Source organism: Acinetobacter sp. Li1LvA2, assembly GCF_056156705.1.
Window position 1 is genome coordinate 1 of the sequence record NZ_JBSICF010000007.1, and the last position, 57,671, is coordinate 57,671.

The window sequence follows — 57,671 nt, forward strand, 5'->3', positions numbered from 1 at the left end:
CATACTCAATATATTTTTAAGTATTTTATAAAAAACAATAGAAAGAATGATTACTTAAACATATAAAATCTAAAATCCAGCTTGCATGATCAAAATATAACCAACAACCTTGTTTTATTCAGAAATATAAAAATTCTTATTTTCAAAATAAAAAAGCTAGGTACTCACCTAGCTTTAATATAAAAAACAACTATACTCGACTTAAATATAATCAACCTTTTGAGCTTTCAAAATATCGAGCTGCAACATCTTTTTCTTTTTATACTTATAGGCAATAAATAACCCAATAAACCATACTGGTGAAAACTCTAAAGCAATCAGCGTATCATGATCTAAAGCTAAAATAACGATAGTAAAAACTAAAAATAACATGGTCAGCCATGCCATAAATAAACCACCTGGCATTTTATATTGAGATTGAATATGTAATTCAGGGAATTTTTTACGATAAGAAATATAAGAAAGCACAATCAACATAAATGTAAAAATACATAAAATTGAAGTCAGTGCTGAAATAATCGTAAATGCGGTCATGACATTAGGCACAATAAATAAAATAGATGTTCCCGCTGTCACACATGCCATTGAAAATACTAAGCCTCTAATAGGAACTTTTCTTTTTGACAGTTTACTAAAGCTTTTAGGTGCATCGTTGTCTAAAGCCAAACCGTATAACATCCGGCTAGTCGCAAAGATTCCACTATTTGCAGATGATAAAGCCGAAGTCGCAACAACAAAATTGATTAAACCTGCTGCAATTGGTAATCCAACTAAAGTAAACATTTCTACAAACGGACTTTTTTCTGGTGAAACCTTAGCCCAAGATGTGACCGCAATAATACAAACCAATGCGCCTACGTAGAATAACAAAATGCGTAAAGGAATAGAGTTAATCGCTTTTGGAAGTGATTTATGCGGGTCTTTGGTTTCAGCAGCAGTTGTACCAACAAGCTCAATACCCACAAATGCAAATATGGCAATTTGGAAGCCTGCCAAGAAACCTGTTACACCATAAGGAAACATAGACTGTGTTTCGAACAAATGGCTCATTGAGGCCTTGACCCCATTTGGAGAAGTAAAACCAGTACTAATTAAATAAATACCAGCCAAAATAAACAGAATAATTGCAGTAATTTTGATGAGTGAGAACCAAAACTCAAGTTCACCGAACAATCGAACGGCCACAAAGTTGAGTATGGTTAAGACGGCCAATGAAGTAAATGCAGGAATCCAGACGGGTAAATCGGGATACCAAAACTGCATGTACCCTCCAATCACAATCACATCGGCAATCGCAGTAATAATCCAGTTACACCAGTAGGACCAACCAAGGAAAAACCCCGCCCATGGACCGAGATAAGCTGTTGCAAAATCGGCGAAGGTTTTAAAATTAGTGTTTGCAAGCAACAATTCACCCATTGCCCGCATCACGAAGAAAAAGAAGAAACCAATAATTAAATAGGTTAAAACAATTGAAGTACCCGAAACACTTAATGTTTTCCCGGAACCCATAAATAATCCAGTACCAATTGCACCACCGATTGCGATCATCTGAATATGACGATTTGTCAATGAGCGCTGCAATTTCTCTTCTTCTTGATCAGTCATATGTTGACTACCAAGAAGATCTCCTTCCAGGAACTGCTTTCCGTTATTCTTACTCATGTAATATTTACTCCAATTTATAGCAACCGTCGTAAATGCTTTAATAATAAATAAATTATATGATTATTAATTTAGTCCATTAAATCATTCTAAAAATATTATTAAACCACTTAAAACCTTATAAATTCCTTTTTAAAAGCTATTACCTATAACAATAAAAATTAATCATCAATCCTTTCCTTCATTATTATATTAGCCCGTTTTTCTCAATATAATTCCAATAAACATTTAAAATATATAGATTAATTAAATATTTTATTGATTTACTCTTCATATAGAAAAACAGGCTAATTAATCCCAGCTCAGCGAGCAAGATTGTATTTATCCATATACCCATCTTGCGCTAGCGATAATATAGTATTCCTTCTTAAATTTGGTGAAATGTATAGTAATTTCTGCTTAATTAACAGCCATTCGAAAATGTTCAGTCGCTTTGAGTTTATTGATCACTTCTGGACTCGAAACTTGTTTAACATGAATACTTAGCACCCGAGCTAAAGCGCCATTTTCAACATTCAATTGTTTTGCTTGTTCTTTCGTTAACTGCAATATGTTTTGGTGCGGTTTGCTATACACAAGAATCGAGCGATAATTTTCATAGTTATCATTGGCTACAATATAAGCTTCATCCTCTACAGCGATATTTTCAGGCTGTTTAATTTGGATCACTACAGACTGACTTTCTTTAATTGCCCGTAAATTTTCGATATCTGCTTGCAGCGTCGCACCACCATCAAAAATATCGACATAGCCTTTGTAGCGTAGTCCCTCTTCAAGCAAGAGGTTGTAGGCTGGTCGAGTATTTGGATGAACAATGCCAATTGCAGCTTTAGCATCGTCAGGTAACATATCGACATAGAGTGGATGTCTGGGCATCAGCTCAGCAATAAAAGCCTTCTGCCCTACACCACTTAAATAATCGGCCTTGGTAAATTCGATATTAAAAAACTTATGACCTACCGCATTCCAAAATGGTGACTGCCCATTGGCGTCAGAATATCCGCGCATTTCGGCAACAATCGTTTCTTCAAAATATTGACGGAATGCTGAGAGAAATGAGAAACGGACTTTAGATAAAAATTTGCCATTTTTATTTAAGCGATAGTCAGGATCTAAAAATAAAGTACAAAGCTCACTACAGTTGGTATGGTCATTACTCAAATACAAAGTCGGTAAAGCGTTATAAACACTTAACGGTTCTGACGCATGCACTTGTGTCCCAACATGGAAGTTATACCAAGGCTCTCTTAACCCCAGTGCCACTTCAATACCGCAAACGCCGACAACTTTGTTGAGTTCAGTATCTTCTAAAACAAATAAGTAAACCTGATCTGCCTTTGGGAGTTCGCCTGCGACTGTTTTACATGCCCGTTCAATCCGAGCAGCAAGCTTTTCCATATTTGGCTGCAAAGATGTCAAACCAAAACCCGCTTTTTGAGCCAAGAGATAAAGGTCATTAACATCTTTAGGTTCGATGTAACGAATAATCATCATGCTGCTTGTTCATCCTTTTGAATTTCTACAAAGCGAGCAAGCGCACGTTCAAAACGTTTTAGACCTTCATCAATATCAGCAAATGGAATAATTAAAGACGGTGTAAAACGGACAACATTTGGACCAGCAATCAAACTCAATAAACCTTCTTCGCCCGCAAGATTATTAATATCTTTTGCTTTACCAGCAAATTCGGCTTTTAAAGAACAGCCGATCAGTAAGCCTTCACCACGAATCATTTCAAAAATTTCATATTTTTCATTTAATTTATTTAAAGCGTTTTTATAGTAGTCATGACGCTCTTTAACACCCTCAAGTACTTCAGGCGTATTAATAAATTCAAATACTGCACCCGCAACCGCACTTGCTAGCGGGTTACCACCATAAGTCGTGCCATGTGTACCTACTGAAAAATGCGGAGCAAACTTATCGGTTGTTAACATTGCACCGACTGGAAAACCGCCGCCCAATGCTTTTGCAGTGGTTAACACATCTGGAATAACACCAGAGTTCATGTAGGCATAAAGTGCACCAGTACGGCCAACACCCGTTTGTACTTCATCAAAAATAAGTAAGGCACCAAACTCATCACACAGTGCACGTAAACCTTTTAAAAATTCGATGTCAGCTGGAATAACGCCGCCTTCACCTTGGATCGGTTCAACAATGACTGCACATGTTTGCTTATTGATCACCGCTTTTGCAGCGTCTAAATCATTAAAAGCAACGTGGTTAATACCATTTGGAAGTGGTGCAAAGTCTTGTGAATATTTAGGTTGACCACCCGCTGAAACGGTAAATAAGGTACGGCCGTGGAACGCATTGTTAAATGCCACGATGCCGCTTTTGCCAGCTACACCACTGTCTAAACCAACTTTACGAGCCAATTTTAATGCAGCTTCATTGGCTTCTGCACCTGAGTTACAGAAGAATACTTTATCTGCAAATGTACTTTCAGTGAGTTGTTTTGCAAGGCGTAGAACAGGTTCATTTGTATAACCATTACCTACATGCCAAAGTTTTGTTGCTTGTTCTGTTAAAGCATTTACTGCCACTGGATGCGCATGACCTAATGCGTTTACTGCAATCCCGCCTGCAAAATCAATATATTCTTTATTTTCTTGATCCCAAATACGTGAACCTTCGCCACGTACCGGAATGAAATTTGCCGGTGCAAAAACTGGAACCATCCACTCGTTAAAGTCACTACGTGAAACTGCAAAATTATTCATTTTATCTAGTCCATTAAATTGAATTATTAGGCTTAACTGATGACCCTATTATTCAAAATCAAATTGATTCACAAAATTTGTAATTCAGTCAAAAATGAATTATTTTTTACCAATCTGATAATTGACAATTACAATATGGATAACATTGATCAAATTATTTTAGGTTTACTTAAAGATAACGCACGGATGTCTGTTACCGAGTTAGCCGAAAAAGTTCACGTTTCGCGTGCAACGGTTAAAAAGAGAATCGAATATTTGGAGTCTTCGGGCATCATTACCGGATATACGGTACGGTTTAAACCCAATGCAGAACGCAACGTTATCCGTGCATGGATGAGCATTATGGTTGAAGGTACTAAAGCACAGTCTGTGATTAAAGAATTACGCCTCGAAAGTGCCGTGGAATGTCTGCATAAAACCAATGGCAAATGGGACATTCTGGTCGAGCTACGTTCTGACACCTTAGAAAACTTCGACAAAGTTTTAGAAAGAATTAGGAACATTTCAGGTATCTATAACAGTGAAACTAGCATTCTGCTTGCTAGTCATAAGACCTAATCATTCACTTTAATTTCAAATCATAAAAACGAAATTGATGAGCTAAGCATATGGTTTGGCTCATCAAGCTGCTTTTAATTAGAAAAATTCTGCTCTTATCTTTCCTCAAATCTACTGAACTACAAAGATAATCAACCTCACCTAAAAATCTTCACAATTTTTTAATTTTTTTTAATAATCAAATCAAAAACTTAAAATCTAATCTGATTTAAATTCCAACTTTTTTCACCCACTCCCCTTATCAAAGCATTTGACAGAAAATTTAAAACATAATACATATAGTATTATATGTTATATGTTAAAACCTAAGGACAAGGTATAAAAAATGGCTAAAACTCAACTACAACACTTTATTAACGGCGAATATGTTGCTAGCAAAGGATCTGATTACTTCGATTTGGTAAGCCCCGTGACTGGTGAAGTTTATGCACAATCACCGAATGCAACTGAGGCAGAAGTTGATGCAGCTTATGCTACTGCAAAAGAAGCATTTAAAATTTGGGGACGCAGTACACCTTCAACTCGTCAAAAAGCATTATTAAATTTGGCAGATGCAATTGAAGCAAATGCAGAGCGTTTAATTGAGGCGCAAAGTCGTAATACAGGTCAGTTAAAACACTTAATTGCATCTGAAGAAGTGGGCGCTTCAGCAGATCAGGTTCGTTTCTTTGCAGGCGCTGCCCGCTTACTCAATGGCACAGCTTCAGGTGAATATTTAGAAGGTTTAACCTCTTCTATTCGCCGTGAACCTGTTGGTGTGGTTGGCCAAGTTACACCTTGGAACTATCCACTCATGATGGCTGTCTGGAAAATTGCACCAGCTTTGGCTGCAGGTAACACAGTGGTACTTAAGCCAAGTGATACGACGCCTGAAAGTACGCTTTTATTGGCAGAAATTGCAGCGCCATTTTTCCCTAAAGGTACATTTAACGTGGTGTTAGGTCAGGCTCAGGTCGGTTCAAAAGTTGTATCACATAAAACCCCTGCTCTTGTTTCTATTACAGGTTCGGTTCGTGCCGGATTACAAGTTGCAGCTTCTGCCGCAGCAAATTTAGCGAAAGCGCATCTTGAGCTTGGTGGTAAAGCGCCTGTGGTCGTTTTTGAAGATGCTGATCTTGATAAAGCAGTTGAAATGATTGCTTTAACGGGCTATTTCAACGCAGGACAAGACTGTACTGCAGCAACACGTGTGATTGTGGCTGAATCTGTTCATGATGAATTTTTAGCTAAGCTCGTTGAAGCTGCAAAAAATACCCGTTTTGGTGAACCTGATGATCAAGACGCACTTTATGGTCCGCTTAACAATGCCAATCAATTAAAGAATGTTAAAGCTTTTATTGAAAACCTACCTGCTCATGCCAAAGTTGAAACAGGCGGAAAACAAGCAGACCGTCCAGGCTTCTATTTTGAACCAACCGTTATTAGTGGTTTAAAACAACACGATGAAGCTATTCAAAATGAAATTTTTGGACCAGTCATTACTGTTCAGAAATTTACAGATGAAAATGATGCGATTGAAAAAGCCAATGACGTTGAATATGGCCTAGCTTCAAGTGTTTGGACCACAGATCATGCCCGTGCAACTCGTCTGTCTCGTGAACTGGATTTCGGTACAGTTTGGATTAACACTCATATTCCTTTAACCGCAGAAATGCCACACGGTGGTTTCAAAAAATCAGGTTATGGTAAAGATTTATCTGGCTACGGTTTTGAAGAATATACCCGTATTAAACATGTGATGAGTTCAAACGAATAATAACAATGAGTTTTGAAAGGAGATCAAAATGAATAAACAAGAAATGAAAGACTTGGTGAGCAAAGCCCATCACGAGCTATTTAATTTACACGACACCACTGCTCTAGACCGTTATTTTTCTGAAGACTTTATAGAGCACTCACCGCTGGTTGCAAACGGACTTTCGGGCCTTCGCCAACTGGTAGAAGATTGCCCCGACATGCAACATGAAGCTGTGCGTGTATTGGCAGATGGTGACTTGGTCGCAATTCATGGCCGCTTTCAGGGCCTAGATGAAAACCCTTTAGTTGGTTTTGATATTTACCGAGTGAAAGACGGCAAAATTGTGGAACATTGGGATGGTCTTGTAGCAGAAGCTGCGCCAAATGTGAGTGGTAGAACCCAATTAGATGGTCCGACCGAAATCGTAACTCATCATGATTCGGAGAAAAATCGTGAGATTGTGACCTCTTTCTTTAAAAAGTCATTAATTGATGGCAATTACGAAGCATTTAAAGAATACACCCACAATGATCAGTTCATTCAACATAGCCCAGATATTGGCGATGGTGTTAAAGCCGTCATTGATTTTTTGAACAATATCCGTAATGAAGGACAAGGTTTGGTATACTCCAAAACTCATCGCTCCATTGCTGATGGCCAATTTGTATTGACACATTCCGAAGGAAATATTGCTGGAAATCGACATGCCTATTTTGAATTGTGGCGTGTAGATAACGGCAAAATTGTTGAACTTTGGGATGCAATACCAGCCGTGCCTGAAGATGAACAGGCAGTCCATCAATATGGCGTGTTTTAATCATTTATCCGTTTCATTAAGCTAAGTCACTGACTTAGCTTTTAGAGAATTCGCCATGTCAGCATATACGATAATTTTTGCACCTATCGCTCAGGCAACTCGATCGGAACAAGTTGTAGAACGCTTGGAAAATGCAATTATCTCTGGATTGCTCAAAAGCAATGAACAACTTCCTAACGAGGCGGATCTAGCTCGCTTAATGGGAGTGTCACCCATTACCGTTCGTGAAGCTTTAAATACTTTACGCGTAAAGGGTCTGATTGATACACGACGCGGGCGAAACGGCGGAAGCTTTGTTTGTGAGTTACCTTCCGATTTACTCTTAAACAAGCATCCTCTACGTCAAGCTTCCAATGAATATCTAGCTGATTTAGGCGAGTTTCATAGTGCAATTTTAAGCCATGGTGCATATTTGGCAGCACAAAGAACCACTGAATATGAACTAAACAAAATCAAAGAGCTGATTGAACAATTTGAACAGGCCGTTGAAGCAGACACGCGTGCCCAACTTGATTTACGTTGTTTGCTGACACTCACCTCTTTTGCTCAATCAGCTCGACTGGCAAATCAAGAGTTGACTATACAAGCCGAATGGGCACCGCTCATTGCTGTGCTTTACCAAGATGATCATTTTCATCAACTGGTTGTTGCGCAATACCACCAACTTTTATCATCTTTTGTTCAAGCCAATGAAGATGATGCTGTTATTCAAGCACGAAAGATTATTTCGATGCTAACGGATCAAATGCTTCGATATAAGTTATCTATCGAATAAAAATAATAAAACAGAGCACTTATCAAATATCGAGTGAGAAATATGGAATTTTAGGAGTTATAGGAATGACCCAACATTTAGATATAGAAGAGCTTCAAAATTTGTTAAAGACGGTGGTTGAGGAAACGACAGCCATTACAGAAAATCTGGCAACCAAAGCGAGCAAAATTCTCTCAAAACATGAACCTGAAAAAACAAAAGACATTAAGCTTTCAGGTTCAGAGCGTTCAGCTTTGCAAAAAGAAATTAAAAAGGCCTTACAGGAAAGCCATTACAGTCAAGGTATCGGCTTTGCAAGTTATAGCCCTGCAACCCAAGAAGAACAAGATTATTGGACACTTGAATGGTGGTATAAAAAAGAAGATCAGTTACAACAAGCCAAACTTGAAAACTATCAAAATGCTCAGCGCTTTTTAGATTTTCGCTCTTTTGAATGGTTCCATAAACCTGCTCAAAATAAAAGTCCGTGCATCCATGGGCCATACGTCGACTATATCTGCAATGGTGCATATACCATCACCCTTGCCCATCCAGTCATGATTCGTGATCAATTTATCGGTGTAATTGCCACCGACATTTTAGTTTCAGCGCTCGAAAAACTACTCATGCCGAAGCTTAAAAACATCAAACAAAAAGCAATCGTGATCAACGACTCTTCTCGAGTGATTACTTCAAATGACGTCAGCATCAGAACCGGCACATTATTCAAAGGCCAAAGCCCTGAGCAGGTTCTGTCACGACCGTGTCAATCTTTTCAACTGGTCGTGATCTAGAGCGAAGTCAAAGATATAAATATTTGACCTTGCTTTAGGGCATCACCAAGGCGAAATAGCCCCTAGCTTTTGTACAAACTTTCTTCAAACAGACTTGCTTATTCAGGTCTAGGGGAAGTTTTGGCTCAAAAATAGCATCGCTTTTCCGGATGAAAAGCAAAACAACGAAATTTGAGGTTGAAATGACATGGAAAATAAAACGTCTTCCTTAAAAAAACTGTCTCTTTGGCAAGTCACAATTATCGGTATTGCCTACATGACTCCCATGACGGTGTTTGATACTTTCGGTATTGTCTCGGGAATTACCAATGGACACGTACCACTCGCATATTTACTCGCACTTGGTGCAATGCTACTCACCGCTTGGAGCTATGCAAGATTCAGCAAAAATTCAGAAAAATCAGGCTCGGCATATAGCTATACAGCTGAAAGTTTAGGGCCTAAAAGTGGCTTTTTTGTCGGTTGGTGTTCCCTACTCGACTATCTGTTATTACCCCTCATTAATGTTTTGCTGGCTGCAATTTATCTCACAGCCCTTATTCCAAGTTTGCCTTATTGGTTTTGGGTGTTTGTATCGGCAGGCCTAGTCACTTTAGTGAATTGTTTCCGCATTCGGTTACTCGCTAATTTAAGTCTCGTGTTTGTATTTGCACCTATCACACTCATGGTCATTTTTGTTTATTTAGTGATTCAGGGTATTGGCTCGACTCAAGGTTATGAGCATGTGCTTACATTAGCCCCACTCTGGCATGAGCACCAATCTATACTACCGCTCGTTGCGGGTGCCTCAGTTTTGTGCTTTTCATTTTTGGGCTTTGATGCGGTTACCACGCTTTCAAATGAAACCAAACAACCCACTAAAAATATTCCCCGAGCAGTCATGTTAACAACTCTCGCTGGCGGACTTATTTTCTTCACCGCTGCTTGGTTTATTCAGCTTTATTTTCCAAATAATCTACGCTTCCAGCACCCTACTGAAGCACTGCCTGAAATTGTGCTTTACGTCGGCGGTGCATTCTTCCAATCCGTATTCTTATGCGGACAAATTATGAACACTGTCGCCTCTGGTCTTGCCTCGCATGCCAGTGCTTCGCGTTTACTGTATATAATGGGCACCGATAATATTTTTCCTAAAAAGTATTTTGGGACAATTCACATCTCCTTAGGTACACCATTTTTTTCGGTTTTATTTGTTGGTCTTATTTCAATGTCCGCGGTTTTTCTAGATTTAGCACAAGTCGTAAGCCTGATCAGCTTTGGTGCGCTAGTCGCTTTTACAGCCGTAAATTTCTCAGTTTTTATGAAGTTTTATATTAAAGATAAACAGCGCTCTGGGTTTAAAAATAAATTTCTAAACCTCTTTTTACCGCTTTTATCCGTCATCAGCATTATTTGCCTGTGGCTTAACCTTGATTCATCTTCACTCACTTTCGGATGTTTCTGGTTATCGTTAGGCATTCTTTTATTTATCTATAAAACGATTAAAAAACAAAGTATTGCGATTAGTAATGCTTATTAATTTTTAAGGAACTTCGTCATGAAAATTATTTCTAAACCTCAACTTTTAAAAGACGTGCAATATAAACCAAGTAAATCTCTACAAGTGGGCAAAGAGTGGAGCTGGTTAAATCCAAAACATGCAAAATTTGACACAAAAAATGTAGAAGGTGCAGCCGTAGATAATCCAGCGAACTACTATGAAAGCTCACTTTCTGATTGGCATACATTTGACAGTTTACAAGCTGATATTGAATGCGATGTGGTGGTTATTGGCGGTGGTTTATTGGGTTCATCTACGGCCTTACATTTAGCTGAACAAGGTGTAGATACCATTTTATTAGAAAAAAACCGTGTAGGTAGCGCAGCTTCTGGCAGAAATGGCGGACAACTCACCCCTGGTTTGGCACGCTGGGAAGCTCAAGAAATGGTCGATCGATTAGGTTATGAAGATGCAAAAAAACTGTGGCATTTTACCTCTACAGAAGCGATGCAACTTATTGATGACATCTCGGAAAAATACCAGCTTAACTTTGACCGAAAATACGGTCATATTACTGCCGCCGTTCACGAAGGACATTTAGTGGGTCTGACCCAAGGCGCCGATGCACGAAAATATTTAGGTGAAGACCATACCCGCATTGTGGGTAAACACGAACTCATGGACTATATTAAGTCTGATTATTATACGGGCGGTTTAATTGATGAGTTGGGTGGACAAATTCATCCTTTAGCTTTAAACCGTGGCTTAATTTATGGCTTTTCCCAAAATGGCGGTTCTGTTTATGAGCAAACAGAAGTCATTTCGATAGAAGAAAAGGCAGATGGTATTTATGTTCAAACTGCAAATGCAGTCGTGAAAGCTAAAAAGTCTGTAGTTTTGGCAGTTCATCATGCTTCGTTTAAACTTTTATCAGAGCAAAACAATACCACTATTCCGTTTTACACCTATGTCGCGACCACTGCTCCGCTAGAGCTTGATACAAAAGAGCTTCTGCCATTTGGGCATCCGGTCTATGACACTCAGTTCCAGATTGATTACTACCGCCCCGTGTTTAACAACCGCTTACTGTTTGGTGGTCAAGGCACTGGAACGTGTTGGGGTCCAGAGAAAACCTTAAATTATCTAGAGCACCGAATTCATACGGTATTCCCCCAAATTAAAAATCTAGAAATGGATTTTGTCTGGAGTGGAACGACTGATTTAACGGTAAATGGTGCAGTTGATAGCCGTAAGTTTGGTAATAAATTCTCGATTTATGCTGTTCATGGCTGGAGCGGTCATGGTGTAGCGCAGACTGTTCGTATTGGTAAAGCCATCGCAAGTGATTTTGTTGGGCAATCTAACGATTTTGAAATGTTATCTAAAATTGACCACCAAAATATTATGTTTGGTCGTACCCTTGCACCCGTTGTTATTCCGCTCGCAAAAAGCATGTATGGCATCGGTGCAATGTTAAACCCTGGCAAAATGGTTTCTTTCTAATCTTAAAAAGATCTCTTTTTCAAAAAAAGGATTCGTATAGCTTTGTACGGATCCTTTTTTATTTACCTGAGTAAAATCCTTTTCAAACTAGGTTATCCCTAGCCAATCTATTACAATAGCACCAGCTTTTTAATTCAGCGCATATATTTTGAGCAACTCATCTTCCCAATTAAAACGTGGACTTAAAAATCGTCACATCCAGTTAATCGCTATGGGTGGTGCTGTCGGGACAGGTTTATTTTTAGGCTCTGCACAAGTCATCCAGTCCGCTGGTCCTTCTATTATTTTAGGTTATGCCATTGTCGGTTTGGTTGCATTTTTAATTATGCGCCAAATGGGTGAAATGATCGTAGAAGAACCGGTTGTTGGCTCTTTTAGTTACTTTGCACAAAAATATTGGGGAAGATTCCCCGGTTTTTTATCGGGCTGGAACTATTGGGTGGTCTATATTCTCGTTGCAATGACCGAGCTGACAGCGGTCGCTAAATATGTGCATTACTGGTGGCCCCATATTCCTGCTTGGATATCAGCCTTATTTTTCTTTGTTCTAGTCACATGTTTAAACTTGGGCAATGTTAAATTTTATGGTGAATCTGAATTTTGGTTAGCCATTATTAAAGTCGCTGCGGTCATTTCGATGATTGTGTTTGGTCTATATTTATTGGTTACTGCGGGTAGTGACTCTATCGCTAGCTTCTCAAACCTATGGCAGCATGGTGGATTTTTCCCGCACGGGTTCTCGGGCCTATTTTATATGCTCGCCTTTTTAATGTTCGCCTTTGGCGGCATTGAACTGATTGGGATGACCGCTGCTGAAGCTGAAAATCCAGAAAAAAGCATTCCTCAAGCCATTAACCAAGTCATCTTTCGAATCTTGATTTTTTATGTGGCTTCGCTTGCTATCATCATGTCGCTTATTCCGTGGAATCAGCTTGACCTTGGTGGTTTAGATAAAAGTCCATTTGTCATGATTTTTAGCCAGCTTGGCATTGGCTGGGCGGCACATTTGCTTAACTTTATTATTTTGACGGCTGCACTGTCGGTTTATAACAGCGGTATGTATGCCAACAGCCGTATGTTATATGGGCTTGCAGTACAGGGCCATGCTCCAAAAGTTTTTGCACAAGTGAGCAAACAAGGTGTTCCTAAAGCTGCTGTTATCTTCTCTTCTATTCTGATTTTTGGTTGTGTATTACTGAACTATTTCGTACCAGAAGAAGCTTTAAGCTATCTCATGTACATGGCCGTAGCCGCTTTGGTTTTAAACTGGGCAATTATTAGCTTTACCCATTTGAAGTTTAAACGTGCGATGAAACTTGAAGGTAAAGCTGTCAAATTTCCTGCGCTATTTTCGCCTTTGAGTAACTATATTGTTTTAATTTTCATTGGCATGATTTTATATATTATGTGGACTCAAGGATTTGAAAAATCGGTGATTTTACTTCCGATCTGGATCACTTTCATGTTTGGGCTATATAAATTTTTAAGTTGGAAAAAAGCACTCTAATATTCAAGGAAGGCTTATTCAAACAGGATAAGCCTTTTATCATTGAACAGCTCGTCACCCTAAGTAACTTCAGAAAATCTACTCAAAAAACCATTCACATTCTATTCATCATTATGAATTGTTCTCTGCTAGACACATTGATATGTGACCCTTAGTCATTCTAAACATTGGTATTTAATGGGATAATTATTAAAGTACAAGTGTTTACATGATCTATAAATATTTGCGCTCATGTTCAGCTAAAATCGAAGCTGACAAGTTTATGGTTGCAATCACCGATCAGGCAAAGCGCTTAGTTATAAGTATTGTTTTACCCACTCTCTGATTCAGCCCAATCAACTGCGTCACTCAATGATGAAAGACAGGAAATTTTATGGAAAAAGCTCTGCAATGTCCTAAGTGTGGTTCTACAGAAATTGAAGCACGTGACCATGACAAATTACTTAGAACAACTGGCGGTGTTTTACTGACAGCTGCTGGTACAACGGCAGGCACTGTAGGTGGTGCTGCAACTGGAGCTTCTGTTGGTGCGGCGATTGGTACAATTGCTGGCCCTTTAGGTGTGATTGTTGGTGGAACTGTAGGGACTTTTGTTGGTGCCATTAGTGCAGGCATTACTGGCGGTGTCGTTGGTAATATTTTTGGTAAAAAAGCAGGCGTAATGATCGATAAAAATATTTTTCAAGACTATCGGTGCTTGAAATGTAAATATCGCTTTAAGCAAAAGAAGTAATGTTTATTTAAATTAAGCTCAGGTTTAATTTATTTTCAAAGTAAGGAAAGTAAGCAATTATTAGTATCTTTCCTTACCTATGTTTTCCTCTCATTTATCCTAAAGTAATAAAAAAATAATCTAATAATTTTTCTCTTTGATCTGGCTTTTTTGGGTCTAAAAGCTGAACCATTGCCCCATCAATCACAAACAAAAACATGTGCGCATCTTGTTTTGAAGCCTTTGCGTTGGTTGTTAAAAGCAAATTATAAATTTCATTAATAAACCATTTTCTATAATCAACGACCACCTGATACGCCTTTGGATGCGTTTTCGCAATTTCAAAAATAGCTTTAAAAGGCAAATGATAAAGTCCGTCTAAATCGGCATGTAAAAAGTAAAGCTTACGCAGTTTTTCAACTAGGGTTAATTCTTTTTGATCATGAATGATTGAAAGCACTTCTTGTTTTAGTCCATCTTTTTGAAAGGCTAAACTCATTTGAATTAGCCTTTCTTTTGAATGAAAGTAATTATAAAAAGTCGCTTTTGGGATTTTCGCCGACTCAATAATCCGGTCGACCCCGACATTGTGAAAGCCGTAGTTGTTAAACAGATATCGGGAAGTGTGAAGCACACTTAAAGCACGAGATGGGAGATCTGAATGTGGCATAGTTTTACCGTTATAAAATAAATTCTTGTTGTGTATAAATGAGATAAAAATGCCTTTACTCTTTTTTAAGCAAATAAAAGGCATAGCAAAGCCCATAAAGACTGTGCTTGGCACATCTCAAGTTTTATTGTTGATTAAGTTTTTAGTTAAGACGATTTAAAGCCTGAAAAGCCAAATGACTTTCAAACTGCTTTAAAAATTTAAGTTGTGTCGTTATAGCTTTTGGCAAAGGCTGCCAAGAAATAATGAATGTGCAAAGCCAACTCCTTTTTATTGGGAGTTCTGCCAAAACATTAAAATTATGGTGGCAGAACGAAAGGGGGTTAGCAGACTGGCCGAAAAAACCCAGCACACCCGAAGGTGTCCCCCTCCCGTTCCGCCGCAGAGGGGGCACGAGGGTTCGTCACTAAAAGATTGCTCTTTTAATGCTTTTCGGAACGGTCTGCTAAAACCGACTGGCAATGTGGCCAGCAGGCAAAGGATAGTGCTCTACCCTATTGCAGTCAAGCACACTAAATGACATTTGCTTTAAAATAGATCATTAAAAAGTAAGGATAAATAATTAAAATTTATTATTAATTTGGGGTTTATAAAGTTACAGAAGTCAAAAACAAATTAGCGAATTATAGGTTTTTTGATTTGGGTTTGTGCCCGTATTTCGTATAAGGGGTATTAGGTTAAATGAATAAAATTTATAATATTAATAATAATCTCTAAGGCTAAAAAATTTAATGCTAACGAACACTCATCAAGACTATATAAATAAGGTAAGTAAAATACTTGAAGCTTTGGAGGAAAAAGGAGAAATAATGATTCTTTCACAATCTTCCGAAATAATATCGAAACTGATAATCCACTCAATTGCAGAAGAAACACTAGAAAAGAGACTAGAAAGTGATTTTATTATTGAATGTGACATTCCTTATTTACTTGAAACTATCTCATCTCAGTTGAGCTCAATATTTAAAGAAAATAAAGAAAACGCAGATGGAATTGTGAATCAATTTTATCATAATTTATTAGATAGATTGACTAGGCAGCAAGTTGCAGAGCTTTTACACCATGAAGGAGCCTTTGAAATAGCCTTACGATCATACTATTCCATAAAATTGGGGAATGAAGATTATTTAGATTTAAACTATCTTGATTGGCGAAAACAATATTATTCTCAACTAAAATAATAAGAGGCTTTATATAAAATAAAAGGTGTTTTTCTCCCGTTCCACCGTAGAGGGCCACAAGTGGTATTGTTGTTTGCTTTTCATTCTATTCCTTTCAATTTATAAAAAATATATAATGTTCTCAATAGCTTTCTAATTATCTATTACATTCAATCAAGATCATTTAGTTTCAATAAAGAGAATAAAATGCAAGAACAAGCTTTACCCTCATCTCCTCAAGATTTGAATGAGGATCAAAATATTACGTCTCCACCAATTTCTCAATCAGGAATTTATCATTTTAAGTTTCATGGTAAAGCCTCAGAATATTTTGGAATCTGGATCGTTAATATTCTTTTAACTATTATTACTTTAAGCTTATATGCACCTTGGGCTAAAGTTCGTCGCTTACGCTATTTCTATGGCAATACAGAATTTTTTGAACGCCGCTTTGATTTTACAGGGATTCCAACCAAGATTTTGATTGGACGCTTAATTGCATTAGGAATTTACGCAGTATTCGCAATTTCATCACAGTATTCAATAGTTGCAACTGTGGTTGGACTAGTTGCACTATATACAGCAATACCTTGGCTAATTCGCGCTACTTTGCGTTTTACTGCAAGAAATAGTAAGTTCGGCAACACACGTTTTTATTTTGGTGGAACGATAAAAGAATCTTATAAAGTCTTTCTTTTAAGTATATTGGTATATATTTTCACATTAGGAATCTTTACGCCTGTCGCTATTTGGCTATATAAAAAATATTATCTAAACAACTTATATGCTGGACAATTAAATTTTAAATTAAACGCGAAATGGTCTGAATATATGGCTGCAGTTTATATACCAGTTTTTATTGCAATTGGTATAATTGCTATTTTATCAATCATTTACTTTGCTCTTGTAGGAACAATTGCTGGGTTCTCACCGAACGCTCTAGTCTTCGGAATATTTATAGTATATGCATTTATTGGATTATTTATTTACCCATTAATTGCTGCACGTATTTTTATTACGACATGGAACAATACTACAGTTGGAAACAGTCAATTTAAAACAGACTGTAATCAATGGCGTTTTGCATGGATTGTAGCTTCAAACTGGATTGTAAAAATCTTAACCATAGGTTTAATGTCTGCTTGGGCTGCAGTTCGTATTCACAAATATCAGATTGAATCGATGAGTTTAATTTTATTAGATGATCCAGATCAAATGATGAATCTCGCTCAGCAAGAACAAAGTGCTTTAGCTGAAGAAATCAGTGATATTTTTGATATTGACATCTCTCTATAATAATCTGAGTTTAATAATTTATGTCCCAAGCAGTAGATATCATTTTCTATGATGGCATAGTGTCTAAACCTCACCGTGCTCAGATTTCAGCTCAATCTAAATCTGAAGTTCTGATTCGGTATGGTGAGCAATTAGAACAACAACGCCATTATCAATATACTGATATGAAATTGATTGGTGCGCTGGGACAGTTACACCCAGTGATTGAATTATCTGATGATGCACGGATTGAATTTCATAGTGCATTACCTGAATGGTTTAATTACACAACTAAAAAGGTTCAACATTCGATCTGGAAACTTGAACGCTCTCCGAGTCTTATTCTTTTTAGTGTAATTTTTGTGATTACTTTTACGATCAGTCTAGTGAAATGGGGTGTTCCAGCCACATCCCATTATCTTGCTTTTCAATTACCCGAGAATACTTTAAAGAAACTAGGTGATGAAGCCGAGAATTATGTATTAAATAATTGGACTGCACCCAGCCAATTAGCACAAACTCAAAAAGACCAAATTACTAAGCAATATTTGAATACTATTGCTGAAAACAGACCAGCCAAATTAGTCTTCCGTAAAGGCGATCATTTAGGAGCAAATGCTGTAGCGTTACCCAATAATACGATTATCATCACAGATGAACTGATCAAAATGGCACATACTAATCAGGAAATCTTAGGCGTATTAGCCCATGAACAAGGCCATCTGGTTTATCGCCATAGTTTGCAACAAGGGTTAACTAGTTTAGGCCTGAGTATATTATACATTGCAATGACAGGAGATAATTCAGACTTATTTACGTCCTTACCTGCCGCTATGATAGGTGCAAATTACTCACGTAAATTTGAGTCAGAAGCCGATCTATATGCTTTACAGCTGATGGATAGGAAGCATATAGAAGTTTCGCACTTCGCAAATTTCTTACAACGTCTAAGCGATACAACAGAAGAAGGTATCGATAAAAAAAATCAGTCCAACCCACCAACTTCTCAAGAAGAATCTTCAGCTAATAAACTATCTACAGCTGTGCTTGATACTTTATCCTCTCATCCAGCAACTGAAGAGCGTATTCGAATGGTTCATGATTTTGAGAAAAAACAACATGCTAAAGATTAAATAGTAGAAATGAAGATTCATTCCCACGACACGATGAAATATAAAGTTAAGCTGAAATCTCAATCTGCTTAACTCAATCCAAATTTCCATATGAGCTGCTAAGTACTCAAACTTTTTTTAAAAGCACTCAAAATAATTTATAGGCCCACAGAGTCTATCTAGAAAATTTATGGTCTTTAGGAAGTGGAGCATCACATGGTTGATCCGTCTTTACATTGACCATTTTCACAGGCCCATCGTTGTAGATTGTTACCTTACAGCCTTTTACGACATATTCCTGTTGAATCCCACCGTACATTTCATCCTCAGAAACAGCAGATGCAACATCACATGCCTCGTCAACACGGCACATATCCTCTTGCCCACCTACCGCTTCTGCTCCAGCAGCTTCCATTACATCTACAGCACTCTCCTGTACTTCAGCATCTACAGTCTGTATTTTTGCTGCATATGTATTTGAAAGATTCATCATAAGAAAAATTGCAAGAAAGAACTTACTACTAGGTTTTATTAAATTCATGAATTATCCATATCTCTTAATTTAAATTTGGTACATATCAGGCGATTTTACTTTGCAAGTTAGTGATGTAAAAGGGCTAGTATTATAAGAAGCTATTCTACTCATAATTATACCTATAGCAGCAATAGTTGACCCGAAAGAATTCTTCAAACAATGACAAGATATTGACGATTATGAGGGTGCAATTAAGTACAAAATATAAAATTAAGCTGAAATCTAATTGTGCCCAACTCAATCAAAATTTTTATATAGGTTTCTAAGTATTAAAACATTCACATAAAAAAGCCTCTGCTTTTAACAGAGGCTTTTCGAATTTGGTGAAGCAGTCAAATACTAATTCAAACTAAGTATTGATGAGATTGCTTTGTGCAATTCATTGTCCGCCGATTCAATTTTGTTGCTTTGCCAAGCAATATAGCCGTCTGGTCTGATCATTATGCAAGCATTTTCATCATTACCCCAAGAGCGAGACAGTTCTCCATAAGAGTCTTCAACGTCTCTTTTTGGACCTACCTGTATAACGTTAATATCCAAGTTGAGCTGGTTATTAAGTTTGTCTACAGCCCACTTCCATTTGTCACCTTGTAGCCAACAGAACAGCGTAAACTTTCCATTTCCGATTAAGTCTAAGCTTGATATTTTTTTATGATTTTTGACTAGCCATGTATGAGGAAGTTTATGGCCAGGGGTAAATGAAGGATAATAATGAAGATCTTCATCTCTACTAGAATCTATTTTATTTTCAATAGCAGACTCTGCTCCAACAATTGCAGATGAATGATACCTTACATTAGTTTCTACGCCTAAGGCAGCAAATTCATAAGCTTTATATTCAATTGCAGATCTTAAATCACGGCGTTTAACAGCACCTTTTTCATTACCTTCGCTTAACGCATTTATGCTTCCTTGCATCGTCTCTGTACTGTACTTTCCATCTAACTCTAAAGCAGAAAAAATTGTAGAGAACTCTCTAACACTTTGATTTGCTCGCTTAACAATTCGCTCACCAACAGGTGCTCTTTCTTCATTAAAACTGTCTAATAAACCACTACCCGCTTTGCCATTTAATACAAATGCTAATTTCCAGCATAAGTTATAAGCGTCTTGTATAGATGAGTTTGAACCTAGTCCATTCGAAGGTGGATGGCGATGGACAGCATCGCCAATACAGAAAACTCGACCTTTTGAATAATGCTCTGCATACATTTCATTTACTGTCCATAACGACTTACTACTTATGTTTATTTCAATGTCGTTATCACCAATAAGCTGCTTGCAAATTGCAATCGCCTCATCATCGGTAAGAGATGGTTCTTCTTTTTCAATGTCATACCCCCAAACAATCTGCCATTCATTCCAAGGTCTGACCATACGCAACAACCCTAGGCCAATCCCACCAATGTTTGCTCCAGGTTGTATAATCCACCACAGGTATCCCGGTCGATGTGAAACGTATTTTGTTAAATCGGCTTTAAAAATAATACTGATACTGCCATTTTTCCCCATTTTACCTGCCATAGGTAAATCTAAATCTTTTACGACTTGGCTACTTGCACCATCAGCTCCGATTAAATACTTACAGCGGATTAAGTATGTTTGTTGAGTTAATTTATCTAAAACAGTGACTGTTACGCCGTTCTCATCTTGTACGTGAGATAAATATTCCGTATCAAATCTAGGATGGCTCCCTCGTGATGCTGCATTTGAAAGTAAAATAGGTTCAAATAGGTGTTGAGGAAGATCACACTGTTCACAGGGACTCGCTTTAGCATATTCTGACATTCTTTCTGGATGATTCATTCCATAAGGAAAGCGTCCAATTTCATCCCCCGTTAAAGATGTGCAATAAACAACATCTCCCATGACTTCTTTTGGTGCTGCTTTTGCGATTACTTCATCAGATATCCCCAAGTCTCGAATAACTTCCATTGTTCTTTGACTGATATAATGAGCACGCGGACTGTTCGCCAGCCATCTATATTTAGTTATTATGATATTTCTGATTCCATAACTACTTAACATAAGTGCAGCAGAAGAACCAGCAGGACCACTTCCAACAATTAAAACATCAGTTTCTAACATTTTTATCCTATTACTAACATATTTTTGACAGCTAAATCGCTATTGCATATATTTAAAGCAAATAACTATTTTGGATATAATATTGCTTCTAAAAATCAAGTTCAGTTATTAATAAAGTATTCACAACATTAAGCGTAAAACAAAATTTCGCCCTAATTCTTAAATATAAATTATTCCTATACCCCCTATTTACAAAATAATCATAAATACAATCTTTATCCAATAACAGCTATTTATAAATTTTGATAATTCTTTAAACTCTAAAATTATTCGTAAATTTTTAAAGCTCCTAAACTACTTTCTATAGTATCAAGATCTAATAAGGTGTCAGTAATATTTTTTATATTAAATATATCTCAATTATATTTATTAAATAAATTTTGATCATACCATTTTTCAAATTCAAAACGAGTTTCAGGAAAATTCTTGATCATACCCTCACATTTCTTAAACATTTTTTCTACTTCACTTTTAAAATCAATATTTAATCCCCCAAGATCTTCTAGTTCGGTCCCTTTATGAATTATATTAATTAAGTCGATAGAGCAATTATTTTCTTTCAAAAGTCTAAGCATATATGGTGTATACAAAAAATATTCAGCTTCATTTATATCTATATAATTATTTTTTAAAGAGTACAAAACACCTAGATTAATTAGTAAAATTAACTTTCCAAATCAGTTTTTCCAGATCTACTCATTTTTCTCTGCAACTATTCTTATATTAATCGAAAAATCTTATTAAACTAGCTTTAGTAATAATCGATATGTTCATTTTATATCTAAGTGACTATATTAAATTTTTCTATTTAAAGCCACTTTAAATCCTACAGAATAAGTATAGTAACCTTCAACCTCCAGACTAAATGCTGACGCAACTCAATCAATTTATGCCATAGAAATAAAAAAAGCCCCTGCTTTTAACAGGGGCTTTTCGAATTTGGCGGAAGCGGTGAGATTCGAACTCACGGAGGACTCACACCCTCGTCGGTTTTCAAGACCGGTGCATTAAACCACTCTGCCACGCTTCCATGTGCGTAAGAATACAAAGCTTATTCATTTTATTCAAGAAAAATATCATCGCTTTGTGTTCAAGTGCATATTGTTTCATCAATTTTACAATCGAGCAGCTAATTCTGCTCCTTCTTTGATCGCACGCTTCGCATCTAGCTCTGCTGCGAGCTTTGCTCCACCAATAATATGGTAGTTCGCTATAGTCGACTCACCTTCTTTTGGCATTAAGTCTTTTACCGACTCTTGACCTGCACACACTACAACCGTGTCTACACGTAAAAGCTGGTCTTGACCATTGTGCTCAATCCAAAGCCCTTCATCAGTGACTGCTTTATATTGCACACCACGTAGCATACGCACGCCATGCTTTTTAAGCTGTGCGCGGTGTACCCAACCTGACGTCTTGCCAAGGCCAATACCGAGTGGTGTTGTTTTACGTTGTAGTAAATAAATTTCACGGATTGCTGGTTCAACCACTGGTGGCTGCATACCACCTTCAGAAACATAGTTCGGATCTGGGTCTACCCCCCATTCACGTTGCCACTCGGCTAAAGGTTGAGGCTGTGGTTGATGTGGAGGTTTAAGTAAAAACTCAGATACATCAAAACCAATACCGCCAGCACCAATCACTGCTACTTTTTGCCCAACTTCTGCACCTTTTAAAACTTGAGCATAAGAAAGAACTTGTGGTGCCGTGCTTCCTTCAATTTTTAGTGCACGAGGGATTACACCTGTTGCAACAATCACTTCATCAAAACCTTCGCGTTCAAGCTGCTCACGGTTCACGCGAGTATTTAAACGTACATCCACCCCAGTTTTTTCGAGTTGGACTTTGAAGTAGCGAATCGTTTCGTGAAACTCTTCTTTACCCGGTACAACTTTGGCAAAGTTAAACTGACCGCCCACATCTGAAGTTGCCTCAAACAAAGTAACCGCATGACCGCGGCTTGCCGCAACAGTTGCTGCTGACATTCCTGCTACGCCACCGCCTACTACCGCAATACGTTTAGGCTGCTTGGTTTTTAAATAAACCAGTTCAGTTTCATGACCTGCACGCGGGTTCACTAAACACGACACACGCTGATTTTTAAAAGCGTGGTCTAAACATGCTTGGTTACAAGCAATACAGGTATTAATTTCATCAACACGGTTAGTTGCAGTCTTGTTTACCCAAAAAGCATCAGCCAATAATGGACGAGCCATTTGAACCATATCTGCTTTCCCTGCTGCCAAAATCTCTTCAGCAGTTTCAGGCATGTTAATACGGTTTGACGCAATAATCGGAATAGAAATATGCTGTTTTACGTGGGCTGTGTAATCGACAAAAGCGGCTCGAGGCACCGACGTTACAATCGTCGGAACACGAGCTTCATGCCAGCCAATGCCGGTATTTAATAAAGTCACACCCGCTTTTTCTAAAGCTTTGGCTACAGTCACCACTTCTTGCATGGTGTTACCATCATGCACAAGGTCGAGTAAAGACAAGCGGAAACAAATAATAAATTTCTCACCAACTTTGGCACGAATCGCTTTTACAACTTCGACTGGAAAACGCATACGGTTTTCAATATCGCCGCCCCAACGGTCTGTACGCTGGTTCACATGGCTACTTAAAAACTGGTTAATTAAATAACCTTCCGAACCCATAATTTCGACACCGTCATAGCCCGCTTTTTTGGCAATGTCAGCACAATGTGCATAGTCATCAATCGTACTTAAAATATTTTTTTCAGAAAGCTGACGGGGTTTAAATGGTGAAATTGGCGATTTGATCGGACTAGAAGATACTGCAAATGGTTGATAACCATAACGGCCGGCATGCAAAATTTGCATTAAAATTTTTGAACCATGTTTATGCACAGCATGTGTAACCAGACGGTGCTGCGGAATATCTGTTAAACCATTCATGGTTCCACCCATTGGCAGGAGCCATCCTTGACGGTTCGGAGAAATACCCCCCGTCACAATCAGGCCAACCCCACCTTTAGCACGCTCTTCAAAATAAGCTGCTAGTTTTGGGTAATTGTAAAAACGGTCTTCAAGCCCCGTATGCATAGATCCCATCACCACACGGTTTTTAATGGTGGTAAAGCCTAAATGTAATGGTTTTAATAAATTGGCGTAACTTGTCATGCTGCGTCCCAATAGTTTTTGCAACTTGTTGCATAGTACTTTAATACTTTTTTTATGTTTTAGGATGACCATGTAAAGAAATTTATCGGGGCTTATGGTCAATCCATTAAAGCCACTCTTATTACTTTTATTTAATGACGCTAAAGAAATCTAGCTCTTTCTCCCATTTATATAATAAAAACAGCATAATCACGCCAAGAATGGTTCCAATAGGAAATGCAAAAAGTAAAAATACCGTTAAGAAAAGTGAAATATATCTAGAATTTTTTGTGCCATCTAAAACTCTTTTAGCAGCATATAGATGAAGCCCAATCACAACCATTTTTCCAATAACTCCACCGAGTAAATAAGTAGAGCTTGAGCCACTGATTGCCATATAATGATAAATCATATAAATCACGTCGAGTACAGTGATTATAGCCACGACATAGTGTGCACGCGATAAGCCAAAATTTTTCTTCATATTTACCCTATTTTCTTTTTAAGTCATTAAAAGTCTTTTCTTATTTGGAATAACAATACTTCATTCCCCCTTCTCATTCTATAAATAGCCTTAGATTTTTTATCAAATCAAAACTTCAAGCCAGAAGGAATGAATTAATGCTTTTTTTGCCAAAAAAAGCACCATGAATAGTGCTACAATAGCCGCCATTCAGAATTCTCGAGACCACCTGTACGGGGTCTTTTTTATAAATGTTAGGATTAGCAATGACTGATAATGCAACTATCTTGCAGCATGTACCAGTAGGCAAAAAAGTTGGGATTGCCTTCTCCGGAGGCCTAGACACTTCAGCTGCTTTATTATGGATGAAACAAAAGGGTGCAGAGCCTTATGCATATACTGCAAACTTAGGCCAGCCTGATGAAGATGACTACGATGCAATTCCAAAGAAAGCAGAACAATACGGCGCTGTAAAAGCTCGATTAATTGACTGCCGCTTACAACTTGCGCTCGAAGGTATTGCTGCAATTCAGTGTGGTGCATTCCATATCAGTACAGGTGGTGTTCCTTATTTCAATACGACTCCATTAGGTCGTGCAGTAACAGGTACAATGTTAGTTACTGCAATGAAAGAAGATGATGTAAACATCTGGGGTGACGGTTCAACTTATAAAGGTAACGATATTGAACGTTTCTATCGTTATGGTTTATTGACCAACCCGAATCTTAAAATTTATAAGCCTTGGTTAGATCAAAACTTCATCGATGAACTCGGTGGCCGTGCAGAAATGTCACAGTTCCTAATCGACAACGGTTTTGACTATAAAATGTCAAAAGAAAAAGCGTATTCAACTGACTCAAACATGTTGGGCGCAACTCACGAAGCAAAAGATCTTGAATACCTAAATGCTGGTATCAAAATCGTTGACCCAATTATGGGTGTTGCTTTCTGGAAAGAAGAAGTTGAAATCAAACCAGAAGAAGTAACTGTACGTTTTGAAGAAGGTGTACCTGTTGCGTTAAACGGTCAAACTTTTAACAATCCAGTTGAGCTTATTCTTGAAGCAAACCGTATTGGTGGTCGTCACGGTTTAGGTATGTCTGACCAAATCGAAAACCGTATTATCGAAGCGAAATCTCGCGGTATTTATGAAGCTCCGGGTATGGCTCTTCTTCATATTGCTTATGAGCGTTTGGTTACTGGTATTCATAACGAAGATACGATCGAACAATACCGCATTAACGGTTTACGTTTAGGTCGTTTACTTTACCAAGGTCGTTGGTTCGACTCTCAAGCGCTTATGTTGCGTGAAACTGCACAGCGTTGGGTTGCTAAAGCTGTTACAGGTGAAGTGACTCTTGAACTTCGTCGTGGTAATGACTACACCATCATGAACACTGAATCTCCAAACTTAACGTACGAAGCTGAACGTTTAACAATGGAAAAAGGCGATTCAATGTTCTCGCCTATGGACCGTATTGGTCAGTTGACTATGCGTAACCTCGACATTACCGATACACGTTCAAAACTTGGTATCTATACAGATGCTGGTTTACTTTCAATCGGTCAAGGTTCTGCTATTCCTCAATTAGACAGTAAGAAAAAATAATTTTCTTATCGCGTCAAAAAAGGCCACCTACTAAGGTGGCCTTTTTATTTTTAAAATTCATTCAGGCAATCTCGGCGACTTGTAAAGGCTGATAATAAATTTGGTTACGTCCCAGCTGTTTAGCCCGATATAAAGCTTGATCGGCAGCATGAATTAAATTTTCCTGAGTGACTTTTAAGCCCTCTGTGTAAACAGTAAAACCCAAGCTAATGGTTACATGCGTAGAAACCAAAGATGCAGCATGAGGAATCGCTTGACGCTCAATCGCTTTATAAATATTGGCAGCCACAGCATATGCACCTTGAGCAGGTGTTTTTGGCAAAAGAACCACAAACTCTTCTCCGCCATATCGGGCAACGAAATCCACATGACGAATCGAATTCTTAATTGCAGAGGCAATAGACGAGATGACCTTGTCCCCCATCTGGTGCCCATAAAAATCGTTATAGTTTTTAAAAAAATCGATATCAATAAATAAAACGGCCAATGGACGTTGTTCTTGTTTTGCCCGATAGTAAAAAAAGTCGAACATCTCATCGAAAGTACGTCGATTAGAAATTTTAGTGAGTGCATCTTGCTGACTTAAATGAAGCAACTCAGATGCCTCAATACGTAGAATCTTTTCGTTAAGCTCAGCAAGCTGATTATTTAAAAAAAGGCTTCTTTCTCTAGAAGTAAGCATCGTACTAATTGAAAAACCTAAAATACAGCTACCAAACAATGCACGTCCCAAAGCAATGTAGTCACAATTCGCCTGCAATAAAATTAATGAAGAAAAAACGAAAATTGCTGCTGTTAAACCCACATAAAGCATGTGCAGAGGTTTTATACCGCTTAAAATAAAGCCGAGCATATATAAAAAAGAAAGGAGTAACATCGACTGATTTTTAAGAGCAGTATTTCCTACACTAAGCAGCAACATTGCATTGAAAATAATGGTAAAAAATACAATCCCGCACGCAGCGATGTAAAAATATTCAGTGAGTTTTTTAAACTTGGCAAAAACCCAAAATAGCAGCAGCGCACAAGCAATATTAATTGCACTCAATAAGCAGTAAATAAAGTCCCAAGTAATGTAAGGTACGCCAATCACTAAGTAGTCTGTAGGGAGCGCTAATAAAATAAAAATTAGATAGGTGAGAACGCCACTTGCTAAAAATTTGGAGATATTTTGTTTAGTTCGTTCAAGATTTAAGCACCAGAACTTTTTTTCTAATTGATGAGGCAAAGGTGTATTGGCATAACGATGAGTATGTAAAGTTACCAGATATTCTATTTCTTCTTTTGCTTTGAGTAATTCCTGTACATTTCCCCTATTTACCACTACCCGATTCCTACCTCTTACACATTAACAAAATATAACATTATTTTTTGAGGCCTCTTGCGCTTTATTTTGCCATTTGTCCGTAATTCTCGTTACCATTTTCACACTTTATCGATTATCATTTGTTTTATTTCGAAGTTTGAACTACCTTGGACTCTATTACCCTGCTCCAGCCAGATGACTGGCATGCACATTTACGTGATGGTTTAGCATTAAAACGTACTGTACCTGATTTGGCTAAACAGTTTGCTCGTGCGATCTGTATGCCAAACCTTGTTCCACCAGTAAAGACTGTGGAAGAAGCGCTGGCTTACCGTGAACGTATTCTTGCTCATGTTCCAGAAGGTCTCAATTTTGACCCGCGTATGGTGCTTTATTTTACTGACTTCACCTCACCAGACGAAGTTCGTAAAATTAAAGAATCTGGACATGTAAACGCAATTAAACTTTACCCAGCTGGTGCCACCACCAATTCTGATAATGGTGTGAGTGATATCCGTAAGGTTTATGCAGTTATTGAACAATTAGAAGAACATCAAGTTCCGTTATTACTTCATGGTGAAGTGACTCATAACCATGTCGATATTTTTGACCGTGAAAAACGTTTTCTTGACGAAGTACTCAACCCACTCTTAAAACAGTTTCCAAAACTTAAAGTGGTACTTGAGCACATTACAACAAGCGATGCGGCTCATTTTGTTTTAGAGCATGATCGTAATGTTGCTGCGACAATCACTCCTCAGCATTTATTATTTAACCGTAATGACATGTTAGTCGGTGGCATTAAACCGCATTTTTACTGTTTGCCAATTTTAAAGCGCCAAACACATCAAACAACTTTGCTTGAAGTTGCAACGAGTGGTAACCCTAAATTTTTCTTGGGTACAGACAGTGCTCCACACTCACAAAATGCAAAAGAAAATGCGTGTGGCTGTGCGGGCTGTTATAGTGCACCTAATGCAATTGAGCTTTATGCCCAAGCATTTGACCAAGTGGGTAAATTAGAGCGCTTAGAAGGTTTTGCTAGCCATTTTGGTGCGGACTTCTACGGTCTACCACGTAATACTTCTACCATTACTTTGGTAAAAGAAGATAACCTTGTACCAGAATCTTTTGATTATTTAGATGATCAAAAAATTATCCCGCTGCATGCCGGGAAAACGCTGCAATGGAGAAAAGTGTGACACAAGAAACCTCTGTCCCGGTCATTGGCCAACGTTTTCGTGGCTTCTTACCTGTTGTTGTTGACGTTGAAACGGCAGGTTTTAATGCCCAGACAGATGCATTGCTAGAAATTGCGTGCATTCCAATTGTGTATGATGCTCAGGGACAATTTGTCCCTGGTCCAGCATTTCATGCGCACATTAACCCGTTTGAAGGGGCTAACCTCGACCGCCGTTCGCTAGACTTTATTGGTATTGATCCATTCAATCCAATGCGTATAGCAATGGCTGAAGATGAACGGACTGCATTACGCCGTATTTTTAAATCAGTCAATGAAGTTCGTAAACAGCAACACTGTACGCATGCAGTATTGGTCGGTCATAACGCTCATTTTGATCTTGGTTTTGTTCAAGCTGCAATTGCACGTACGAGCACAAAAAACCAGAACCCTTTTCATAGTTTTTCAGTCATGGATACAGTTACTTTAAGTGCTGTTATGTTTGGACAAACCGTCCTTGCTAAAGCATGTATTCAAGCTGGAATTGAGTTCGATGGTAAAGAAGCACACTCTGCTTTATACGATACTCAGAAGACTGCTGAACTGTTTTGCTATATTTTGAACAAACTGTCTCCTTACCTACTTGACAGTTTGGTGGCGGCTTCTTAAGATACCGCCATCCTCAACGTCCCTATCGTCTAGAGGCCTAGGACATCGCCCTTTCACGGCGGTAACCGGGGTTCGAATCCCCGTAGGGACGCCATTATTCTATTCTTATAAAATTTCTTTTTATTTTCTTAACATTCTATTTAATTGCTTTAACCTCTCTTATTTCCAAATAAAATACATTTGTATTTAAATATCACTGATCCAGTATTTCCTTTACATAGATTTACAATATAATAATTCTTATTTTTATACTGATATTTATTATCAACAAGGTTTTAAATGGATCTTAAGCTTCGTCTCATCTCCCTGAGCATTGCTCAACTATGTTGTATATCAAGTGCGTTCGCAGAAACAGATCAATCTTCAACTACGCTTGCTACCATTAAAATTAAAGCCCAACAGGCCGATGACCAAGCTTATAAGGTAGATAATTCAAGTAGCGCAACACGTAGTGAAGTCGCATTAAAAGATACGCCGCAATCTGTCAGTGTGGTGACTCAAAAAGTAATTGAAGATATTGGCACAACACGTTTAATCGAAGCGCTTGATTTAGCTGGCGGCGTTACTCGTGCTAATAACTTTGGCGGTCAAGGCTTAACAGGGTTTAACCTTCGTGGTTTCACCAGCGGTGAGTTTTATCGTAATGGATTCCCTATTAACCGTGGTTATCCGAACGCTCCAGATAGCAACACGATTGAACGCTTAGACGTTTTACGTGGTCCTTCTTCTAGCTTATATGGTCGTGGCGACCCAGGTGGTACGTTTAACTTAATTTCTAAAACACCGAAGTCTGAGCAACAAACTACTTTAGGTGCCCAACTTAACAGTGAAGGTTTATATCGCACCACTGTCGACACGACAGGCACTATTACAAATGCAGAGAACATCAGTTATCGTCTAAATGTGATTACAGAAGGTGGTGATAGTTATCGCGACCACGTTGAATCTAAACGTTATGGAATTGCTCCAGTCATTCAATGGCAAGCTTCCGACGCGACCAAAGTTACCTTTGAAGCCGATATTTTACGAAACCAGCATCCGCTTGATCGTGGACAAACACGCTATGCAGGTCAGAAGTCTTTTATTAGTTCACCAGACACTTATTTGTGGGAAACGGGTAAATACAATAACCGCCTCTACAATGACAACAATATGACTCAATTACGAGTCGAACACGACCTTGGAAATGACTGGAAGCTGAATGCTGGTGTGCAATATTTAAACGGCAAATTGTATGGCTATGCGGTAGAAGCAAATGGCATTCAAAATGACGGTGAAACTTTAGGCCGGAATTACAACTATCGTGAATTAAAATGGCAAGATACAGATGCCCAAATTAACTTAACAGGTAATTTCCAGCTTTTAGGATTAGCACATACCTTAGTAACTGGGCTTGAATATGAAAATTATGATTACAAGTCATACATTATTCGTTCAAGTAGTGATGTCGGTAGTTATCCTATTAATATTTATAATCCTGTTTTAGGCCAACCGCTGCCTGAGCTTAATCGGGTTACGACACATGACCGTGAAAACTTAAAAACAACTGCCCTTTTTGTACAAGACCAAATCGATTTAAATGAACGTCTAAGTGCGCTATTGGGTTTACGTTTTGAGCACTATGAACATGATTACAAAAACCTATTACCGAATACTGCAAACTGGAATACCAGTCATGATGCATTTATTCCGCGTTTAGGTTTAGTTTTTAAAGCCCGTGATGACCTTTCAATCTATAGCAATGCTGCAAAATCTTTTAAACCAAACACGGGGGCTAGCCGTAATGGAGAAGGTTTTGACCCAGAAGAAGGCATGGCTTATGAGTTAGGCTTTAAATGGCAAGCACTCGACAATATGCTATCGGTTGACTTTGCTATTTTTTATGCAAAAAAAGAAAATGTATTAACCCTCGATCCTGTAGATTCAGCCTATAAAGTTGCTGCTGGCGAAGTTCGTAGCCAAGGTATTGAGCTAAATATTGCAGGGCAAATCACTCCAGCTTGGAAAATTATTGGTGGATATGCCTATACAGATGCAGAAGTCAGCAAAGACAATACTTTGAAAAAAGGAACTACACTGGCCAACATTCCAAAGAATAGTTTTAATCTTTTAAATATCTATGAATTTCAGGATGGTCCTTTACAAGGCCTAGGTCTAGGAATTAATCAAAAATATATTGATAAGCGTGCAGGACAAACAGCCAATAGTACTTACACAATGAAAGGTTATGCAGTTACAGATTTGGTTTCTTATTATCAGGCGACACCAAAACTTCGTCTTAACTTAGATGTGAAGAACATTTTTGATAAAGTTTATGATGAAAGTGCTTTCAATTTATATGCTTATCCGGGTGAATCACGTACGGTTCAATTAGGTATGAGCTATACATTCTAAATTGAACTATAAAGATATCTGATATACAGCAGTTTCAGACAGCCTTGTAGGTCAGATCTCGTTAGAGATATCAAACACTAAAAAGCCACTGTATTTTTAAGGCAGTGGCTTTTTATTAAGCTACTTTTATAGAAAAATATAATTTACTGATTTATAAATATTTTTATAATTAAATTATGTTCTATACTTAACATAGATCAAAACTATAATTTAGACATGGCATGCAAATTCGATTATTTCACTTAAAAAATTCTCGCTCTCAACGCATTATTTGGTTTTTAGAAGAATTAGAACTCAACTATGAACTCATTATTAAAGATCATTCAGTTATAGGCAAAGATAAAAACTCACCTCATCAATTATCAAAATTTCCAGCTATCGAAATTATTGAACAAGGAAAGACTTCAGTCTTAGCTGAAACCTCAGCAATTTTAGATTACCTATCTCATTTACACCCACAATTGGGACCGAACAGCCTATCAAGCCAACAACTCCTAAATTTTTATTATTGGAAAAATTATTGTGAGGCAACATTCATTCCCGATTTAGTACTCAAACAAATTTTTCACCAAATTGCACAACGTACACCTTTTCCGATCCGTTTCATTACTAAACTTTTAAAATATGGATTCGATCAAGGCTATCTCAATCAATCATTACAACGGCAAATGAAAATGATTGATGAACATTTAGAGCAACATGCATGGTTTACCGGAGATCAGTTTACTATTGCTGATATTTTGATGTGGTTTCCATTATTAGCTTGCTCACAAAATTACAGTCAGTTTAAACATATACACCGTTATCTCGCCCAAATAGAAAACAGACCTGCCTTTAACAATGCTTTAACTAAAGGCCAATGGTCTGCTTCTATATTTAACGCTTACTGGACCACTGCATGGTAATGAAATTATGCAGACTTACGCGAATTCACTTGTCCTTGAATCACCGCTTTAATATTGCCTTTGGCATAATTTAAAAACACCACCAGTGGTGAAAGTTTTGGGTTTGGTTTTTTACCCTTGCCAATGGTTTTAAATTGAGCTGCATACCAAATAATTTCCATAATTGCCATTTTATCGACAAAAGGTAAACCTGTTTTAATCGGATTTACGGCATAACGCACGTCTTGCCCTGCAATTAGATGTGCTGTTAAATCGGTTTCTACCGCAAATGGGCGAGCAATACCAATAAAGTCACATGCGCCACTTTCAAGTGCAGCATTCATGCCCTCTACGGTACGGAACCCACCTGTTACCATGAGTTTACACTTAACATGCTGGCGGATTTTCTCTGCAAAATCTAAAAAGTATGCTTCACGTGCAATCGTGCTTGCTTTACGTTTATCTGCCTTAGCTCCAGCCATTGCTGGTGCCTCGTAAGTACCACCTGAAATTTCAATTAAATCGATTCCAGCTTCATCTACTGCTTTAAAAACTGAAATCACATCTTCTTCGCTAATACCGCCACGCTGAAAGTCGGCCGAGTTAAGCTTCACTGAAATGATAAAATTATCTGAAGTCGCTTCACGTACCGCTTTATAAACCTCTAATAAAAAACGGCTACGATTTTCAACTGAACCGCCCCATTGATCTGTACGCTTATTAGTTAATGGCGATAAAAACTGACTAATTAAATAACCATGTGCACCGTGCAATTGCACGCCTTCAAAACCTGCTTTTTCACAGATGTGAGCTGCTGTCGCGAAACGATTAATAATATCTAGAATTTCATCATGAGTAAGTTCACGTGGCGTTCCAAACATGGTTGCTAAAGCTGGGCTAAAAGGTACTGCCGATGGTGCCACAGTTTCTTTATTTAAACCTTTGGGACACTGACGACCAGGGTGTGACAATTGAATCAATTGCACCATGCCATATTTTTTACCTAAGGCAGCCCACTCTTTTAAGCGATCAAGGTCACGTTCAGTTTCAATAACCACAACACCCGGTTCATTTTTTGCTCCAGCATTTACCATGACATTGCCCGTAATGGCACAGCCAAGTTCACCTTTTGCCCAAGCACCATATAAGCCCAAATGTAAATCATTTGGTTGGCCTTCATAATTTGCAAGCGCCTCACTCATCGCACCTTTAATAATTCGGTTTTTAAAGGTGGTATTACGAATTGTGATGGGTTGAGCAATCTGGTTCATGGTTAACCTCTTTTTTTGAATTATAGAGCAATTACTCTAATTTAAATGAGTTATTGAGCGTGTCAAGACATAATCGATAACTGACAATAGCACATGTCAATTTTAAAGAATATAAAAATATGCAACTTTTTGCATAAGTTTAAATTACATTTATTCTATTAAAAACAAATAATTAAAATAAAATCTTAAAGAGATGCTTTAATTAACTGTCTGGTATATTCAGTTTGAGGCTTAGAAAATAGGAGTTCAGTTTCCTGATATTCAACAACTTTAGCATGACGTAATACCATCACTTTATGGCACAGTGATTTCACTATATTCAGATCATGACTAATAAAAATATAACTTAACTGCTCAGCCTGCTGTAATTGTCGCAACAACTTAATTATGGCTTTTTGCGTGGTCCGATCTAAAGCCGATGTAGGTTCATCCAAAATTAAAAGTTTCGGCTGAACCACCAAAGCTCTAGCTAAGGCCACACGTTGACGTTGCCCGCCTGAAAGTTCATGAGGATAACGATGTTGAAAATCTTCAACCAATTCAACTTTTACCAAAGCAGATTCAACTTGCTGCTTTATCTCTTTATCATTCACAGCTTTTAACTTTAACCCTTCAGCAATAATCTGTCCTACTGTCATACGCGGGTTTAAACTGCCAAATGGGTCTTGGAATACAAGTTGAAAATCTGATCTCATCAACCGTAGCACTTTTGGCTGTAACTGATTCAAATCTTGCCCTAAAAAGACAATCTGTCCTTTACTCTTAATAAGCTGAACCAAAGCAAACGCTAAAGATGACTTACCCGCACCACTTTCACCAACCACTCCAAGTGATTCACCTTGAGCAAGATCGAAACTCAAATCTTCTATTGCAGTGAAATATCCTTGAATGCGATTTAAAATTCCTTTTCTTATAGGAAATTGCACACTGAGCTGTCGAACTGATAAAATATTCTGTTGAACGGGTCTAGACTCTACACTTCCAAAATCGTGATCTAACAACTGTGCTGTATAAGTTGTTTTAGGGTTTGCAAAAATTTGGCTCAGTTCACCTTGCTCTACTACACGCCCACTTTGCAATACAATCAGTTTCTCAGCATAGCGATGTACTAAATTTAGATCATGGCTAATTAAAATAAGTGCCATTCCATATTTTGCTTGTAAAGATTTTAATAGCTCTAAAATTTGTATCTGTAAGACCACATCCAACGCAGTAGTAGGCTCATCTGCAATTAAAATTTTAGGCTGAAGCGCTAATGTCATCGCAATCATGACACGTTGTTTTTGTCCACCAGAGAGCTCATGTGGATAGCGTTTTAAAATTTGTTCTGGTTCAACAATTCCCACATCTTTTAGCAGCTCAACTATTCGCTGTCGAACTTCAAGTTTTGAAAATCTTGATAAAAGAAGGTTTTCTCCTACAATTTTTTCAACCCGGTGTAGCGGATTTAACGCAGTAGTAGGCTCCTGAAAAATCATAGCGATTTGTCGACCGCGTAAATTTGCTTGAGCTCTCTCATTTAATTCAAGCATGTTTTGTGAGCCAATCCAGACCTGACCCGTTACTTCTAATTTCTCTTGTAGCAACCCCATTATTGCTAAGCAGCTCATCGATTTACCTGAACCACTTTCGCCCACAATAGCGAGTGTTTCACCTTCACTTAAGTAAAAATTTAGATCTTCTAATAAAACTTTTTGGTCTTTGGTTTGAACTGAAAGATGTTCTACCTTTAACAACGTTGAGGCGATATTTGAATTATTTTCTTGGGTCAAAAGCATCACGGGCCGCCTCCCCAATATAAATTAAAAATGAAAGAACAATAGCCAGACTAAAAAAGCCTGAAATTGCCAGCCATGGCGCATCTAAATTATTTTTACCTTGTAGCAATAACTCGCCTAATGAAGCTGCATCGGGTGGCAACCCATACCCTAAAAAATCAAGAGCGGTTAAAGCGCTAATATTAGTCGTTAAAATAAAAGGTAACTGAGACAAACTCGAACTAATCGCATTGGGCAAAATATGCCTAAAAATAATAGCGCGATCAGTCACTCCCAAAACTTGGGCTGCACGAACATAATCCAGTTGACGAGCTTTTAAAAATTCTGCTCTAACAATTCCCACCAAAACGGTCCAGCCAAAAAACAACATAATGAAAAAGAGCCAATATACATTTGGAACAAACATACTGACTAAAATCATGACCATAAAAAGCATGGGTAAGCCATTCCAGACCTCAACCAAACGTTGTCCTAATAAATCTACCCAACCGCCATAGTAACCTTGAATGGCACCTACGGTAATTCCAAATAAAGCGGAACAAAAGGTTAAGGCTAAACCGAAAAGCAACGATACTCTTAATCCATAAAGAATACGGGCGAAAACATCCCTTCCTTGATCATCTGTTCCCAACCAGTTTTGCTTGGAGGGGGGTGAAGGTACAGGAACGGCTAAGTCTAAATTGGGTGTTTGATATGAAAATTGAATGAGCGGCCAAACAGCCCATCCTTTAGCCTCAATAAGCGCTTGCACGGCAGGGTCTTTATAATCAGCTTCTGTTTCAAACACCCCACCAAACGCAGTTTCAGGATAAGTTTTTAACAGGGGTAAATAGTAAGAATCTTCATACTTCACTAACAGCGGTTTATCGTTAGCAATTAACTCCGCAGCTAAGGATAAAACCAAAATCAGACTAAATAAAATGAAGCTAGCCCAGCCCAATTTATGCTGCCTAAAACGCTGTAATCGTGTACGGACAATCAGAGGCATTATTTGCCTCCTTGTGCATCAAAGTGAATTCTTGGATCAATCCATTGATACAACACATCACATATGAGACGTAAAATTAGGCTAAATAAAGTAAAGAAAAATAAAACCCCAAAAATAACAGGATAGTCGCGCTGGACAATTGCTTCAAAGCCCAGCAAACCCACCCCATCTAAATGAAAAATAATTTCTACAAACAGGTTACCCACAAAGAAAATGCCCGCTAACACTTCTGGCAAGCCTGCGAGCACAACTAAAATGGCATTACGAAAAACATGCTTATATAAGACCTGTTGGCTATTCAAACCTTTTGCATAGGCTGCCAAAACGTAGGGTTTATTGAGTTCTTCTAAAAATGAGTATTTAGTTAAATAGGTTAAACTGGCAAAACCGCCTAATACCATCGTAATCAGTGGCAAAGTCATATGCCATAAATAATCGGTAACTTTGCCCCAAAGACTAAGTTGATGAAAGTTATCTGATACTAAATTTTGTAAGGGAAACCATTGAAAATAAGAGCCACCTGCAAAAAAAACAACTAACAAAATGGCAAATACAAAACTTGGTACAGCATATCCCACTACAAGAACTAACGAGGTGGACCGATCAAACCATGAGCCTTGCTGTTTTGCTTTCTTAATTCCCAGCGGAATAGAAATTAAATAAATCAGAAAAGTGCTCACCAGTCCAAGTGAAATCGAAACAGGTATTTTTTCCCACAACAATTGCACGACTGGTTTATCTTTAAAGAAACTTTGTCCAAAATCTAAAGTTAAATAGCCTTTTAACATTAGAAAAAAACGTTCAGGAGCAGAACGATCAAAGCCGTACTGAGCCTTAATTTGCTCAACCATTTCAGGATTTAAACCTTGAGCACCTTGATAATAAGTTTCTGCATTCAATGCACGACCAATTCCCAAATCGCTTTGTGCCTGATGTATTGCTTGCTCAACTGGCCCACCCGGTGCAATTTGCACAACCACAAAGTTAATCAATAAAATGACAAACAATGTGGGAATCATTAAAAGAAGTCGCTTGAGAATATATGAACCCATATAACAGGATTTCCTTTATGGCAGGTGCTTTTATTGTTGATGTAAATATTTGGCAACTGTTTTGGCTTTGTTTGCATCACTCCACCAATATTCTATTCCGGAAGAAAGTACTGGTTTAACTTTAGGTTGTTGATACATATTCCAATAAGCATACCAGTTTTCACCTTTACCATAGGTCGGAATTTGATAATAACCAGCTCTAAGCAATCGATCGAGAATGCGAGTATAAATAATCTGTTGTTCACGGCTTTTACTTGCAACGAGTTTTGAAATCACTTGATCAATTACTGGGTTGCGAATACCTGCATAATTGTAATTTCCATCTTGCGCTGCTGCGATACTTCCCCAAAACTGTGTTTGTTCATTGCCCGGGTTTAGAGATTGCGGCAGATTCATTGTGGTCATATCAAAATCGTAACGACGAGTCCTTTCTAAATATTGCGGAGCATCGACCTGACGCAAATTAACTGCAATGCCTAACTTTTTTAGGTTACGAATAAAAGGTAAAAGTGTTCGTTGTTTACCATCTTGCTGAATTAAAAACTCAAGCTGAACTTTTTTTCCTTCTGGTGTAAATAGTTGCCCTTCTTTAACTTTATAGCCAGCCTGTATGAGTAATTGCCGTGCAGTTAACAAATTCTGACGGTTAAACCCACTCGCATCCGACACTGGATATTTCCAGTCTGCTAAAACACCTTGCTGCATGAGCGGAGATAACTTAGGCAATAACGGTTTTAACAACTCTAATTCAGTTTTTGAAGGTCGACCCGTTGCTGCTAATTCACTATTTTCAAAATAACTTTGAAGACGTTGATATTGACCATAGAACAAGGCTTTATTCTGCCATTCAAAGTCATAGGCATAGGTTAAGGCTTGTCTAAAACGGATATCATTTAAAGGTTTTCGTCTGGTGTTAAAAACATAACTTTCAGTGGCAATCGGGTTGTGGTGACGAAATTTATATTGAGTAACCAGTCCTGCTTTTACGGCTGGAAAACGGTAATCTGTTACCCATTTTTTAGGATTAGTTTCTTCATGCAAAGTGTATTGCCCAGATTTAAATCCTTCAAAAGCAATATCCCAATTTCGATAATAGACATATTTTAATCGGTCAAAATTATAACGCCCCTTGTTAATAGGCAAATCTTTTGCCCAATAATTTGGGTTTCTTTTATAACTAATGCTTCTACCGGCATCAACTCGTTCAACTACATATGGCCCCGAACCAATAATCGGTTGTAGGGTAATTCGGCTAAAATCTCTTCTTTGCCAATCTGCTTTTGAATAAATCGGTAATGTTGCCAAAATAAATGGCATTTTAGGATTATGGGTAGACTTAAAACTAAACTTTACCTGATGGGTGTTTATTACTTCTGTTTTTGCCAAATCAGCAAGGTACATCTGTAAACCTAAATTGGACTTCGTCTGATAGGCATCAAAACTAAATTTAACATCTGCCGCAGTGACTGGCTGTCCATTACTAAAACGCGCTTTAGGGTTTAAATAGAAAGTAACAGACTGCGTTTTTTCTGGGTCATAACTCACTTTCTCGGCTAAAAGCGGATATAAAACTCCGACCTCATCTAGTGACTGGGTCATTAAAGTATCAAAAAGATAATTAACGCCCTCTGTAGCATTCCCCTTACCATTCATACTATTGAGGTTATCAAAAGTTCCTTGAGCGGCCTGACTTAACAGACCACCTTTAGGAGCATTCGGGTTTGCATATGGCATAGCCATCATTCCTAAATATTTAGGCTTGGAATGAATCGCTATATATGAGGTAGTTTGCTGTGCAGAAAAAACTGCATGCGAAACGACACTGAGCCCGACTAGCAGGCTCAGTTGAAAAGATGATTTATGCATAAGTTACTAATTATTTTATAAATTAGGCACTTTAATAACATCACCAATGCGAAGCTGAGTAGAAGGCGTTAAATTATTCAGCTCAGCCAAGAAATTGGTTTCTAAACCATATTTGCTAGCAAGGCCAATTAATGTATCACCACGCTTCACTTTGTATTCCACAACAGTTTTTGGAATCACAATATTCTGGCCGCGCTGTAAATTAGCACTCGCTTTTAATGCGTTCATTTCAGCAAGTTCGCGCACTGAAATGCCTGCACGGCTCGCAATACTATTTAAAGACTCACCAGATTTCACAGTATATCTTTCAGTGTTTTTACCAGCCGCAACTGTTTTAGTTGAAGACTTGGTATCTACTTTAGCTGTTTCTGCTGTAGGTACATCACCTGTTAGCTTTAAACGCTGCCCTACACGAACGCTACTGGTACGTGAAAGACCATTTAATGAAGCAAGGTAGTCCAACTGTAAGTGATAACGGTTAGCAATATTACCTAAGCTATCACCAGATTTGACTGTATAAGTTTCTGGCGTTTCTTCTTTGGTATTTTTAGAAGATTTAGTTGGCGCTTCTTCAACCGTACCTGTTAGTTTTAAGCGTTGACCAGCACGCAAACCGGCAGTACGAGACAAACCGTTTAGATCAGCCAAATAACTTGTTTGCAAATTATATTTACTCGCAATCGCATTTAAGCTATCGCCAGACTGTACAACGTATTGTTCTGGAACACTTAAGCCTGCCGGTACTTTTAAAGTTTGACCAAGTTGCACATGGCTATTTGCTTTTAAGTTATTTAACTCGGCTAGCTCAGCTAGACTAATTTTTGATTTAGTTGCAATACTCGATAAAGTATCACCACGTTGTACTTTATAGCCTTCTGTTTTATAAGAAACATTTGCTGATGCTTTCTCAGATTTACTAGAAGCCTTATTTTCAGCAACTTCATCTACAGAAATATCTTGTGTAGGCACATTAATTTTTTGGCCAGCCATCAAGTTACTGCCCGCAGATAAACCTGGCGTTAATTCAGCAAGTTCTTGATTAGAGAGCGCATAACGATCTGCAATTAACTTAAGGTATTCACCGCGCTTCACAGTATAACTTTTTGTTGCTATACGTTTCGTTGCATTTGACTGAACTGCTTTAGGCTCGGCTTTAGCACTTGAGCGACTATTCTTTGGCTCTTTTAACTGTAGTTTCTGTCCAACAAACAGACCATCTGTCACTGATAAATCGTTATATTCAGCTAACTGTCTTACTGACAAATTAAACTGATTAGCAACACCGCTTAAACTGTCGTTAGCTTCAACCACATATACATCTGGTTTAGCTGTACTTTTAGATGTTGTTTGAGTTTCTTGTGGTTTAGCATCATATAGGTAAAGCGTTGAACCAACATATAACGTCTTTTCAGGGTCAATCTGGTTCCATTTAGCAACATCGCGCCAGTTTACGCCGTTTTTCATTGCAATAACGGCCAACGTATCACCCGGTAAAACCGTATAAGTACTACGCTTACCTTTAGGCTGTACAACCACTACATCTGTATCAGTTTTAATGTAAGGCTTGCCTTTATTGCGCTGTCCATCTTCAGAGTTAGCTACGGTCACGTCTTCAGCTAAAGTTTTTGGATAAGCAAAACCCCTACTGACCTCTTTACCTTGTTGCTCTGCAACTGACTGGCTCGTCTGAATTGCGGTTAACCTAATTTTGCCATCATACGGATCGACAATTTCAGTTCCTTTAGGCGCAATTGCTTTTAACTCAGCAACGACTTGATCTTTTTCAGCTTGAGTTGGTTGTGGCTCTAAAGCTTGCTGAACTGTTTCTTTCTCACCTTCAGCTCGAACTGCCGCTAAAATCTTTTCACGTTCAGAAGCTGAAATTGGTGGCTCCATCTTAACAGGCTTCGTAATGTTAGCTGCATTGGTCACGGCTACAGGAATACGCGGCGCACTTGGTACATCCGCTGATGCTGCAAAGGCAGCTAACGCATCGGAACCACGTGGTGTAGATTTTGAAATCGTTGAAGTATTCTTCACTGGTGAGGAAGGTTTAACTGGCTGAACTTGTGTTGTTGGTGTTGTTCTTGTTGTCACTGTAGTAGAAGGACTAACAGTTGTAGGTGTAGACGGTGAAGTTGCATTTGCCCACCAACCTGAGCTACCACCCGTTTTTTTCCCTTTTAATTTATTATCAATTGAAGGACTTAAATCTGCAGGAATCAAAATACGCATTGGACTCGCAGGGTCTACTGCTTCACCACGATATCCCGGGTTCAATGCATAAAGTTCTGCACGGCTTAACCCTGCTGTAGAAGCAATTTCATTTAACGTTAAAGGTGCTGATAAAGTCACTTCACGGAAATGGGGTCTATTTGCAATAGGCGGTAGTTCTACACCATAAGCCTTTGGATTTTTAATAATTTGAGCAACAGCTAAGAAACGTGGAACATAGTTCATTGTTTCTTGAGGTAATTTTAATGACCAATAATCAGTTGGCAAACCAGCAGCTTGGTTGCGGTTAATCGCCTGCTGAATACGTCCAGGGCCAGCATTATAGGCAGCTAATGCAAGTTCCCAAGAACCAAATTGGTTATAGAGACTCCCTAAAAACTCATAAGCTGCGCGAGTTGATTCAACCACATCTCGGCGCCCATCATACATACCAGTTTGCTTTAAGCCATAAATACGACCAGTACTTGGAATAAACTGCCATAGCCCCGCTGCTGCTGCACTACTTGTTGCAGCTGGGTCATAAGAACTTTCAATTACCGGTAATAATGCAAGTTCTGTCGGTAAGCCACGGCGTTCAGCTTCTTTCACAGTATGGTACAAATAACGACTGGCACGAGCACTCAAGCGATCAAGGTAAGGCTGACGAGAAATAAACCAGCTACGCTGAGCTTCAATACGTGAATCCCAATGATTCAAGTCCATTTTGAAACCAACAGACATACGCTTCCAAACATCACCATGCTTCAAAATAAGCAGACGATCACCTTCTACAGCGCGCATATCAGTTGCTGAAAGTAAGTCTTCCAAAGAGTCAAGACTACTCGCATCTAAATAACCTGCTCCACTGACCTGTTTCGATTTTGAGGTTTTTGCAGATTGCGGAGTCGATGAACAGCCTGTTGTAATACCCAACGCAGCTAAAGCAGAGCTAAGTACGGTAATTTTGAACAATGATGCCGCAGATGGCTGCCACACAAATGTGGTTGGTTTATACATAAAAACTTCCAAACAACTCGCGTAATATTTTTTTGGGGTCTGGCCACAAACCCTAGGTCTTCGATGCCATTGTAGTAAAGCGTGCAAGATAGACAAGGCAATAATTTGATGTCATTTGCATGGAAATGTTACAAGAAATTAAAAAAACCTTACTTTGTAACGATGGAACCGAACTTTTTGCGTATACAATACACCATATTCAGTTCTTTTTCTTTTAGTTTAGGTTTCGATTTATGTCTCAAACAATCACACTGTATGTTGATGGTGCATGTCGTGGCAATCCGGGTTTAGGTGGTTGGGGCGCATATGTCATTACCGAGCAGGGTGAGCATAAATTATTTGGCGGTGAGCCTGAGACAACCAATAACCGCATGGAGCTTACTGCTGCGATTGAAGGCGTTTCATTTTGCCCACTCGATGCTCATTTAATTATCTGGACAGATTCAAATTATGTGAAGCAAGGCATTACTGAATGGATTCATGGCTGGAAAAAGAAAAACTGGAAAGATGTAAAAAATCCTGACCTTTGGCAAAAATTAGATGCTGTATGTGCAGGTAGAAATATTGAGTGGAACTGGATTAAAGGCCATGCTGGACATGCAGGCAACGAAATGGCCGATGAGCTTGCAAATATCGGAGCCGATCAAACTGCACTGCAAAAAAAAACAGTTCAAGTGACTGCCCTGCAAGATATAAAAAAGCCTGAAGAGGATTGGTTGCTTGATGACCCTTTTGGGTTTGATATGGCAGAAGTAGCCGAAGAAGATAATATTGATCTTGAACAGCCCGAAGAAGTTGAGATGATTATTGTGGATGAAGAAGTTATTGAAGTGGAAGCTGCCGAGCCAGAAAGTAAGCAACCTGTTAATAATATTCATCCTCAAATTGTTGTTACCGAAGCCAAATTACAATTACAAGGGCCTCGACAACTGATTCTCGATACGGAAACCACTGGTTTTTATTTCCAAGATGGCGACCGAATTATTGAAGTGGGCGCTATTGAAATGATTAACCGGAAACTCACCGGTAGCTCAATTCATATTTATATTAACCCGCAAAAACCAGTGGGCGACTCAGAAAATATCCATGGTATTAGTGATAATTTCTTAAAAGATAAACCACTCTATGCAGAAATTGCCGATACGCTTTTTGATTATCTAAAAGGCGCAGAGATTATTGCCCATAACGCAACCTTCGATATGAACTTCCTTGATATGGAGTTTAGACGTGCAGGCCTTCCCGCACTTTCTGAAGTATGTGAAGTAACAGATACATTAGCTTTAGCAAAAAGCAAACATCCAGGACAAAAAAACTCGCTTGATGCCCTTGTAAGACGTTATGAAATTCCGGCACGTGACCGTACTTTCCACGGCGCATTACTCGATGCTGAAATTCTTTCAGACGTTTACCTAGCAATGACAGGTGGACAGGTTTCTTTTGATATAGATGCCTTATCCCAAAGTGAAAATAGCCAGAACACAACAAATAAAACTAGGATTCAAATTGACCTACCAGTTATTTACCCTTCTGAAGAAGAGTTAAATACACATGAGACTTGGGTCAAAGAATTTGAGAAAAAACATGGAGAACCTTGCCTTTTTGCAAAATAAATTTTTGATTCTTTAGCGTTTTTAGCTTTTCCCCTTTGTAAGTTAAGTTATATTAGTCACATAGATTTTTAGCTCAAATTACCGAGCACTACGAATATAACAATTGATTTTTTTTCAAAGGGGAACGTTTATGTCTGAGCATACTTCGATTCATTTCGATCCAACAGCTTTACTCATCATCAAACATGAAATTGATCGCTCAATAAAACTGGTTGAAGGTGCAGTAAGCACTTTAATTGAAGAACAAACGCTCCCTTTTGGTATTGATGATGCATTAGAACAATTTAAGCAATGCACTCAAGTCTTACGTTTAATTGATATCCCCTATCTTGCAAAAATCACTCAATATTCAACTGAGCTGATGCAAAAAATTATTGCGAAACCAACGCAAATTAATACCGATGATGTCGTTGCGCTGAGTGAAGGCACGACCATGGTAAAACGATATATTGAGTTTATCTGCTTGCGTGAATTACAAGTCCCTCAGTTTCTTCTTAATACCTTAAATAATTTAGAATTAGCTTTAAATAAACCACTAACATCTTCTGGACAAGCGATTGCTCCGTTACTTGCAAATGCTTCACTTGAACTTCCACTTCCAGAAGTATTCATTAATGAAAAAACTCAGTTTATCCATCAACTCTATAAGCTATCTCTACATCATTTTTTAAATAAAACAGAAGCTACTCATCATTATCAAGCTTTTAAACTTATTAGTACCTATTTGGTCAGCATGGCAAAACACCAGCCAAGCCAACAATACTGGCAACTCGTAAATTATGCTTTCGACCATATTGATAACCTACTTTTAAATGATTCACGGTTACGTGTACTCATTAATATTGAAAGTTATATTGGTCAATTCTTAGCAACGCCAGAAACTTTCAAGCCTGATTTGCCTGCACTTGCAGATATTTTAAGTATTGTCATTGCTCAAGAAGATGAAGTTGCTCACCATATTCGCAACCAACTTCATATAGGCGATGAAACACCGACAGACATGCAACTACTGGTTTTAAGCCGTCATCTTTTTGGTCCTGACTTCGATACCATGCACGCAGTTAGCCAATTAATTTTGAGCGAGATGAACAAAGTGCGTAATGACATTGAATATAACTATCAAAATATGTCGACTGAAAAAGCACAACAATTGCAAACGAGTCTTTTACAGCTCGCTTATACATTCAAACTACTTAACCTTGATGAAGCCTCAGTTGAGCTTTCTCAACAAGCTAACAGTTTAAGTCAGCTCAATCTATTAAGTAATGAAAACTACGCACAGCAGCTTATGGACAGTATTTTATCTGCCATGAACTCAATTGGTATTTTGGTCCGCCAATATACGTCTAGTCGCTTACAACTTAACGTGAATAATACGAATATTTCTTTAGATCGCCTTGATGAAGCACATCAAGCCTTACTCACCGAGACAAAAAATTTAATTGATTTTATTTGTCAGAGTCTTACGTTATATGCAAATGATTCAACACAGAATATTGAAGCAATTGCAGGTTCACTAAAAGAGCTAGCAGGTGCGGCCGAGTTTCTAGGAAGTACCATTCAACAAAATGCTTTACTTCAAACTGCTCAATTTGTTCAACAACAACTTGAACAAAACCAGCCGTTTAATACAGATCAAATTCACTGTATTTTTAACGTATTAGCGGGCCTTGACATGTTGGTTGACAATTTAAAAAATAAACAACCTGTTCTACAATCCATGTTTAATGTAGCATTGTCGAGTAGTCAACAACTTCAAGAAAAGGCAGCTTAATGTCTGAATTATCACTTGCTTATATTTTTCATCATCAACAATTACTGGTTGACCAAAACCTTCAACTACCCAAAGTCGAAAAGTTAGCAAGTGATTTACTTTTTACTCATGATGAGCAGGTCATTGCACGTGATTTGCTTGCTGAGGAAACTATCCCCGAAGGCTTACAACTGGTTCCCATTCGTCAACTCATTACAAGTTGGTCGAAAGAACAGTTCTTACAAGCAAGCCGAGCTGTACAGTTACTTGAATGGCGACGCAATCATAAGTTTTGTAGCCACTGCGGACACCCGACAGAAGTTCATCCAACCGAATATGCAATGGTGTGCCCTTCTTGTCGTTATCACCAATACCCTCGTGTAAACCCGTGCATTATTACTGTCATTACTCGAGGCGATGATGAAATCTTGCTAGCGAAGTCAGTCCACAACAAAACCAACATGTATGGTTTGATTGCAGGTTTTGTTGAGGTCGGTGAAACGCTTGAAGAAGCGGTACAACGCGAAGCTTTTGAAGAAGTAGGCCTAAGACTCAAAAATGTTCAATATATGTCAAGTCAGCCTTGGCCTTTCCCAAGTAACCTTATGGTAGCTTTTCGGGCAGAATATGAGTCGGGTGAAATTAAGCTTCAAGAAGAAGAAATTGCAGATGCACAATTCTTCAAAATTGATCAATTACCTGAGATTCCATTTAAGGGAAGTATTGCTCATTCAATGATTATGCAGATTACCCAAGCAGGGTAATCTGCCGTGTTTTAAACGAGACTCTCGTTTAAAACACTTCTTCAAGAAAATGTAAGATCGTTCTTTTCGTTCTGAAATAATGACTAATAAAACTAGAAAGGCTGGCCAAAATTGTAATATGCCCAGTTTTAGGAATCACGGCAATATGGCTGTGATTTCCCTTTTCTCTAAGTGCTGAATCCATATCTAAAGTATTGTGCTTTTTCACAATCTGATCATTTTCAGCCATCAAAAGGTAATGTTTAATATTATTTTGATTGACGAAATAATATGGCATAACTTCTTTATAAGAGATAGCTTGATCAAAAGCATCTTCGGCCAGTGGGTCACCCTTATAGTCAAAATGATAAGGTCCAGCTAAACCAATTATTGCCTTAATTTTCCCTAGACACTCAATTTTAGTTGAATCAGGATGATAAACAGCGGACATGACATTAAATGCACCTGCAGAATGCCCCATAAGTACAATATTTTCTGTAGAGATTTCTAGCTTGTCTTGGTTTTGATGCAAATAATTCAATGCCTGAGTCAGGTCATCAACAAAACTTGGGAAAATATTATTAGGTGCTAACTGATAGTTAATAACAGCAACGTCATAGCCTTCTTTGGCAAAGGTCTCACCAATAAAGAGATAATCTCGTTTATTACCATGTTGCCACGCCCCTCCATGCACAAAGACGATAAGAGGCTGGTGGGAAAGCTTTTTAACAGATCGGTAAACATCCAAACGGTGGCGAGGCTTTAGGCCATAACGAACATTTGGAACCTGTTCAAAACCATCTTTTGGCGTAAAACGGTTTAAAGCAAAACTCCCCAAATCATACAGGCGGAAATCTTTATAGAAAGTTCGCGCCTGTTCAATTTTGCTTTGTACTTGTTCAATCAGATTCATATATTACTGTGCAGTCGAAGCAGGATCTGTTTGGTCAGGATCAATTGCAACAGGTGTTTGAACTGTTGGTTGAGCAATGACGTTATTAATAATTGGTGTAGTCGTTGCGCTACCAGTACTTGCTGCTGGAGCCGGCGCCAAATCGACATTATCAATTAAAGTGACAATTTTGGTAACGTTACCAACGTTTTGTAAGACGCTATTTAAATCGTTAATTTCAGCTGTATTTAAACGGCCCATTACATAAAGTACACCGTCTTCGGTATGTACAAGTACCTTACTATCAGAAACCACAGGTGCCTTCATTAAAAGAGCACGTGTATTTGCTGTTACACCCGCATCTTGCATGATGGTGTTATAGCTAACTTTATTACCCACCGTAATATAGTTATGTACAGCTTTCACATCACTCATGGCTTTAAGGTTGTCTTCTGCCAACTGTTTCAAGTACGGATCTGGCACTTGGCCAGTTAATAAAACTGTACTGTGGAAGCTTTCAATATTAATACGAGACTGCTTGAAACGTTGATCAAGTTTATAAATGTTGATATTTGCTGTACGTTTAATTGAAGAGTCAATGAATACTTGGCCTAGACTGCGGACACCGCTATCTGTGCCTACTGGAGCTGTGCCTGTTCCACCAGAAATAAAACTTGCGCAACCTGATAAACTTGCGACACAAAGCATTGTTACAGCAATACGGTTTAACACTCCACCAGACTCCTATCAATTTCTTGGCTTGATCATAAAGCATCAGACTTAAATTTGCTCAAAAGAGTAATGAACTCTTAATCCAAAGTAAATGCATTTTCGATCCATTGCAGATCATAATGGAATTTTGAAAAGTCATGCTGTACTGTTTTTGCAATTTTCTGTGGAAAATCAAAACAAATCACATCAAAACGACAATAAAAATCCTGATAAGATGGATAGCGCTGTAAAAAACGCATCGCAGTTTTGATAATTTTCTTCTGTTTTGTCCACGTTACCATTTCACAAGCTTGTCCATAATTTCCTATAGTGCGTGCTTTTACTTCAACAAAAACTAACTCTTGCCCTTTTTTGACGATTAAATCAACTTCGCCACGGCGTGAATGGTAATTACTTGTGACCCATACATAGTTTTGTGCTTGCAAAAGGCTTAAAGCAGTTTGTTCTGCCCATTTACCCAACTGCTGTGCTAATAACATTTTTATTTCTCCCCAATGAAAAGCATCTCTAGATGTTTTTATGCGTAAATTATTTTCTTAAAATTATCTGACATATCAGATCCAAATCGAACAAATGAAAATCAGATCATTTTTGAAAAGCTTAAGCTAACAGACATTGTTCACGCCCAAATCATAATTTCGGGTAAACTACCCGATTAAAATTGTTTATCTGTACGGAGTAAAACCAAATGAGTGCTCAGTTATTTGTTGTAGCCACCCCAATCGGGCACTTAGATGACATGACTTTCCGTGCAATTGATATTTTAAAATCAGTTTCTATTGTTGCTGCCGAAGATACTCGTCAATCAGCACAATTATTTAAGCACTATAATATATCGACTCAACTTACTGCATGTCATGACCACAATGAGAGCAATAAAATTGAGCAGTTAGTTCAAAAATTACTTGCTGGCGATAGCGTTGCTTTAATTAGTGATGCAGGTACACCGCTCATCAGTGATCCAGGCTTTAAATTAGTCCGTGCTGCTCAAGAACATGGTATTAGAGTCGTTCCTGTGCCAGGTGCATGTGCTGCTATTGCTGCCTTAAGTGCGGTAGGTTTGCCTAGTGACCGTTTTAGCTTTGAAGGTTTTCTTCCATCTAGATCGTCACAACGTATTTCTCAATTAGAAAAACTTAAAAGTGAAACCCAGACCTTAATTTTCTATGAAGCACCCCATCGTATTTTAGAGTCGGTTAAAGATATGGCGCAGGTATTTGGTGAAGACCGTCCTGTAGGGTTTGCACGTGAAATTACCAAAACCTTTGAAACCATCAAAAAAATGACCTTAAAAGATTTGGTCAGCTTCATTGAAAATGACCACAACCAAGAAAAAGGTGAAATTGTAGTGGTTGTGGGTGGTGCAGCTGCAAAAACAGATCTAGAACAAGAAAAACTAGATGAACTTTTAAAGCGTTTACTTCAAGACTTATCTGTTAAAGCAGCATCTCAACTTGCTGCCGATTTAACAGGAATTAAGAAAAAAGTCGCTTATCAACGTGCGCTCGAGTTAACACAATCTTAATTTTTAATTAGGTATGGTGATGACACAGGATATTTGTCATCACCATCTGTTAATTTTGCATAATTAATCTTATAGACAAAATTACTTCAAAATCAGAACAAACTTTCTGGCTTTTTAAAATACCTAATCGCTATCTCAATATATATTTCGCTGACTGAACAATCGTTTCAGTCAGTGCATCAAGTTGCTTCGACTGCCTTTTCCAGTGATGCCAATATAATGGGATGTCGAGTTCAGCTTCAGGTATAACGTCTACTAAAGTTCCATTGGTTAATAAAGATTGCACCTGAAGCTCAGGCACCATGCCATACCCCAAACCTAATTGAATTGCTTTCACAAACGCATCAGTAGCAGGAATAAAACTATAAGGATAGCTCTGCAAAGACAAACCATAATATTTCAGTAATACCTCTGAATGCATAAGATCTTTATGGTTGAAAATTACAGCTGGTGCATTTCTTAAAGTTTCTCGGTTTACGCCATGTTTAAACCAGTCAGCTGCAAATTCAGCAGAAGCCAACATTTTATAACGCATTTTCCCAAGTGGTTGAGCTAAACAGCCTGGCATGACTTGCTCTTCTGCCGAAATACATGCGTTGACTTGCCCTGTTTCTAATAAAGTATGCGTATGCGATTGGTCATCAATTTTTAGTTCTAAGACTATTTTTTCTTTAAAAAGTGTTTGCTGAATGCTCGGTAAAAGCCAAGTCGCTAGCGAATCTGCATTGGAAGCTAGAGCAATTTTATAAAACTCCGATTCAGATGATTTGCCCATCAAACCTTGTAATAAGTTTTGCTCCATTAATCTCGTATGACGTAAATGTTGCAATAACGTTTGTCCAGCTTGTGTGAGTACACATGGGCGCCCACGGATAATTAAAATTTGGCCTAAATACTTTTCTAAAGCTTGCACGCGTAAAGACACTGCCGACGGCGTAATATATAAATACTCACCTGCTGCATCAAAACTTCCCATTTCTGCGACTGCAAGAAAGGCTTCACACTGTTTGCTATCTAACATATCAAACCTAAATTTTTTTTAGCCAAACCTAAATATTCTTAATTTTACTTATTTCTTAATAAAAAGTCAGATAATTCCCACATCTGATTTTTTCACCTTATTGTTATGTTCTCTCTTAGTATATTTTTTAAAGGTTTCGGTATTGGTAGCGGGCTTATTGTAGCAATTGGAGCACAAAATGCTTTTGTTCTAAAACAGGGGCTTAAACAGCAATATGTATTTTGGCTATGTTTAATCTGTGCACTTTCCGACTCAATTCTAATCGCGTTTGCTGTATTAGGTTTTGCCGAAATTATGACAGCATCACCCATCTTAATTACGGTCGCAAAATATTTAGGGGCAACGTTTTTATTGGCCTACGGTGCGAAAGCATTCTATGCAGCCTTAAAAACCACCCAGAGTATGGAGCTTGATAGCAGCCAGAAACAGACTCTAACTCAAGCACTAGTGACCTGTCTCGCCTTTACTTGGCTTAATCCACATGTCTATTTAGATACCATTGTTCTGATTGGTTCAGTTGCAACTCAACTAGAAGACAAAATTAGTTTTGCTTTGGGCAGCATTGTTGCCTCTTGGATTTTCTTTTTCAGTTTAGGTTATGGCGCAAGGTTATTAAAACCATTATTTATCAATCCTAAAGCATGGAAAATCTTAGATTTCATTATTGGTTGTGTTATGTGGAGTATCGCAATATCACTACTCATCTAATGCATTCACACAGTAAAAAGTACCATGTCTGAATGGTACTTTTTATAGACTCAAAATTATGCTTGAGAACCCAACACGAGTTTTGACTGTTTTCTTTCTTGTTGTGACTGCTTTATAACAGCATAACCAGAAGACACACCCAAGTACGCAATTACAAAGGCAACAAATAAATCTGGAAATACGCTCCCTGTTCCAAATACGCCAACGGCCGCTAAAATCACAGCAATATTGGCAATAGAATCATTTCTGCTGCACAACCAGACAGAACGCATATTGGCATCTCCATCACGGTACGCATAGAGCATAAGCGCGACTGAAACGTTAGCAATTAAAGCCATCACACCAATTGCCCCCATCACCATTGGTTCGGGTGAAACGCCATAAAAATATGACCAGACCACTTTTGCAATAACAAAAATACCGAAAGCGGCCATCGTTATTCCTTTAAGTAATGCAGCTGTTGCGCGCCAATATAAACTCATCGAAAGCACAACTAAAGATAATGCATAATTTGCTGCATCTCCGGCAAAATCTAATGCATCGGCCCATAGCGAAACAGATTGAGCCTTATAACCGCCCAATATTTCTACTACAAACATCAACGCATTGATCACGAGTGCGATCCATAACGCTTTTCTAAAACGTGGACTCACTTTCTTTGAAGGAGAACATGTTGAAGCACACCCACATCCAGCCATTTTATTTCCTCAAGAACTCTTTTATAGTAATTAAAAACCCTTGAGTAGCTCCAGAGTCAAGCCTTATGAGTCTTTCTATTGGTCAATTATCAAAAAAAGCGGATGTTCCAATTGATACGATCCGTTATTACGAAAAAGTAGGTGTACTTGATCGTATCCAACGTTCAGAAAATAATTATCGTGTTTATACCGAGCAGACTCTCAACGACCTATTGTTTATTAAGCATTGCCGCGAATTAGATATTTCACTCAGTGATATTAAAACATTAAAAGAAATGAAAGCTGAGCCTAAACAGGCATGTACGAAAATTGATAATTTAGTAGATAAATACTTAAATGAAGTATCAGAAAAAATTGAACGATTATTACTTTTAAAAGAATCTTTAATTGATTTAAAACAGCACTGCTCTACCAATCGAACAGTGGATGAGTGTGGAATTTTAAAAGAACTGCAAAGCTCGCCTTAAACCTATTTTGATAAGTTCATACAAATAAAAAAGCACCACTCATGTGATGCTTTTTTAAGATTAATGGTCGCTATGTTCATCAGGAGGAACTTCGGTAATTCTACCACCTCGAGCTAAAAATGCGGCAACTTCATCTTCCAACGCTTGGCGCTGTTTCTGTTTAGCAGTTACAGTCAGCGTTTCTGCCTCGGCAAGGTCAGTATCACTCAAACTGCCTGCTTCTTCATCAGCTGCACCGCTTTCGGCTGCTTTCGCTTCATCTTCATCTACAGCAGAATCTTCTGCATCTTCATAATCATTGATATCTGACATTTCACACTCCCCACAATGATTTTTATTGCATCATCGCTATGGTTCCAAGACCTCAGAAATTTAGCAATCTCTTTGCATTTAGCAAAGAGCCAATTTGGTCAATTCCGTATCTTTTTTAACCAAATTGGTAATGATATATAAATGATTGTTCAAAAAATATCTACTGGTATTTAATTCATTCAGTAGAGTATAGACCCAGTAAATATTTTAATGCCTATAGCGGGTACTTTGTAAAGCCCCTAAACCATTTGCTTGTTGCATAAATCGGTCTTTTAAAACCGGAGTCAGCTCAACTTGCTTAAGCCCCATATTGCGAGCCCACACGACTGGAAATAGCTCACTGCTTTCAAGCCACCCAATTGCCGACATGCTATGCATCATTGCATCATTCTGACCTTTACGGCGATGTTCATAGCGCAATAAAGTTTGCTCATGTGCCCATACACCACGGTTTAAATCGCGAAGCAACACATCACACAGTACTGCCGCATCAAGACAGCCAATATTTACCCCTTGTCCAGCAAGTGGATGAATCACATGTGCTGCATCACCAATCAAAGCTAAGCCTGCTTTAACATATTGTTTTGCTGCACGAGCTTTGAGCGGAAATTGGGCTCTTGAACGAACCTCTAACACCTCACCCAACATGTGTTGGCTTTCTTGAGTTAAAAGCTGCATAAAGGCGGTATCGTTTAAAGCCGAATATTCATCGGCGTAATCATCTGGTAGTGTCCAGACAATTGATTGCCAGTATCCATTTTCAGTTTCTTCAAGACTTGCCATTGGTAAATATGCCAATGGTCCCGTAGGTAAGAAAATTTGGCGGGCAACATAATGATGGGGCTTTGCTGTTCTAATTGCACAGCTAATAGCTGCTTGTTTGTAATCTAGTACATCAAGGTCAATAAAAGCCTGTTCACGTACAAATGAATTTGCACCATCTGCACCAATAAGTAGTTTAGTTTTAAGCGTAGTACCGTCTGCTAATTGAATATGCCAACATCCAACACCCTGCTCAATACGCGTAACACGAACTTGAGTACGGTAATCTGTAAGCTGCTGCAACATTTTTTGCTGAATAGCAACGTTCAGTACACTTGGTTCCACCATTGAACCCAAGGCTTGCTCAGCTAAAGGCTGACGTGCAGAGTCTTGACCAAAATTAATTTCACCATAGCCATTAATATTCCAGACCTGCATGCCTGTATAAGGCATTTGACGTGCAAGATCATCCCAAACATTTACCGTTTTAAGCAAATGAATGGTCGCTTGGCTAAGTGCTAAAACACGTGGATTCATCACGCTTAATGTTTTCTCAACATCAAGTACAGGAGCCGCATCAAGCACTGTGGGTTGTACCCCGCCTTGCGCAAGTAATAAAGCAGTTAAACCACCAACCAATCCACCACCAACAATGACGACATCCAACACTTCACTCATGCTTTTAACCCCATTGCATAGTTAGCCACTAATGGTTTTACACCCGGAATGACATCAAACGCAATTAATCCTGTATTACGAATTAATTTTAATAATGGATTTTGGTTACTAAAACCACGAACTACAGTGTCACAGAACTTAATCACGCGCTGCTGATCTGATAAACGAGCTTGCTCATAGGCAAGTAAGTTATCAGGGTTACCTAAATCATCAGAAGTAGTTAATTGGTTCACTAAATAACGCACTAAAACATCGGCATCACGTAGACATAAATTAAAGCCCTGTCCTGCAACTGGATGAATTGTATGCGCTGCGTTACCCATTAGAATAACGCGACCAACAGCTTGTTTATGTGCAAGCACTTGTGAAAGTGGATAACTAAAACGTTTACCCGTTTTTTCAAATTTACCTGCTCGGTCACCATAGGTTTGCTGTAAAGCACTTAAAAAGTGCTGGTCATTTTCATCACCCAACCATTCATTTTCAGTGCCTTTTTTCACAGGCCATACTACTGAACGGCGGTACTCACCCGGTAAAGGTAATAAGGCTAAAGGACCTAATGCGCTAAACCGTTCAAAACCTACCTGCTCATGCGGTTTTGATGTCTGAACCGTAGTCACAATTGCAACCTGATCATAGTCGTGAACATCAACACCCACACCAATTGCCTGACGACAAAAAGAATCGCGTCCATCAGCCGCAATTAATAGTTTTGATTCAAGTTTTAAGGTTTCCTCACCACGCAAAGCTTCAATATGTACTTGCTCGGCATCTTGAGTTAAAGCGGTAACTTGTACACCATCAATGAGTTCAATCAAAGGTTGCTGACGCACTTGAGTTAACAACACACGACCAAGCCAAGCATTTTCAATTACCTGACCAAAGCTTTCGACTTTTTCTTGCTCCGCAATTAAACGTGCTTTACCAAAACTGCCTTGCTCAGTAATGTGGACTTGCAAAATTGGGGTCGCATGTTGCTGTAATGCATCCCATAACCCTAGCTTCTGATAAATCTGTACACTACGACGCGATAAAGCCGTATTACGCGCATCAAAACTCGAATGGTAAGGAGCAACATTTTGATCATCATAGTTTGGGTATTTCACAGCTTCTAATAGCTTTACCGCAATATTAGCCTTCGCGAGCATGAGTGAAAGGCTCAAACCCACCATTCCCCCACCTACAATAATCACTTGTTGTTGCATCGAGTTTTGCTCCTTTGGCGAATACGTTTAATTATGCTTTAGCTTGCGCCATTAAATGTTCAATATCTGCAATATCTTTAACCACATTAGCAGTTAAAACTCGTGGTCCTTTCGAGGTTGCGACCACATCATCTTCAATACGAATACCAATACCACGCCATTTTTCATCTACAGTTTCATCATCTGGTGCGATGTATAAACCAGGTTCAACTGTAATGACCATACCCTCTTCATATTGACGCCAATCTTCACCTTTTTTGTAAGACCCGACATCGTGTACATCCATGCCTAGCCAATGACCTGTGCCATGCATATAAAACTGACGATATGCTTCAGTTTCGATGAGTTCGTTAACATCACCTTTGAGCAAACCTAAATTAACTAGACCTTCAGTTAAAATTTTAACTGCTATTTCATGAGGTTCACGGTATGAATTACCAATACGAACTGCGTCAATCGCTGCATATTGGGCAGTCAATACAACTTCATATAATGCTTTTTGCTCAGCACTAAATTTACCATTGACCGGAAAAGTACGGGTAATATCCGAAGCATAGAATTCATATTCACATGCGGCATCAATTAAGACTAAATCACCATCTTTGAGTGGCTTGTTATTTTCAACATAATGTAAAACACAAGCATTAGCTCCACCGCCTACAATACTGTTATAAGACGGAACACAGCCATTTTTCCCAAAAATATAATTGAGTTCAGCTTCCAGAGCATATTCCATCATTTCTGGGTGTACCGCTTGCATCGCACGCGTATGCGCCTCAGCACTAATATTTGCAGCAATTTGCATCAACTCAAGTTCTTGTGGTGACTTAACTAAACGCATTTCATCAACAATACGGTCGAGCTGAATCAGTTGAGCTGGAGCACCTTGATGTCGGTGCTCGGCATCTGCTTTTTTAATCCACTGACTTACCCGCGCATCAAACTCAGCATTGTGCCCAATCCGATAATAAAGACGCTCTTTATTTAATAATTTTTCAATAATTTCTTCATCAAGAAAATCAATTACATATGCTTCATCAGCATCGTAGTCTTCAACTGCACCATCAACTCCAGCACGGAAACCATTCCAGATTTCCATCTCGCGATTACGTTCACGGCAAAAAAGACTATAGCTATATTCTTCATCGTCGAAGGTTTCAATGACAGCAACTGCCTCAGGCTCAGCAAAGCCCGTCAAATAGAAAAAACTACTATCGGCACGGAATTTATAATCCGCATCACGATTACGGTACATTTCCTCACGCGTTGCAATAATTGCAATGCTGTTTGGACCCATTTTTTCTGCCAGACGGTCTCTACGATGTCGAAAATCAGCTTGAGGCAATTTCATAATGATCTACTTGATTTAGAATTTTAAAGTCAAAAAATAAAATACAACCAATAACACATCGCCTCAATTAACTTGGACGATGTGGAGTAAACATTTCTACAATATTTTGTTCTGTGTCTACAGCAGCAGATTTACTTTTTGCATGAATTTTTTTCAATAAAGAACTTTCAGCTACAGTAATTTTTTTTCTGCCAATAGACAAACTTACAGGAATTAAGCGTACAAATTCATATAACTCTTCGTAGCTGCTTTCACCTTCTTCATCATTGTCAGAGTCTTCAAATTCGACTGCTGCAATATCTT

Annotated in this window: 48 protein-coding genes, 2 tRNA genes and 1 pseudogene (1 of these 51 running past the window's edge); 24 read left to right on the forward strand and 27 right to left on the reverse strand. The window is 38.4% G+C overall.

The annotated features are described in order from the left end of the window. Positions 1–201: 201 nt before the first annotated feature. From ACS604_RS13860 to ACS604_RS13870, 3 genes are all read right to left on the reverse strand, one after another. Complete coding sequence (locus ACS604_RS13860; protein ID WP_474771995.1) at positions 202–1,665, reverse strand: amino acid permease; 1,464 nt, start codon at positions 1,663–1,665, stop codon at positions 202–204. 399 nt (positions 1,666–2,064) lie between these two features. Continuing rightward, positions 2,065–3,159 carry an arginine N-succinyltransferase gene (gene astA / locus ACS604_RS13865; protein WP_474771996.1) on the reverse strand — a complete coding sequence of 365 codons (1,095 nt, stop codon included), beginning with the start codon at positions 3,157–3,159 and terminating at the stop codon, positions 2,065–2,067. Further along, positions 3,156–4,391 carry a bifunctional succinylornithine transaminase/acetylornithine transaminase gene (locus ACS604_RS13870; protein WP_474771997.1) on the reverse strand — a complete coding sequence of 412 codons (1,236 nt, stop codon included), beginning with the start codon at positions 4,389–4,391 and terminating at the stop codon, positions 3,156–3,158. Before ACS604_RS13870 ends, astA begins: the two co-directional genes overlap by 4 nt. A 135-nt stretch (positions 4,392–4,526) precedes the next feature. Here ACS604_RS13870 and ACS604_RS13875 point away from each other — a divergent pair, with 135 nt between their 5' ends. From ACS604_RS13875 to ACS604_RS13915, 9 genes are all read left to right on the forward strand, one after another. Then, positions 4,527–4,949 (forward strand): Lrp/AsnC family transcriptional regulator, encoded by a 423-nt coding sequence (locus tag ACS604_RS13875; RefSeq protein ID WP_002120489.1) that lies wholly within the window; start codon positions 4,527–4,529, stop codon positions 4,947–4,949. Between the two features lie 325 nt (positions 4,950–5,274). Further along, on the forward strand, positions 5,275–6,705 hold the full coding sequence (locus ACS604_RS13880) for a gamma-aminobutyraldehyde dehydrogenase (RefSeq protein ID WP_474771998.1): 1,431 nt from the start codon (positions 5,275–5,277) through the stop codon (positions 6,703–6,705). A 28-nt stretch (positions 6,706–6,733) separates the two neighbouring features. Beyond that, entirely contained in the window at positions 6,734–7,504 is a 771-nt protein-coding gene (locus ACS604_RS13885) for a nuclear transport factor 2 family protein (RefSeq protein ID WP_322905496.1), read from the forward strand. Between the two features lie 55 nt (positions 7,505–7,559). Continuing rightward, positions 7,560–8,279, forward strand: coding sequence for a FadR/GntR family transcriptional regulator (locus ACS604_RS13890; RefSeq protein ID WP_151302692.1), 720 nt, complete (start codon positions 7,560–7,562; stop codon positions 8,277–8,279). Between the two features lie 65 nt (positions 8,280–8,344). After that, positions 8,345–9,052 (forward strand): cache domain-containing protein, encoded by a 708-nt coding sequence (locus tag ACS604_RS13895; protein WP_151987288.1) that lies wholly within the window; start codon positions 8,345–8,347, stop codon positions 9,050–9,052. Between the two features lie 187 nt (positions 9,053–9,239). Further along, positions 9,240–10,571, forward strand: coding sequence for an APC family permease (locus tag ACS604_RS13900; protein ID WP_474772000.1), 1,332 nt, complete (start codon positions 9,240–9,242; stop codon positions 10,569–10,571). 18 nt (positions 10,572–10,589) lie between these two features. After that, positions 10,590–12,035: an NAD(P)/FAD-dependent oxidoreductase gene (locus ACS604_RS13905; protein WP_474772001.1), complete on the forward strand. Its 1,446-nt coding sequence runs from the start codon at positions 10,590–10,592 to the stop codon at positions 12,033–12,035. Positions 12,036–12,183: 148 nt separating this feature from the next. Beyond that, on the forward strand, positions 12,184–13,542 hold the full coding sequence (locus ACS604_RS13910; RefSeq protein WP_474772002.1) for an amino acid permease: 1,359 nt from the start codon (positions 12,184–12,186) through the stop codon (positions 13,540–13,542). A gap of 373 nt (positions 13,543–13,915) precedes the next feature. Next, a complete protein-coding gene (locus ACS604_RS13915; protein WP_005303542.1) occupies positions 13,916–14,275 on the forward strand; it encodes a C1 domain-containing protein in 360 nt (119 codons plus the stop codon). A 94-nt stretch (positions 14,276–14,369) separates the two neighbouring features. Here the strand turns inward: ACS604_RS13915 and ACS604_RS13920 are convergent, their stop codons facing one another. Next, positions 14,370–14,924, reverse strand: a complete 555-nt coding sequence (locus ACS604_RS13920) for a TetR/AcrR family transcriptional regulator (protein ID WP_474772121.1) — start codon at positions 14,922–14,924, stop codon at positions 14,370–14,372. Positions 14,925–15,655: 731 nt separating this feature from the next. Here ACS604_RS13920 and ACS604_RS13925 point away from each other — a divergent pair. The 3 genes from ACS604_RS13925 to ACS604_RS13935 all read left to right on the forward strand — a co-directional run bounded on the left by ACS604_RS13925 (position 15,656) and on the right by ACS604_RS13935 (position 18,492). Beyond that, positions 15,656–16,105 (forward strand): hypothetical protein, encoded by a 450-nt coding sequence (locus ACS604_RS13925; protein WP_474772003.1) that lies wholly within the window; start codon positions 15,656–15,658, stop codon positions 16,103–16,105. Positions 16,106–16,291: 186 nt separating this feature from the next. Continuing rightward, positions 16,292–17,380, forward strand: coding sequence for a YjgN family protein (locus ACS604_RS13930; RefSeq protein WP_474772005.1), 1,089 nt, complete (start codon positions 16,292–16,294; stop codon positions 17,378–17,380). Between the two features lie 20 nt (positions 17,381–17,400). Then, entirely contained in the window at positions 17,401–18,492 is a 1,092-nt protein-coding gene (locus tag ACS604_RS13935) for a M48 family metallopeptidase (RefSeq protein ID WP_238612008.1), read from the forward strand. A gap of 154 nt (positions 18,493–18,646) precedes the next feature. Here the strand turns inward: ACS604_RS13935 and ACS604_RS13940 are convergent, their stop codons facing one another. The 6 genes and pseudogenes from ACS604_RS13940 to ACS604_RS13965 all read right to left on the reverse strand — a co-directional run bounded on the left by ACS604_RS13940 (position 18,647) and on the right by ACS604_RS13965 (position 24,703). Then, complete coding sequence (locus ACS604_RS13940) at positions 18,647–18,964, reverse strand: hypothetical protein (RefSeq protein ID WP_009387722.1); 318 nt, start codon at positions 18,962–18,964, stop codon at positions 18,647–18,649. 381 nt (positions 18,965–19,345) lie between these two features. Then, the gene (locus tag ACS604_RS13945) at positions 19,346–21,094 is read right to left on the reverse strand and encodes an FAD-dependent oxidoreductase (RefSeq protein ID WP_474772007.1); all 1,749 of its coding nucleotides are present in this window, start codon (positions 21,092–21,094) and stop codon (positions 19,346–19,348) included. A 356-nt stretch (positions 21,095–21,450) separates the two neighbouring features. Then, a pseudogene (locus ACS604_RS13950) lies at positions 21,451–21,794 on the reverse strand (DUF3969 family protein). A 240-nt stretch (positions 21,795–22,034) separates the two neighbouring features. Then, positions 22,035–22,124 (reverse strand) — tRNA-Ser (locus ACS604_RS13955). Between the two features lie 85 nt (positions 22,125–22,209). Continuing rightward, entirely contained in the window at positions 22,210–24,240 is a 2,031-nt protein-coding gene (locus ACS604_RS13960) for an NADPH-dependent 2,4-dienoyl-CoA reductase (RefSeq protein WP_174741611.1), read from the reverse strand. A gap of 127 nt (positions 24,241–24,367) precedes the next feature. Continuing rightward, entirely contained in the window at positions 24,368–24,703 is a 336-nt protein-coding gene (locus ACS604_RS13965) for a hypothetical protein (RefSeq protein ID WP_004793878.1), read from the reverse strand. Positions 24,704–24,933: 230 nt separating this feature from the next. Here ACS604_RS13965 and argG point away from each other — a divergent pair, with 230 nt between their 5' ends. After that, the gene (gene argG, locus ACS604_RS13970) at positions 24,934–26,292 is read left to right on the forward strand and encodes an argininosuccinate synthase (protein WP_174741210.1); all 1,359 of its coding nucleotides are present in this window, start codon (positions 24,934–24,936) and stop codon (positions 26,290–26,292) included. A 61-nt stretch (positions 26,293–26,353) separates the two neighbouring features. Here argG and ACS604_RS13975 read toward each other — a convergent pair whose 3' ends face one another. Beyond that, on the reverse strand, positions 26,354–27,616 hold the full coding sequence (locus tag ACS604_RS13975) for a diguanylate cyclase (protein WP_474772009.1): 1,263 nt from the start codon (positions 27,614–27,616) through the stop codon (positions 26,354–26,356). 149 nt (positions 27,617–27,765) lie between these two features. On the opposite strand from ACS604_RS13975, the gene pyrC reads away from it, so the two are divergent. The 5 genes from pyrC to ACS604_RS14000 all read left to right on the forward strand — a co-directional run bounded on the left by pyrC (position 27,766) and on the right by ACS604_RS14000 (position 32,746). Further along, complete coding sequence (pyrC, locus tag ACS604_RS13980; RefSeq protein ID WP_004793881.1) at positions 27,766–28,800, forward strand: dihydroorotase; 1,035 nt, start codon at positions 27,766–27,768, stop codon at positions 28,798–28,800. Then, positions 28,785–29,447, forward strand: coding sequence for a ribonuclease T (rnt, locus tag ACS604_RS13985; protein WP_002117536.1), 663 nt, complete (start codon positions 28,785–28,787; stop codon positions 29,445–29,447). Before pyrC ends, rnt begins: the two co-directional genes overlap by 16 nt. An 18-nt stretch (positions 29,448–29,465) precedes the next feature. Next, positions 29,466–29,541, forward strand: a tRNA-Glu gene (locus ACS604_RS13990). Between the two features lie 185 nt (positions 29,542–29,726). After that, the gene (locus ACS604_RS13995; protein WP_474772011.1) at positions 29,727–31,841 is read left to right on the forward strand and encodes a TonB-dependent siderophore receptor; all 2,115 of its coding nucleotides are present in this window, start codon (positions 29,727–29,729) and stop codon (positions 31,839–31,841) included. A 221-nt stretch (positions 31,842–32,062) separates the two neighbouring features. Then, entirely contained in the window at positions 32,063–32,746 is a 684-nt protein-coding gene (locus tag ACS604_RS14000; RefSeq protein ID WP_474772012.1) for a glutathione binding-like protein, read from the forward strand. A gap of 5 nt (positions 32,747–32,751) precedes the next feature. On the opposite strand, the gene ACS604_RS14005 is transcribed toward ACS604_RS14000, so the two are convergent. From ACS604_RS14005 to ACS604_RS14030, 6 genes are all read right to left on the reverse strand, one after another. Then, positions 32,752–33,996, reverse strand: coding sequence for an NADH:flavin oxidoreductase/NADH oxidase family protein (locus ACS604_RS14005; protein WP_174727865.1), 1,245 nt, complete (start codon positions 33,994–33,996; stop codon positions 32,752–32,754). 185 nt (positions 33,997–34,181) lie between these two features. Further along, positions 34,182–35,777 carry an ABC transporter ATP-binding protein gene (locus ACS604_RS14010; protein WP_474772013.1) on the reverse strand — a complete coding sequence of 532 codons (1,596 nt, stop codon included), beginning with the start codon at positions 35,775–35,777 and terminating at the stop codon, positions 34,182–34,184. After that, positions 35,752–36,762 carry an ABC transporter permease gene (locus ACS604_RS14015; protein WP_474772014.1) on the reverse strand — a complete coding sequence of 337 codons (1,011 nt, stop codon included), beginning with the start codon at positions 36,760–36,762 and terminating at the stop codon, positions 35,752–35,754. The genes ACS604_RS14010 and ACS604_RS14015 overlap by 26 nt, the downstream gene beginning before the upstream one ends. Then, positions 36,762–37,814 carry a microcin C ABC transporter permease YejB gene (locus ACS604_RS14020; protein ID WP_474772015.1) on the reverse strand — a complete coding sequence of 351 codons (1,053 nt, stop codon included), beginning with the start codon at positions 37,812–37,814 and terminating at the stop codon, positions 36,762–36,764. The genes ACS604_RS14015 and ACS604_RS14020 overlap by 1 nt, the downstream gene beginning before the upstream one ends. A 30-nt stretch (positions 37,815–37,844) precedes the next feature. Beyond that, a complete protein-coding gene (locus ACS604_RS14025; RefSeq protein ID WP_474772016.1) occupies positions 37,845–39,680 on the reverse strand; it encodes an extracellular solute-binding protein in 1,836 nt (611 codons plus the stop codon). A gap of 15 nt (positions 39,681–39,695) precedes the next feature. After that, entirely contained in the window at positions 39,696–42,911 is a 3,216-nt protein-coding gene (locus tag ACS604_RS14030; protein WP_474772017.1) for a LysM peptidoglycan-binding domain-containing protein, read from the reverse strand. A 233-nt stretch (positions 42,912–43,144) separates the two neighbouring features. Here ACS604_RS14030 and dnaQ point away from each other — a divergent pair, with 233 nt between their 5' ends. The 3 genes from dnaQ to nudC all read left to right on the forward strand — a co-directional run bounded on the left by dnaQ (position 43,145) and on the right by nudC (position 47,038). Further along, the gene (gene dnaQ / locus ACS604_RS14035) at positions 43,145–44,521 is read left to right on the forward strand and encodes a DNA polymerase III subunit epsilon (RefSeq protein ID WP_474772018.1); all 1,377 of its coding nucleotides are present in this window, start codon (positions 43,145–43,147) and stop codon (positions 44,519–44,521) included. A gap of 130 nt (positions 44,522–44,651) precedes the next feature. Beyond that, a complete protein-coding gene (locus ACS604_RS14040; RefSeq protein ID WP_474772019.1) occupies positions 44,652–46,295 on the forward strand; it encodes a chemotaxis protein in 1,644 nt (547 codons plus the stop codon). Then, positions 46,295–47,038, forward strand: coding sequence for an NAD(+) diphosphatase (gene nudC, locus ACS604_RS14045; RefSeq protein WP_004793904.1), 744 nt, complete (start codon positions 46,295–46,297; stop codon positions 47,036–47,038). The genes ACS604_RS14040 and nudC overlap by 1 nt, the downstream gene beginning before the upstream one ends. A gap of 28 nt (positions 47,039–47,066) precedes the next feature. Here nudC and ACS604_RS14050 read toward each other — a convergent pair whose 3' ends face one another. The 3 genes from ACS604_RS14050 to ACS604_RS14060 form a co-directional block, all read right to left on the reverse strand. Next, complete coding sequence (locus ACS604_RS14050) at positions 47,067–47,930, reverse strand: alpha/beta hydrolase (RefSeq protein WP_174727893.1); 864 nt, start codon at positions 47,928–47,930, stop codon at positions 47,067–47,069. A 3-nt stretch (positions 47,931–47,933) separates the two neighbouring features. After that, positions 47,934–48,641: a BON domain-containing protein gene (locus ACS604_RS14055; protein ID WP_004793906.1), complete on the reverse strand. Its 708-nt coding sequence runs from the start codon at positions 48,639–48,641 to the stop codon at positions 47,934–47,936. Positions 48,642–48,718: 77 nt separating this feature from the next. Next, entirely contained in the window at positions 48,719–49,120 is a 402-nt protein-coding gene (locus ACS604_RS14060; RefSeq protein ID WP_312821410.1) for a YraN family protein, read from the reverse strand. A gap of 209 nt (positions 49,121–49,329) precedes the next feature. On the opposite strand from ACS604_RS14060, the gene rsmI reads away from it, so the two are divergent. Beyond that, positions 49,330–50,166 (forward strand): 16S rRNA (cytidine(1402)-2'-O)-methyltransferase, encoded by an 837-nt coding sequence (gene rsmI, locus ACS604_RS14065; RefSeq protein ID WP_174727899.1) that lies wholly within the window; start codon positions 49,330–49,332, stop codon positions 50,164–50,166. A 130-nt stretch (positions 50,167–50,296) separates the two neighbouring features. On the opposite strand, the gene ACS604_RS14070 is transcribed toward rsmI, so the two are convergent. Further along, positions 50,297–51,187 carry an HTH-type transcriptional regulator ArgP gene (locus ACS604_RS14070; RefSeq protein ID WP_312821412.1) on the reverse strand — a complete coding sequence of 297 codons (891 nt, stop codon included), beginning with the start codon at positions 51,185–51,187 and terminating at the stop codon, positions 50,297–50,299. Between the two features lie 105 nt (positions 51,188–51,292). Between ACS604_RS14070 and ACS604_RS14075 the strand changes: the two genes are divergently transcribed. Beyond that, positions 51,293–51,895 (forward strand): LysE/ArgO family amino acid transporter, encoded by a 603-nt coding sequence (locus ACS604_RS14075; RefSeq protein WP_474772020.1) that lies wholly within the window; start codon positions 51,293–51,295, stop codon positions 51,893–51,895. A gap of 56 nt (positions 51,896–51,951) precedes the next feature. Here ACS604_RS14075 and ACS604_RS14080 read toward each other — a convergent pair whose 3' ends face one another. Further along, positions 51,952–52,593, reverse strand: a complete 642-nt coding sequence (locus tag ACS604_RS14080) for a cation efflux transmembrane domain-containing protein (RefSeq protein WP_151767178.1) — start codon at positions 52,591–52,593, stop codon at positions 51,952–51,954. Positions 52,594–52,658: 65 nt separating this feature from the next. Between ACS604_RS14080 and ACS604_RS14085 the strand changes: the two genes are divergently transcribed. Further along, complete coding sequence (locus ACS604_RS14085; protein ID WP_004793916.1) at positions 52,659–53,060, forward strand: MerR family transcriptional regulator; 402 nt, start codon at positions 52,659–52,661, stop codon at positions 53,058–53,060. A gap of 60 nt (positions 53,061–53,120) precedes the next feature. On the opposite strand, the gene ACS604_RS14090 is transcribed toward ACS604_RS14085, so the two are convergent. The 5 genes from ACS604_RS14090 to ACS604_RS14110 form a co-directional block, all read right to left on the reverse strand. Beyond that, positions 53,121–53,372 (reverse strand): hypothetical protein, encoded by a 252-nt coding sequence (locus ACS604_RS14090; RefSeq protein ID WP_005303414.1) that lies wholly within the window; start codon positions 53,370–53,372, stop codon positions 53,121–53,123. Between the two features lie 207 nt (positions 53,373–53,579). Then, positions 53,580–54,812 (reverse strand): FAD-dependent monooxygenase, encoded by a 1,233-nt coding sequence (locus ACS604_RS14095; RefSeq protein ID WP_474772023.1) that lies wholly within the window; start codon positions 54,810–54,812, stop codon positions 53,580–53,582. Next, positions 54,809–56,017 carry a 2-octaprenyl-6-methoxyphenyl hydroxylase gene (gene ubiH / locus ACS604_RS14100; RefSeq protein ID WP_004793923.1) on the reverse strand — a complete coding sequence of 403 codons (1,209 nt, stop codon included), beginning with the start codon at positions 56,015–56,017 and terminating at the stop codon, positions 54,809–54,811. Before ubiH ends, ACS604_RS14095 begins: the two co-directional genes overlap by 4 nt. Positions 56,018–56,048: 31 nt before the next feature. Further along, the gene (pepP, locus tag ACS604_RS14105) at positions 56,049–57,368 is read right to left on the reverse strand and encodes a Xaa-Pro aminopeptidase (protein WP_474772024.1); all 1,320 of its coding nucleotides are present in this window, start codon (positions 57,366–57,368) and stop codon (positions 56,049–56,051) included. A gap of 67 nt (positions 57,369–57,435) precedes the next feature. Next, positions 57,436–57,671, reverse strand: partial view of a UPF0149 family protein gene (locus ACS604_RS14110; protein WP_151963481.1) — the final stretch only. It continues 394 nt past the right edge of the window; 236 of the gene's 630 nt are visible here — the last part of the coding sequence; its start codon lies beyond the right edge, outside the window — the gene reads right to left on this strand; its stop codon occupies positions 57,436–57,438.

Excerpts from the sequence above, each read along its gene's own strand:
- ACS604_RS13860 (WP_474771995.1), bottom strand. The coding sequence starts at position 1,665 with ATGAGTAAGAATAACGGAAAGCAGTTCCTGGAAGGAGATCTTCTTGGT.
- astA (WP_474771996.1), bottom strand. The coding sequence starts at position 3,159 with ATGATGATTATTCGTTACATCGAACCTAAAGATGTTAATGACCTTTAT.
- ACS604_RS13870 (WP_474771997.1), bottom strand. The coding sequence starts at position 4,391 with ATGAATAATTTTGCAGTTTCACGTAGTGACTTTAACGAGTGGATGGTT.
- ACS604_RS13875 (WP_002120489.1), top strand. The coding sequence starts at position 4,527 with ATGGATAACATTGATCAAATTATTTTAGGTTTACTTAAAGATAACGCA.
- ACS604_RS13880 (WP_474771998.1), top strand. The coding sequence starts at position 5,275 with ATGGCTAAAACTCAACTACAACACTTTATTAACGGCGAATATGTTGCT.
- ACS604_RS13885 (WP_322905496.1), top strand. The coding sequence starts at position 6,734 with ATGAATAAACAAGAAATGAAAGACTTGGTGAGCAAAGCCCATCACGAG.
- ACS604_RS13890 (WP_151302692.1), top strand. The coding sequence starts at position 7,560 with ATGTCAGCATATACGATAATTTTTGCACCTATCGCTCAGGCAACTCGA.
- ACS604_RS13895 (WP_151987288.1), top strand. The coding sequence starts at position 8,345 with ATGACCCAACATTTAGATATAGAAGAGCTTCAAAATTTGTTAAAGACG.
- ACS604_RS13900 (WP_474772000.1), top strand. The coding sequence starts at position 9,240 with ATGGAAAATAAAACGTCTTCCTTAAAAAAACTGTCTCTTTGGCAAGTC.
- ACS604_RS13905 (WP_474772001.1), top strand. The coding sequence starts at position 10,590 with ATGAAAATTATTTCTAAACCTCAACTTTTAAAAGACGTGCAATATAAA.
- ACS604_RS13915 (WP_005303542.1), top strand. The coding sequence starts at position 13,916 with ATGGAAAAAGCTCTGCAATGTCCTAAGTGTGGTTCTACAGAAATTGAA.
- ACS604_RS13920 (WP_474772121.1), bottom strand. The coding sequence starts at position 14,924 with ATGCCACATTCAGATCTCCCATCTCGTGCTTTAAGTGTGCTTCACACT.
- ACS604_RS13925 (WP_474772003.1), top strand. The coding sequence starts at position 15,656 with ATGCTAACGAACACTCATCAAGACTATATAAATAAGGTAAGTAAAATA.
- ACS604_RS13930 (WP_474772005.1), top strand. The coding sequence starts at position 16,292 with ATGCAAGAACAAGCTTTACCCTCATCTCCTCAAGATTTGAATGAGGAT.
- ACS604_RS13935 (WP_238612008.1), top strand. The coding sequence starts at position 17,401 with ATGTCCCAAGCAGTAGATATCATTTTCTATGATGGCATAGTGTCTAAA.
- ACS604_RS13940 (WP_009387722.1), bottom strand. The coding sequence starts at position 18,964 with ATGATGAATCTTTCAAATACATATGCAGCAAAAATACAGACTGTAGAT.
- ACS604_RS13945 (WP_474772007.1), bottom strand. The coding sequence starts at position 21,094 with ATGTTAGAAACTGATGTTTTAATTGTTGGAAGTGGTCCTGCTGGTTCT.
- ACS604_RS13960 (WP_174741611.1), bottom strand. The coding sequence starts at position 24,240 with ATGACAAGTTACGCCAATTTATTAAAACCATTACATTTAGGCTTTACC.
- ACS604_RS13965 (WP_004793878.1), bottom strand. The coding sequence starts at position 24,703 with ATGAAGAAAAATTTTGGCTTATCGCGTGCACACTATGTCGTGGCTATA.
- argG (WP_174741210.1), top strand. The coding sequence starts at position 24,934 with ATGTTAGGATTAGCAATGACTGATAATGCAACTATCTTGCAGCATGTA.
- rnt (WP_002117536.1), top strand. The coding sequence starts at position 28,785 with ATGGAGAAAAGTGTGACACAAGAAACCTCTGTCCCGGTCATTGGCCAA.
- ACS604_RS13995 (WP_474772011.1), top strand. The coding sequence starts at position 29,727 with ATGGATCTTAAGCTTCGTCTCATCTCCCTGAGCATTGCTCAACTATGT.
- ACS604_RS14000 (WP_474772012.1), top strand. The coding sequence starts at position 32,063 with ATGCAAATTCGATTATTTCACTTAAAAAATTCTCGCTCTCAACGCATT.
- ACS604_RS14005 (WP_174727865.1), bottom strand. The coding sequence starts at position 33,996 with ATGAACCAGATTGCTCAACCCATCACAATTCGTAATACCACCTTTAAA.
- ACS604_RS14015 (WP_474772014.1), bottom strand. The coding sequence starts at position 36,762 with ATGCCTCTGATTGTCCGTACACGATTACAGCGTTTTAGGCAGCATAAA.
- ACS604_RS14020 (WP_474772015.1), bottom strand. The coding sequence starts at position 37,814 with ATGGGTTCATATATTCTCAAGCGACTTCTTTTAATGATTCCCACATTG.
- ACS604_RS14025 (WP_474772016.1), bottom strand. The coding sequence starts at position 39,680 with ATGCATAAATCATCTTTTCAACTGAGCCTGCTAGTCGGGCTCAGTGTC.
- ACS604_RS14030 (WP_474772017.1), bottom strand. The coding sequence starts at position 42,911 with ATGTATAAACCAACCACATTTGTGTGGCAGCCATCTGCGGCATCATTG.
- dnaQ (WP_474772018.1), top strand. The coding sequence starts at position 43,145 with ATGTCTCAAACAATCACACTGTATGTTGATGGTGCATGTCGTGGCAAT.
- ACS604_RS14040 (WP_474772019.1), top strand. The coding sequence starts at position 44,652 with ATGTCTGAGCATACTTCGATTCATTTCGATCCAACAGCTTTACTCATC.
- nudC (WP_004793904.1), top strand. The coding sequence starts at position 46,295 with ATGTCTGAATTATCACTTGCTTATATTTTTCATCATCAACAATTACTG.
- ACS604_RS14050 (WP_174727893.1), bottom strand. The coding sequence starts at position 47,930 with ATGAATCTGATTGAACAAGTACAAAGCAAAATTGAACAGGCGCGAACT.
- ACS604_RS14060 (WP_312821410.1), bottom strand. The coding sequence starts at position 49,120 with ATGTTATTAGCACAGCAGTTGGGTAAATGGGCAGAACAAACTGCTTTA.
- rsmI (WP_174727899.1), top strand. The coding sequence starts at position 49,330 with ATGAGTGCTCAGTTATTTGTTGTAGCCACCCCAATCGGGCACTTAGAT.
- ACS604_RS14070 (WP_312821412.1), bottom strand. The coding sequence starts at position 51,187 with ATGTTAGATAGCAAACAGTGTGAAGCCTTTCTTGCAGTCGCAGAAATG.
- ACS604_RS14075 (WP_474772020.1), top strand. The coding sequence starts at position 51,293 with ATGTTCTCTCTTAGTATATTTTTTAAAGGTTTCGGTATTGGTAGCGGG.
- ACS604_RS14080 (WP_151767178.1), bottom strand. The coding sequence starts at position 52,593 with ATGGCTGGATGTGGGTGTGCTTCAACATGTTCTCCTTCAAAGAAAGTG.
- ACS604_RS14085 (WP_004793916.1), top strand. The coding sequence starts at position 52,659 with ATGAGTCTTTCTATTGGTCAATTATCAAAAAAAGCGGATGTTCCAATT.
- ACS604_RS14090 (WP_005303414.1), bottom strand. The coding sequence starts at position 53,372 with ATGTCAGATATCAATGATTATGAAGATGCAGAAGATTCTGCTGTAGAT.
- ACS604_RS14095 (WP_474772023.1), bottom strand. The coding sequence starts at position 54,812 with ATGAGTGAAGTGTTGGATGTCGTCATTGTTGGTGGTGGATTGGTTGGT.
- ubiH (WP_004793923.1), bottom strand. The coding sequence starts at position 56,017 with ATGCAACAACAAGTGATTATTGTAGGTGGGGGAATGGTGGGTTTGAGC.
- pepP (WP_474772024.1), bottom strand. The coding sequence starts at position 57,368 with ATGAAATTGCCTCAAGCTGATTTTCGACATCGTAGAGACCGTCTGGCA.